The sequence below is a fragment of the Corynebacterium pseudopelargi genome, assembly GCF_003814005.1.
Classification (GTDB): Bacteria; Actinomycetota; Actinomycetes; order Mycobacteriales; family Mycobacteriaceae; genus Corynebacterium; species Corynebacterium pseudopelargi.
In genome coordinates this window covers 2,113,167-2,169,211 of record NZ_CP033898.1, presented here as the reverse complement: position 1 = coordinate 2,169,211, position 56,045 = coordinate 2,113,167, and the positions used below count along the sequence as shown (strand labels likewise).

General features: G+C 58.4%; 55 protein-coding genes and 1 tRNA gene (2 of these 56 cut by a window edge). 37 read left to right on the top strand and 19 right to left on the bottom strand.

What is annotated here, in order from left to right:
- The 4 genes in view from CPPEL_RS10190 to CPPEL_RS10175 are tightly spaced (at most 40 nt apart) and all read left to right on the top strand, a layout consistent with a single transcriptional unit that may run on beyond the window.
- Positions 1-602, top strand: the 3' portion of a protein-coding gene (locus CPPEL_RS10190; protein ID WP_123961021.1) for a type II secretion system F family protein. 40 nt of this gene lie to the left of the window's left edge; 602 of the gene's 642 nt are visible here — the last part of the coding sequence; its start codon lies off the left edge, out of view; the stop codon is at positions 600-602.
- Between the two features lie 40 nt (positions 603-642).
- The gene (locus CPPEL_RS10185) at positions 643-837 is read left to right on the top strand and encodes a DUF4244 domain-containing protein (RefSeq protein ID WP_123961020.1); all 195 of its coding nucleotides are present in this window, start codon (positions 643-645) and stop codon (positions 835-837) included.
- The gene (locus tag CPPEL_RS10180) at positions 837-1,181 is read left to right on the top strand and encodes a hypothetical protein (RefSeq protein WP_206608929.1); all 345 of its coding nucleotides are present in this window, start codon (positions 837-839) and stop codon (positions 1,179-1,181) included. Before CPPEL_RS10185 ends, CPPEL_RS10180 begins: the two co-directional genes overlap by 1 nt.
- Complete coding sequence (locus tag CPPEL_RS10175; RefSeq protein ID WP_164470418.1) at positions 1,178-1,504, top strand: Rv3654c family TadE-like protein; 327 nt, start codon at positions 1,178-1,180, stop codon at positions 1,502-1,504. Before CPPEL_RS10180 ends, CPPEL_RS10175 begins: the two co-directional genes overlap by 4 nt.
- Here CPPEL_RS10175 and CPPEL_RS10170 read toward each other — a convergent pair.
- Positions 1,501-3,834 (bottom strand): Zn-binding domain-containing protein, encoded by a 2,334-nt coding sequence (locus CPPEL_RS10170; RefSeq protein ID WP_123961018.1) that lies wholly within the window; start codon positions 3,832-3,834, stop codon positions 1,501-1,503. The genes CPPEL_RS10175 and CPPEL_RS10170 overlap by 4 nt on opposite strands.
- Positions 3,835-4,109: 275 nt before the next feature.
- Between CPPEL_RS10170 and cspE the strand changes: the two genes are divergently transcribed.
- Entirely contained in the window at positions 4,110-4,313 is a 204-nt protein-coding gene (gene cspE, locus CPPEL_RS10165) for a transcription antiterminator/RNA stability regulator CspE (protein WP_123935498.1), read from the top strand.
- Between the two features lie 104 nt (positions 4,314-4,417).
- Here cspE and CPPEL_RS10160 read toward each other — a convergent pair whose 3' ends face one another.
- Positions 4,418-5,806, bottom strand: coding sequence for an anaerobic C4-dicarboxylate transporter (locus tag CPPEL_RS10160; protein WP_123961017.1), 1,389 nt, complete (start codon positions 5,804-5,806; stop codon positions 4,418-4,420).
- A 602-nt stretch (positions 5,807-6,408) separates the two neighbouring features.
- On the opposite strand from CPPEL_RS10160, the gene topA reads away from it, so the two are divergent.
- The 4 genes from topA (at position 6,409) to CPPEL_RS10140 (ending at position 12,384) form a co-directional block, all read left to right on the top strand.
- Positions 6,409-9,330 (top strand): type I DNA topoisomerase, encoded by a 2,922-nt coding sequence (gene topA, locus CPPEL_RS10155; RefSeq protein ID WP_123961016.1) that lies wholly within the window; start codon positions 6,409-6,411, stop codon positions 9,328-9,330.
- Positions 9,331-9,521: 191 nt separating this feature from the next.
- A complete protein-coding gene (locus CPPEL_RS10150; RefSeq protein WP_123961015.1) occupies positions 9,522-10,580 on the top strand; it encodes an ABC transporter substrate-binding protein in 1,059 nt (352 codons plus the stop codon).
- A 38-nt stretch (positions 10,581-10,618) separates the two neighbouring features.
- Entirely contained in the window at positions 10,619-11,626 is a 1,008-nt protein-coding gene (locus CPPEL_RS10145) for a FecCD family ABC transporter permease (RefSeq protein WP_123961314.1), read from the top strand.
- Positions 11,623-12,384: an ABC transporter ATP-binding protein gene (locus tag CPPEL_RS10140; protein ID WP_123961014.1), complete on the top strand. Its 762-nt coding sequence runs from the start codon at positions 11,623-11,625 to the stop codon at positions 12,382-12,384. Before CPPEL_RS10145 ends, CPPEL_RS10140 begins: the two co-directional genes overlap by 4 nt.
- Before the next feature lie 51 nt (positions 12,385-12,435).
- Here CPPEL_RS10140 and CPPEL_RS10135 read toward each other — a convergent pair whose 3' ends face one another.
- The gene (locus CPPEL_RS10135) at positions 12,436-13,965 is read right to left on the bottom strand and encodes an adenylate/guanylate cyclase domain-containing protein (RefSeq protein WP_123961013.1); all 1,530 of its coding nucleotides are present in this window, start codon (positions 13,963-13,965) and stop codon (positions 12,436-12,438) included.
- 59 nt (positions 13,966-14,024) lie between these two features.
- Here CPPEL_RS10135 and CPPEL_RS10130 point away from each other — a divergent pair, with 59 nt between their 5' ends.
- From CPPEL_RS10130 to CPPEL_RS10115, 4 genes are all read left to right on the top strand, one after another.
- Positions 14,025-15,230, top strand: a complete 1,206-nt coding sequence (locus CPPEL_RS10130; RefSeq protein WP_245990437.1) for a DNA polymerase III subunit delta' — start codon at positions 14,025-14,027, stop codon at positions 15,228-15,230.
- Positions 15,231-15,288: 58 nt separating this feature from the next.
- A tRNA-Thr gene (locus CPPEL_RS10125) sits at positions 15,289-15,364 on the top strand.
- Positions 15,365-15,399: 35 nt separating this feature from the next.
- The gene (locus tag CPPEL_RS11435; RefSeq protein WP_425453794.1) at positions 15,400-15,846 is read left to right on the top strand and encodes an 8-oxoguanine DNA glycosylase OGG fold protein; all 447 of its coding nucleotides are present in this window, start codon (positions 15,400-15,402) and stop codon (positions 15,844-15,846) included.
- Positions 15,847-15,879: 33 nt separating this feature from the next.
- Entirely contained in the window at positions 15,880-17,211 is a 1,332-nt protein-coding gene (locus CPPEL_RS10115; RefSeq protein ID WP_123961011.1) for a polysaccharide pyruvyl transferase family protein, read from the top strand.
- Positions 17,212-17,217: 6 nt separating this feature from the next.
- Here CPPEL_RS10115 and CPPEL_RS10110 read toward each other — a convergent pair whose 3' ends face one another.
- The 5 genes from CPPEL_RS10110 to CPPEL_RS10090 all read right to left on the bottom strand — a co-directional run bounded on the left by CPPEL_RS10110 (position 17,218) and on the right by CPPEL_RS10090 (position 23,061).
- Positions 17,218-18,447: a hypothetical protein gene (locus CPPEL_RS10110; RefSeq protein WP_123961010.1), complete on the bottom strand. Its 1,230-nt coding sequence runs from the start codon at positions 18,445-18,447 to the stop codon at positions 17,218-17,220.
- Positions 18,448-18,508: 61 nt separating this feature from the next.
- On the bottom strand, positions 18,509-19,375 hold the full coding sequence (rfbA, locus tag CPPEL_RS10105) for a glucose-1-phosphate thymidylyltransferase RfbA (RefSeq protein ID WP_123961009.1): 867 nt from the start codon (positions 19,373-19,375) through the stop codon (positions 18,509-18,511).
- Between the two features lie 3 nt (positions 19,376-19,378).
- Positions 19,379-20,806, bottom strand: coding sequence for a sugar nucleotide-binding protein (locus CPPEL_RS10100; protein WP_123961008.1), 1,428 nt, complete (start codon positions 20,804-20,806; stop codon positions 19,379-19,381).
- Entirely contained in the window at positions 20,807-21,799 is a 993-nt protein-coding gene (rfbB, locus tag CPPEL_RS10095; protein ID WP_123961312.1) for a dTDP-glucose 4,6-dehydratase, read from the bottom strand. It lies immediately after the preceding gene.
- A 197-nt stretch (positions 21,800-21,996) separates the two neighbouring features.
- Positions 21,997-23,061: an alpha/beta hydrolase gene (locus tag CPPEL_RS10090; protein ID WP_123961007.1), complete on the bottom strand. Its 1,065-nt coding sequence runs from the start codon at positions 23,059-23,061 to the stop codon at positions 21,997-21,999.
- Between the two features lie 243 nt (positions 23,062-23,304).
- Between CPPEL_RS10090 and lpdA the strand changes: the two genes are divergently transcribed.
- A complete protein-coding gene (gene lpdA, locus CPPEL_RS10085) occupies positions 23,305-24,714 on the top strand; it encodes a dihydrolipoyl dehydrogenase (protein WP_123961006.1) in 1,410 nt (469 codons plus the stop codon).
- A gap of 90 nt (positions 24,715-24,804) precedes the next feature.
- On the opposite strand, the gene CPPEL_RS11180 is transcribed toward lpdA, so the two are convergent.
- Both CPPEL_RS11180 and ramB read right to left on the bottom strand, forming a co-directional pair.
- Positions 24,805-24,978, bottom strand: coding sequence for a DUF6767 domain-containing protein (locus tag CPPEL_RS11180; protein WP_164470417.1), 174 nt, complete (start codon positions 24,976-24,978; stop codon positions 24,805-24,807).
- A 101-nt stretch (positions 24,979-25,079) separates the two neighbouring features.
- Entirely contained in the window at positions 25,080-26,492 is a 1,413-nt protein-coding gene (ramB, locus tag CPPEL_RS10080; protein ID WP_123961005.1) for an acetate metabolism transcriptional regulator RamB, read from the bottom strand.
- A 371-nt stretch (positions 26,493-26,863) separates the two neighbouring features.
- Here ramB and CPPEL_RS10075 point away from each other — a divergent pair, with 371 nt between their 5' ends.
- The 7 genes from CPPEL_RS10075 (at position 26,864) to CPPEL_RS10045 (ending at position 33,503) form a co-directional block, all read left to right on the top strand.
- The gene (locus CPPEL_RS10075; RefSeq protein WP_123961004.1) at positions 26,864-27,622 is read left to right on the top strand and encodes a succinate dehydrogenase cytochrome b subunit; all 759 of its coding nucleotides are present in this window, start codon (positions 26,864-26,866) and stop codon (positions 27,620-27,622) included.
- A 21-nt stretch (positions 27,623-27,643) separates the two neighbouring features.
- A complete protein-coding gene (locus CPPEL_RS10070; protein WP_123961003.1) occupies positions 27,644-29,659 on the top strand; it encodes a fumarate reductase/succinate dehydrogenase flavoprotein subunit in 2,016 nt (671 codons plus the stop codon).
- Positions 29,659-30,408 (top strand): succinate dehydrogenase/fumarate reductase iron-sulfur subunit, encoded by a 750-nt coding sequence (locus CPPEL_RS10065; RefSeq protein ID WP_123961002.1) that lies wholly within the window; start codon positions 29,659-29,661, stop codon positions 30,406-30,408. The genes CPPEL_RS10070 and CPPEL_RS10065 overlap by 1 nt, the downstream gene beginning before the upstream one ends.
- Before the next feature lie 251 nt (positions 30,409-30,659).
- Positions 30,660-31,007, top strand: coding sequence for a hypothetical protein (locus CPPEL_RS10060; RefSeq protein WP_123961001.1), 348 nt, complete (start codon positions 30,660-30,662; stop codon positions 31,005-31,007).
- A 118-nt stretch (positions 31,008-31,125) separates the two neighbouring features.
- Positions 31,126-32,436, top strand: a complete 1,311-nt coding sequence (locus tag CPPEL_RS10055; RefSeq protein WP_123961000.1) for a DUF445 domain-containing protein — start codon at positions 31,126-31,128, stop codon at positions 32,434-32,436.
- Between the two features lie 16 nt (positions 32,437-32,452).
- Positions 32,453-32,749, top strand: coding sequence for a DUF2516 family protein (locus CPPEL_RS10050; RefSeq protein WP_425453793.1), 297 nt, complete (start codon positions 32,453-32,455; stop codon positions 32,747-32,749).
- 13 nt (positions 32,750-32,762) lie between these two features.
- Positions 32,763-33,503 (top strand): beta/alpha barrel domain-containing protein, encoded by a 741-nt coding sequence (locus CPPEL_RS10045; RefSeq protein ID WP_123960999.1) that lies wholly within the window; start codon positions 32,763-32,765, stop codon positions 33,501-33,503.
- An 8-nt stretch (positions 33,504-33,511) separates the two neighbouring features.
- Here the strand turns inward: CPPEL_RS10045 and CPPEL_RS10040 are convergent, their stop codons facing one another.
- The 3 genes from CPPEL_RS10040 to CPPEL_RS10030 form a co-directional block, all read right to left on the bottom strand.
- Positions 33,512-34,339: an LmeA family phospholipid-binding protein gene (locus CPPEL_RS10040; protein ID WP_164470416.1), complete on the bottom strand. Its 828-nt coding sequence runs from the start codon at positions 34,337-34,339 to the stop codon at positions 33,512-33,514.
- A 103-nt stretch (positions 34,340-34,442) separates the two neighbouring features.
- Positions 34,443-35,261 carry a class I SAM-dependent methyltransferase gene (locus CPPEL_RS10035; RefSeq protein WP_123960997.1) on the bottom strand — a complete coding sequence of 273 codons (819 nt, stop codon included), beginning with the start codon at positions 35,259-35,261 and terminating at the stop codon, positions 34,443-34,445.
- 24 nt (positions 35,262-35,285) lie between these two features.
- Complete coding sequence (locus tag CPPEL_RS10030; protein WP_123960996.1) at positions 35,286-35,789, bottom strand: DUF2505 domain-containing protein; 504 nt, start codon at positions 35,787-35,789, stop codon at positions 35,286-35,288.
- A 23-nt stretch (positions 35,790-35,812) separates the two neighbouring features.
- Between CPPEL_RS10030 and CPPEL_RS10025 the strand changes: the two genes are divergently transcribed.
- Positions 35,813-36,940, top strand: a complete 1,128-nt coding sequence (locus CPPEL_RS10025) for a UDP-N-acetylmuramate dehydrogenase (RefSeq protein ID WP_123960995.1) — start codon at positions 35,813-35,815, stop codon at positions 36,938-36,940.
- On the opposite strand, the gene CPPEL_RS10020 is transcribed toward CPPEL_RS10025, so the two are convergent.
- Positions 36,937-38,643, bottom strand: a complete 1,707-nt coding sequence (locus tag CPPEL_RS10020) for a long-chain-fatty-acid--CoA ligase (protein WP_123960994.1) — start codon at positions 38,641-38,643, stop codon at positions 36,937-36,939. The two genes, CPPEL_RS10025 and CPPEL_RS10020, sit on opposite strands and share 4 nt — an antisense overlap.
- 255 nt (positions 38,644-38,898) lie before the next feature.
- Here CPPEL_RS10020 and CPPEL_RS10015 point away from each other — a divergent pair, with 255 nt between their 5' ends.
- Both CPPEL_RS10015 and mshA read left to right on the top strand, forming a co-directional pair.
- On the top strand, positions 38,899-39,681 hold the full coding sequence (locus CPPEL_RS10015) for an aldose epimerase family protein (RefSeq protein WP_164470415.1): 783 nt from the start codon (positions 38,899-38,901) through the stop codon (positions 39,679-39,681).
- Between the two features lie 43 nt (positions 39,682-39,724).
- Entirely contained in the window at positions 39,725-40,990 is a 1,266-nt protein-coding gene (mshA, locus tag CPPEL_RS10010; RefSeq protein ID WP_123960992.1) for a D-inositol-3-phosphate glycosyltransferase, read from the top strand.
- Here the strand turns inward: mshA and CPPEL_RS11175 are convergent.
- Positions 40,987-41,127 (bottom strand): hypothetical protein, encoded by a 141-nt coding sequence (locus CPPEL_RS11175; protein WP_164470414.1) that lies wholly within the window; start codon positions 41,125-41,127, stop codon positions 40,987-40,989. The genes mshA and CPPEL_RS11175 overlap by 4 nt on opposite strands.
- A gap of 9 nt (positions 41,128-41,136) precedes the next feature.
- On the opposite strand from CPPEL_RS11175, the gene CPPEL_RS10005 reads away from it, so the two are divergent.
- Entirely contained in the window at positions 41,137-41,883 is a 747-nt protein-coding gene (locus CPPEL_RS10005) for a phosphoglyceromutase (RefSeq protein WP_123960991.1), read from the top strand.
- Positions 41,884-41,965: 82 nt separating this feature from the next.
- Here the strand turns inward: CPPEL_RS10005 and CPPEL_RS10000 are convergent, their stop codons facing one another.
- Positions 41,966-42,736, bottom strand: a complete 771-nt coding sequence (locus CPPEL_RS10000; RefSeq protein ID WP_123960990.1) for a hypothetical protein — start codon at positions 42,734-42,736, stop codon at positions 41,966-41,968.
- 175 nt (positions 42,737-42,911) lie between these two features.
- The gene (locus CPPEL_RS09995; RefSeq protein WP_123960989.1) at positions 42,912-43,625 is read right to left on the bottom strand and encodes a hypothetical protein; all 714 of its coding nucleotides are present in this window, start codon (positions 43,623-43,625) and stop codon (positions 42,912-42,914) included.
- Between the two features lie 135 nt (positions 43,626-43,760).
- On the opposite strand from CPPEL_RS09995, the gene CPPEL_RS09990 reads away from it, so the two are divergent.
- Both CPPEL_RS09990 and CPPEL_RS09985 read left to right on the top strand, forming a co-directional pair.
- Positions 43,761-45,005 (top strand): sensor histidine kinase, encoded by a 1,245-nt coding sequence (locus CPPEL_RS09990; protein ID WP_123960988.1) that lies wholly within the window; start codon positions 43,761-43,763, stop codon positions 45,003-45,005.
- Positions 45,002-45,688 carry a response regulator transcription factor gene (locus CPPEL_RS09985; RefSeq protein WP_123960987.1) on the top strand — a complete coding sequence of 229 codons (687 nt, stop codon included), beginning with the start codon at positions 45,002-45,004 and terminating at the stop codon, positions 45,686-45,688. The genes CPPEL_RS09990 and CPPEL_RS09985 overlap by 4 nt, the downstream gene beginning before the upstream one ends.
- Here CPPEL_RS09985 and CPPEL_RS09980 read toward each other — a convergent pair.
- Positions 45,651-46,532: a DUF3109 family protein gene (locus CPPEL_RS09980; RefSeq protein WP_123960986.1), complete on the bottom strand. Its 882-nt coding sequence runs from the start codon at positions 46,530-46,532 to the stop codon at positions 45,651-45,653. The genes CPPEL_RS09985 and CPPEL_RS09980 overlap by 38 nt on opposite strands.
- A gap of 62 nt (positions 46,533-46,594) precedes the next feature.
- Between CPPEL_RS09980 and CPPEL_RS09975 the strand changes: the two genes are divergently transcribed.
- From CPPEL_RS09975 to CPPEL_RS09950, 6 genes are all read left to right on the top strand, one after another.
- The gene (locus tag CPPEL_RS09975; protein ID WP_123960985.1) at positions 46,595-47,560 is read left to right on the top strand and encodes a Ppx/GppA family phosphatase; all 966 of its coding nucleotides are present in this window, start codon (positions 46,595-46,597) and stop codon (positions 47,558-47,560) included.
- Between the two features lie 5 nt (positions 47,561-47,565).
- Positions 47,566-48,678, top strand: a complete 1,113-nt coding sequence (locus CPPEL_RS09970) for a ribonuclease E domain-containing protein (protein ID WP_123960984.1) — start codon at positions 47,566-47,568, stop codon at positions 48,676-48,678.
- Between the two features lie 90 nt (positions 48,679-48,768).
- Positions 48,769-49,578, top strand: a complete 810-nt coding sequence (gene proC, locus CPPEL_RS09965) for a pyrroline-5-carboxylate reductase (protein ID WP_123960983.1) — start codon at positions 48,769-48,771, stop codon at positions 49,576-49,578.
- 379 nt (positions 49,579-49,957) lie between these two features.
- Positions 49,958-50,149 (top strand): helix-turn-helix domain-containing protein, encoded by a 192-nt coding sequence (locus tag CPPEL_RS09960; protein WP_123935426.1) that lies wholly within the window; start codon positions 49,958-49,960, stop codon positions 50,147-50,149.
- Positions 50,150-50,556: 407 nt separating this feature from the next.
- Positions 50,557-50,658: a 30S ribosomal protein bS22 gene (locus tag CPPEL_RS09955; protein ID WP_003402602.1), complete on the top strand. Its 102-nt coding sequence runs from the start codon at positions 50,557-50,559 to the stop codon at positions 50,656-50,658.
- A gap of 124 nt (positions 50,659-50,782) precedes the next feature.
- Positions 50,783-51,664, top strand: coding sequence for a DsbA family protein (locus tag CPPEL_RS09950; RefSeq protein WP_123960982.1), 882 nt, complete (start codon positions 50,783-50,785; stop codon positions 51,662-51,664).
- Positions 51,665-51,683: 19 nt separating this feature from the next.
- On the opposite strand, the gene CPPEL_RS09945 is transcribed toward CPPEL_RS09950, so the two are convergent.
- Entirely contained in the window at positions 51,684-52,736 is a 1,053-nt protein-coding gene (locus CPPEL_RS09945) for an HAD-IB family hydrolase (RefSeq protein ID WP_123960981.1), read from the bottom strand.
- Between the two features lie 115 nt (positions 52,737-52,851).
- On the opposite strand from CPPEL_RS09945, the gene CPPEL_RS09940 reads away from it, so the two are divergent.
- From CPPEL_RS09940 to CPPEL_RS09925, 4 genes are all read left to right on the top strand, one after another.
- The gene (locus CPPEL_RS09940) at positions 52,852-53,094 is read left to right on the top strand and encodes a glutaredoxin family protein (RefSeq protein WP_123960980.1); all 243 of its coding nucleotides are present in this window, start codon (positions 52,852-52,854) and stop codon (positions 53,092-53,094) included.
- Between the two features lie 173 nt (positions 53,095-53,267).
- Positions 53,268-54,623: a glutamyl-tRNA reductase gene (locus tag CPPEL_RS09935; protein WP_123960979.1), complete on the top strand. Its 1,356-nt coding sequence runs from the start codon at positions 53,268-53,270 to the stop codon at positions 54,621-54,623.
- A 43-nt stretch (positions 54,624-54,666) separates the two neighbouring features.
- Positions 54,667-55,557, top strand: a complete 891-nt coding sequence (gene hemC / locus CPPEL_RS09930; RefSeq protein ID WP_123960978.1) for a hydroxymethylbilane synthase — start codon at positions 54,667-54,669, stop codon at positions 55,555-55,557.
- Between the two features lie 282 nt (positions 55,558-55,839).
- Positions 55,840-56,045, top strand: the start of a protein-coding gene (locus CPPEL_RS09925; protein ID WP_123960977.1) for a bifunctional uroporphyrinogen-III C-methyltransferase/uroporphyrinogen-III synthase. 1,480 nt of this gene lie beyond the right edge of the window; the window shows 206 of its 1,686 coding nt (coding positions 1-206); it begins with the start codon at positions 55,840-55,842; the stop codon falls past the right edge of the window.

The following is a 56,045-nucleotide window of genomic DNA, read 5'->3' as shown; positions in this document are numbered from 1 at the left end:
GGATCAGCGGAAGCCACAGCGCACCAAGGCTTGAAAGCTGGCAGCAACGGCGGCCAAGAGAACCACCCGCCTGGTGGCTGCGCATCAGCACAAAATTGCGCGGAAGCGCCATCCCGCCTGAGCAGCTAGCAGCAGAACTCGAGCTCTACCTTGCATGTGTGCGCGCCGGGCTTGCGCCCCAACAGGCAGTAGCCACCGTGGCAGACGCTGCCACGCAGGGAAGTACGCGCGGTAGCACACAGGGCAGCACGCAGGGAAGCGCCCGGGGAAGCACACAGGCGTGGATGCGCACCGCCAGCATGCTGGCTCTAGGCATGAGTGCCCAACAAGCGTGGGCACCACTGGCAGGCCTTAAAGGCCTAGAAGAAGTCACCACCGTGGCACATGCCTCCGCGCGCACCGGGGCGTCGATGGAACCGGGCTTAAGCAGTATTGCCCAGCAGCTTCGCGCCGGAGCCAAAGCACACGCCACTGCCGCCGCCGAGCGTGCAGGAGTGCTGATCGCACTACCACTCACCCTGTGTTTTCTACCCGCATTCTTCACCCTTGGGCTTGCCCCAGTGCTGTTGGCGCTGGCAAGCGAGATCTTGAACAACCACTAAGCAGCTCCTCTAGCAGCAATTGAAAGGAACACCTGTGACCATGAACTCCACTTTCCGCAGCGCCCTTGAGCGCTTCTACCGCAATGAACAAGGCATGAGCACCATCGAATACGCCATGGGATCGCTCGCAGCAGCCGCCCTAGCGGCCGCCCTGTACCTGGTGGTCTCCTCCGGGGCGGTGGCAGATGCCATCGAATCCATCATCACCACGGCCTTGAACAACTCGCCAGGCTAATGTTCAGACGAATCCTAGCTAGCGCCTTGGGCTTTGCGCGCAAGGCGCTATGCGCTCGCCGTGGCAGCATCAGCATCGAAGCTGCCATCGCCAGTAGCGCACTGTTGATCTTTGCCGCCGGCCTTGGTGCAGCACTTGTCACCATCGGGGCCTATATCCAAGCCATTGATATCGCCGGTGCCGCGGCACGAGCCCATGCCATAGGCCAGCACTACCAGCCACCGCGTGGCAGCGTGAGCGTGGAAGAAGCATCCGGCCTCATGGTGGCCAAAGCCAGTGTGCCCGCGCCTTTTGGCACGATGCGCGCCGAGGCCCGCTTTGTACCAGAAGGAGCATCAGGGTGATCGCGCGGCGAATCGGTGATGATCAAGGTTCGGCAACGGTGGTAGCCCTGGGCATCGCGCTGGCGCTGAGCTTGATGTTGGGCATCATCTTGGCCATTGCCAATACCTATATCCAGGCCCATAAAGCCCAGGTAGCAGCAGATATGGGTGCGATTGCTGGAGCCCAAGCGCTAGCCCAAGGCCAGTGGGCATGCCCGAAAGTGCAGGAGGTGATCAGTGCCAATGGTGCGCGAATGAGCCTGTGTATAGAAGAAGGCCAGGATGTACGAGTGGCAGCCACCGTGGGCAGGCAGGTGGCGCAGGCCAAAGCCGGACCAATTTAGGCCAACATGGCACACATCGCCCCAAGTAAGCGGATGGCGCCGGCTTTGTTCAAAGGCTGATTGCCATTACCGCACTTTGGAGATTGCACACAGGAAGGACAGCCATGGTCGCACGCGCATGATCGAACGGCCTCATAGGTGGCTTCGATCCACTCGCGGAAACGCTCGTAGCCGCAATCGGCAAAGCCAGCACCGCCTGGGTGGCCGTCGTACACAAACACGGTGGGCAGCCCAGTATCGGGGTGCTCGGCGGTAGAAACACCACCGATATCCCAACGATCGCAGGTGGCAATCAGCGGCAACATGCCAATGGCTGCGTGTTCGGCGGCGTGCAAGGTGCCGGGAATATCGTCGATGCCGAGCTGGGCAAGCACCAAGGGATCAATGGTGTAGGCCACCGCTTTGGTAATGAGCTGTTGAGGAGGTAAATCCAAGGCCACCATATCCAAGATGGAGCCGTCTCTGCCTTTGACGGTGTAGCCAACGACCTTGTCGGTTACTTCTACTTCGATATTGCTTAGCCACAATCCCGGTGCCGGGTTGGATACCTTTTCTCCTACCTCGCGAATAGCAATATCGGTAGTGGTGCGCGCATGGGTAGAAAACTCGGGGAATTCTTGGTGTACGAGCGCCATGTGTTCTTCAAGCAGCAACTCATCCACCACAAAGGATTCGCCCTGGTGCAGGTACACGGCACCAGGATGCACCTGGCTTAATGCGGTGGCGGCATCGATGGTGCCAAGCAAACGCCCATCGCTGTGATCCACGATGGCAATGCGGCCACCACTACCGCGCAAGTGCACCTGGGTATGGATATCCGCAGCCCCAGGTTGCGGCAGCGCATACCAGCCGCGGGCACGCCTGCGCATCAAGCCTTGGGCCGCCAGGGATTCGGCTACGTCCCTAGCGCCAAAGGCATCAATTTCTTCTTCGGAAAGGGGGAGTTCTTCAGCAGCACAGAGGAGATGGCCACTCAAAATGTGCGGATTGTGGGGATTAAACACCGTCGCCTCAATGGGAGAGCCCAGCAATGCTTCCGGGTGGTGCACCAAATAGGTATCCATCGGCTCATCGCGGGCAATGAGCACCACCAGGGAGCCTTGGCCTCGTCTGCCGGCGCGGCCTGCTTGCTGCCAAAAACTTGCAATCGTGCCGGGGAAACCGGCAGTGAGCACCGCGTCGAGCCCGCCGATATCGATGCCCAGTTCTAAGGCATTGGTAGAGGCCACGCCTAAAAGCTCGCCGGAATCTAATTGGCGTTCTAATAGGCGGCGATCTTCTGCCAAATAGCCTGCTCGGTAGGCAGCAACTCTGCGGGCATCCTCGGTGCGGCCCATGCCGGCTAATTCCTCCGCGCTGCGCATCGCTACCACTTCGGCAGCGCGCCGGGAGCGCACGAAGGTCAGGGTGCGCGCACCTTCGGCGATGAGGGTGGCCATCATCCCAGCGGCCTCTGTAGAGGCGGCCCTTCGCACCGGAGCGCCGTGCTCACCGGTGGCCCCTTCAATAAAGCCTGGCTCCCACAGCATCACGGTGCGGGTGCCACTCGGTGCTGTGTCTTCGCTGATGGCCACGACTTCTTCACCGATTAATCGCTGCGCGTGCGCGCCTGGGTCGCGGGCGGTAGCGGAAGCAAAGATCACCGTCGGGTGAGCGCCATAGCGCTTGGCCAGGCGCAATAGGCGACGCAGCACCAGGGATACCCCTGCGCCGAAAACGCCACGATAGCTATGGCATTCATCCACGATGACAAATTGGAGGTGACGCAGAAAGCGCATCCAGCGGCTGTGGTTGGGCAGGATCGCTGTGTGCAGCATGTCTGGATTAGAAAACACAAAGCGCGATTGCTCGCGAATCCCAGGGCGCGCCTCACTTAGGGTGTCGCCGTCATAGGCGCTCGGGTGGACGTCGAAAAGCTCCTCGATTGAGCCACAAAGGTTCAGCACCTGGGCAAGCTGATCTGACCCCAAGGCCTTGGTAGGCGTCAAATACAGTGCTGTGGCCTGGGACGATGTGCCCAAAAGGCTCAGCGTTGGCAGCAGATAGCCCAGCGATTTTCCAGAAGACGTGCCCGTTGCCACCACCACATGGCGGCGTTGCCAGGCGTGCTCGGCGGTGGCTACTTGATGGGTATATGGCGCAGCAATGCCACGCTCAGCCAGCAGCGCTTTGAGGCTGGGCAACACCCACTGCGGCCATGTGCCGTATTGGGCAGGGCGCGCGGGGATCGTGGCCAGGTGGGTGCAGGTTGAGGTTGGAAACCGCTTTTCGACGCTCTGCGCGAGCTCAATGCCGAGCTGGGCGCCCGGCACGGGGCTAATATTCTGCACGCTGCTGCTTCCTCCAAGAACGTATTGACCAGCGTTTATATGTTTTGGCTCCATTGCTTTTTGCTGGAGCGGGGGTAGGGCTTGCTCAGCGCGAAAGCTTAAAGCGTGACACACTGGGTTTCGGTCGCCGCATCCAGCAGCAACGCTGGTGCATTTTTTACTAACGCGATCTGCGGGAATTCTATCCCGTGGTGATGCTCGAAGTGTGGAATGAACGGCTCCCACAACAATTCGGTAATCGCCGAAGGATTTTCAAAGAAGTAAGGTTTTACAACATGGCACAGGGTACTGTGAAGTGGTTCAACGCCGAAAAAGGTTTCGGCTTCATCGCTCCCGAGGACGGCTCCGCTGACGTCTTCGTTCACTATTCAGAAATTCAGGGCAACGGCTTCCGTACCCTCGAAGAAAACCAACGCGTTGAGTTCGAGGTTGGCGAGGGTGCTAAAGGCCCCCAAGCTCAGCAGGTTCACGCTCTCTAAAGCGAACTTCGCTCAAGACTTTTAACAACACGCCATCCCTTCATTGGGGTGGCGTGTTGTTTCTTTTCTGCTCTACATCGGCGGGGGTGAAGAAGCCGCGGTGCCTAGGCCAAGAAGAGCTGCGCTAGAAGCGAACCCACCACGCAGGAGGTGAACACGCAGATCGCGCCGGGGATCAGGAATGAGTGGTTGATAACGTATTTGCCAATCTTGGTGGTGCCGGTGGGATCAAAGCCGATGCAGGCCAGGTCTGAGGGGTAGGTGGGCAAAATCCAGTAGCCGTAGGCTGCGCCATAAAAGCCCACCACCACTGCCGGGTCCACACCGAGGCTTAAGCCCAGTGGGGCGATGGCGACGAGTGCTGCTGCCTGGGAATTAACCAGCTTGGATACGATCAGCAGCACAATGGCGTACATCCAGGGGGCTTGGGCTACTACATCGCCAAGCGATGCCTTGAGCGCATCAATGTGGGTGCCAAAGAAGGTATCTGCCATCCAGGCCACGCCGAATACCGAGAACACCGCCGTCATGCCTGCCTTAAACACTGCGGTATTGGCGATCTTATTTTTATCCGTGCCGCAGAAAATCAAGATGATGGCACCGGCTACCAGCATGATCATCTGGATAACCAGGTTCATGGAAAGTGCCTTCATCTGGCCGTCTTCGGTGGGGAAGGAGGGGCGCAGGAACTCGAAGGCACCTAAGATCACCACCACGGCAATGGCACCAAAGAAGATGTACATCGAGCGGTAGGCGCCTTTGGGGAAGCTCTGGCCAATTAGCGTGCTGGAGTTGCCGTAGACGGCTTGTTTGAATTCTGGATCTTTGAGCTTTGCTTGGAACTCCGGGTCTTTATCCAAGTCTTTGCCACGGCGCATCGACCACAGCGCTGCCAGCAGCACACCGGATAGGGAGGCGGGTAGGGCCACGCTCAGGATCTGCGGGATGGAAAAAGAAGATTCAATCACGCCGGCGTGTTCGGCCAGGATCGATGCGAGAGACACGGTGGCAACGGATACTGGCGAGGCAGTAATGCCCATTTGTGCTGCGGTAGAAGATACGGCCATGGGGCGTTCGGGGCGAATGCCCTTTTTTAGCGCGATGTCTTCGATGATGGGAAACATCGTGTACACCACGTGGCCGGTGCCGCACAGCACCGTCAGTGTCCAGGTGGTCAGCGGGGCCAAGATAGTCACCATCGAGGGCTTTTTGCGCAGCAGTTTTTCTGCAAACTGCATCATCACATCGAGCCCGCCTGCCTGTTGCAGGGTTGAGGCGCAGCCGATCACAGCGATGATGGTGAGCATGACGGAGATCGGCGGTTCGCCTGGGGCGAGTCCGAAGACGAACACCATCACCATCAGGCCGAAGCCGGAGATCAGGCCGAGGCCGAGTCCTCCGTAGCGGGTGCCTAGGAGTAGGCAAAAGAGGATGACTGCGATTTGTAGGAGGATGGCGACGCCGGAGGTTGGGTCGAGAATCCCAGAGAGCATGGATGTACCTGCAATTCATGTAGATCAACACTGCTGTTGCTGTGTTGCAGGCTGCTTGGCCATCTCACCCATTCTTCTTTCTTGCTTCGCGCACATCCCTTTGGCATTCAGCAGCATGCTGCAACCATTTGCAGACTTTATTCGGTCCCCGGCTGCTATGTCCAATATAACTTTCCAAAACCAATGTGAGTATTGGCACAATAGCGGAGCTTCAGCAGGCGCACCCCGCATCTTGCCTGCTCAGCGGGCTGTAAAAGCCCAGGGTGCAAGCACGAGAGCATGTGATCAGCCGCACCCAGGCAGTGAGAAGCAGCCGAATCAGGTGGGTTCGCTTGAGCAAAGCAAAGCCTTTCAAAGCTTAAAGGAAAATACGGCTCATTTGCTCGCATGGCATGGGTGCAGGCTCGGCGTGATCTTGGAACTTTTGCCCCCTCGATTGTGCTCTATGGCGCTTTACTGCTTATGCTGCTTGCTTAGACCTTTGTACGCAGGGGCATCCCTTATATATAAGGAATGAAATTGCGCGGGGCTAGATGCCCTCAATATGAAGGTGGATAAACCTAGAGCTTCGCAGTGTTTTTGAATTGAGGTTTTCACCCTTTATGGCTGAAACGACCGGCACCAAACGCCTCGTCATTGTCGAGTCTTCGACGAAGGCGAAGAAGATCGCGCCCTACCTTGGCAACGACTACATCGTAGAGGCGTCCGTCGGGCATATCCGCGACCTGCCCCGCGGTGCCGCCGACGTGCCTGCGAAGTACAAAAAGGAGCCCTGGGCACGCCTTGGTGTGAACACAGACGATGGCTTTAAGCCGCTGTATGTGGTGAGCACCGATAAAAAGAAGAAGGTCCAAGACCTCAAAGCCAAGCTCAAGCAGGTAGATGAGCTGCTGCTTGCCACCGACCCCGACCGCGAAGGTGAGGCCATTGCCTGGCACCTGCTTGAGGTATTAAAGCCCAAAGTGCCCGTCAAGCGCATGGTGTTCAACGAGATCACCAAGCCGGCCATCTTGGCTGCCGCTGAGAACACCCGCGACTTGGATGAAAACCTCGTCGATGCCCAAGAAACCCGCCGCATCCTCGACCGTCTCTACGGCTACGAGGTATCACCGGTGCTGTGGAAGAAGGTCATGCCCAGGCTTTCTGCGGGGCGCGTGCAGTCGGTAGCCACCCGCGTGATTGTCGAGCGTGAACGCGAGCGCATGCGCTTTATCTCCGCTGAATACTGGGACTTGGAAGCCGAGTTTGATACCGGCAAGCCTGCCCAAGACGGCAACCCCCGCACCTTCCAAGGCCGACTAGTAAGCCTCAATGGTCAGCGCGTTGCCACTGGTCGTGACTTCAATGATCGCGGCGAGCTCACCGCCGATGTGGTGCGCGTGGATCAATCAAGTGCCCAATCACTCGCACAGGCCCTAGAGGGCGCGCCCATGCAGGTGGCAAAGGTAGAGCAAAAGCCCTATACCCGCCGCCCCTATGCGCCGTTTATGACGTCCACGCTGCAGCAAGAAGCCGGCCGGAAGCTGCACTTTACTTCTGAGCGCACCATGCGCATCGCGCAGCGCCTCTACGAAAACGGCCACATTACCTATATGCGTACCGATAGCACCGCGCTTTCGGAACAAGGCATCCAGGCCGCCCGTGAGCAGGCCATTTCCCTCTACGGCAAGGAATTCGTCGCCGATGGGCCGCGCCGTTATGAGCGCAAGGTGAAAAACTCCCAGGAGGCGCACGAGGCTATTCGCCCCGCAGGCGAGAGCTTTGCTACCCCAGGCCAGCTTCATGCCCAGCTCGATGCCGAAGAATTCAAGCTCTATGAGCTGATCTGGCAGCGCACCGTGGCCTCGCAGATGGCCGACGCCAAGGGCACGTCCATGAAGGTCACCATCGCCGGCGAGGCGATGGGCAATGAGGTGGAGTTTGCCGCCACCGGCCGTACCATCACCTTCCCAGGCTTCTTGCGCGCCTATGTGGAAACCTCCAAGCTTGCCGACGGCCGCGACGTCGCCGACAACGCCGAAAAGCACCTGCCGCGCCTAAGCCAAGGCGATGAGCTGGGCGTGAACAAGCTCAGCGCTGATGAACACAACACCAATCCTCCTGCGCGCTACACCGAAGCCTCTTTGGTGAAGAAGATGGAAGATCTTGGCATCGGCCGTCCTTCTACCTATGCCTCGATTATTAAGACGATCCAGGATCGTGGCTATGTCTTTTCCCGCGGCAATGCGCTGGTGCCTAGCTGGGTGGCCTTCGCTGTTGTGGGCTTGATGGAAAATAGCTTCGCTGCGCTGGTGGATTATGATTTCACCTCCTCGATGGAAGATGAGTTGGATGAGATCGCCGCCGGTAATGAAAACGGCACGGATTGGTTAAGCGGCTTCTACTTCGGTGATGCCTCTGCTTCCGATGCCACGGCGGAATCCATTGCTCGCCAGGGTGGTTTGAAGGCTCTGGTGGGCGATAACCTCGAGCAGATTGATGCTCGTTTGGTTAATTCCTTGCACCTTTTCGACGACGCCGAAGGCCGCGCCATCAACGTGCGCGTGGGCCGTTATGGCCCCTATATCGAGCGCCAGGTGGGCATCAAAGATGGCGAGCCTGAGTATCAGCGCGCCAACCTTTCAGATTCCACCACGCCCGATGAGCTCACCTTGGAGCTTGCAGAACGCCTCTTTGCCACCCCGCAATCGGGCCGCGAGCTTGGCCGGAACCCGGAAAATGATCGCATGATCGTGGCCAAGGAAGGCCGCTTTGGTCCTTATGTCACCGAGCTTGTCAATGACGATGAGCGCGAAAAGGCGGAGGCCAAGGCCGAGGAGGTTGTCGCCCGCGAGCGTGCCGAGGAAGATGAGCAGCGCAAGGCCGAAGGTAAGCGCGCGAAAAACTGGGGCACCAAGACTGCTGCGAACCAAAAAGAAAAGCGCATCAACCAGATCGTTGATGAAACGCTCAAGCCCAAAACCGCTTCGCTATTTAAGTCCATGGAGCCTTCCACTGTCACCTTGGAGCAGGCCTTGCAGTTGCTTTCCCTGCCGCGTGAGGTGGGCGTGGATCCAAGCGATGGGGAAGTGATCACTGCCCAAAACGGCCGCTATGGCCCGTATTTGAAGAAGGGCAATGATTCTCGTTCGCTCAACCGCGAGGAGCAGATCTTCGAGATCACGCTAGATGAGGCGCGCCGCATCTATGCCGAGCCGAAGCGCCGCGGCCGTGGCGCCACGCCTTCTGCCATTAAGCAGCTTGGCGATAATGACGTCTCGGGCAAGCCCATGAGTGTGAAAGATGGCCGCTTTGGCCCCTATGTCACCGATGGTGAGACGAATGCTTCGCTGCGCCGCGGCGATGATCCGTTGAAGCTTACCGACGCCCGCGCGAACGAATTGCTCTCTGAGCGCAGGGCAAAGCAGGCCGCAGAAGGCTCGAAGAAGGCCACCAAGAAGAAGGCGACAAAGAAAAAGGCCACCAAGAAGGCACCGAAGAAGACCACTAAACGAGTGGTCAAGGCTGGTAGCCGCAAGAAGTAGTGCTGCGTGCGTGCAAGATGACCCCGGGGAGGTAGTAGCCGCCCTGGGGTTTTCTGCTGGGTGTAGCAGTGCCCATGTGTAGATTGGCTATGCTAACCTTATTTTCCCCGAAGATGTGCTGGTAATTCCTCATGCCAACACCCCCAACAACCGTTGGGTTAGTCCCTCACAACAAACGCTAAGGATTACGCATGTTGCAACGACGCACAACCCTGCGCCTTGTCGGCATCGGAGCAAGCATGAGCCTCGCGCTGGCTGCTTGCGGTGCTTCCGAAGAAGTAAACAACAACGACACCAACGCTTCCACCCAAGCGGAAGGTGCTACGCAGTATCCGATCAAGATTGAAAACTGCGGAGAAACCCTCACCATCGACCAGGCACCTACTCGCGTAGTCTCCCTCGATCAAGGCTCCACCGAGATCCTGCTCTCCTTGGGGCTGCAAGATAAAATCGTCGGCACCGCCTCCTGGACGGACCCGATCCTGCCTGAGCTTGAGCAGGCAAACGAGAATGTGCCGCGTCTTTCCGATAACGCACCAAGCTATGAGGTCGTCCTCGATACCGACCCGGATTTCATCACCGCCTCCTTTGGCCGCCAGTTCAAAAAAGAAGGTGGCGTTGCACCTCGCGAGCGCTTCGAAGAAACCGGCATCCCCACCTACCTTTCGCCCACCGACTGCGATAACGGCCAGAGCATCAACGCCGGCGGTACCCGTAGCTCTGCGCTGACTCCTGAGGTGATCTATGAAGAGATCACCCAGTTGGCTGAAATTTTCGACGTCCAAAGCCGCGGCGAGGAACTTATCGATTCGCTCAAGCAGCGCGTAGCAAAGGCCACCAAGGATCTACCCGATGCCGATGGCCAAAGCGTTGCCTTCTGGTTTGCCGATACCAAGACCCCCTACATGGCCGGCGGCCAAAGCGAACCGCAGATGCTGGCAAACATGACCGGCCTGCGCAACGTCTACGCCCAAGACAAAGAAGACTGGCCAGCAGTGACCTGGGAAGATGTTGCCGATAAGCAGCCAGACATCCTGGTGCTTGGCGATCTTGAACGCGATCGCTTCCCCGGCGACCGCCTGAAGGATAAGAAGGAATTCCTGGCCAAGGATCCGCTGACCAAGAACATGAAGGCAGTCAAGGAAGAGCACTACATCGCACTGCACGGTGCAGAGCTCAACCCATCCATCCGCTTTGTTGATGGCTTGGAAAAGATTGCTGAATACCTGCGCGAACACGATAAGCGCTAAGGCGAATTGTGAACGCTGCACCCCATCGCTTTCGCCACATGCTCGGTGTTGGAGCGCTCACGCTGCTGGCCTGCGCGCTCATCGCCGCCTCCCTGCTCGGGGCCACCGTGTTAGGGCCTGCGGCGGTCAGTGCCGTGAACGTGCGTGATGTGCTGGCCAACCACCTGCTCGGTGCCGATATCCCGGTTCGGAATATCAAAGATGCCATCGTCTGGGAAGAACGCCTCCCGCGCGCCATCCTCGCCGCCTTATGCGGCGCGGGCTTGGGCCTGTGCGGTGTGATTATGCAGTCGCTGCTGCGAAACCCACTGGCAGATCCCTATATCCTGGGTGTTTCCTCCGGTGCCTCCACCGGAGCCGTGGTGGTGGGCATCTTTGGCCTCGGGGCATCACGCTTAAGCCTTTCTTCCGGTGCCTTCGTCGGCTCGCTCGTAGCCTTCGGCCTGGTGCTGCTGCTTGCTCGCTTTTGTGGTGGAACCACAGAAAAAGTACTACTTGCCGGCATTGCTGCCACCCAGCTCTTCTCCGCGCTGACCTCGCTGCTGGTTTTTGCCTTCGCAGATTCCGATGAGGCTCGCGGCGTGATGTTCTGGCTTCTCGGCTCCCTTGAAGGCATCCGCTGGTTCGATGTTCGCATCGCCGCCGTGGTGGTCGTGTTGGGCACGCTGCTTTGCCTGTACTTTGCGCGCGTGCTCGATGCCTTCGCCTTCGGTGATACCATCGCATCCACCCTGGGCATTAACGTGACCAGGATCCGGCTGCTCCTCCTCGGCCTGTGCGCACTTATTACCGCCACCTTGGTATCAATCACCGGTGCCATCGGCTTCTTAGGTTTGGTGCTGCCGCACGTAGCCAGGCTCTTGCTGGGCACCGCCCAGCACATGAAGGTCATTCCCGTCACCATCGTCGTCGGTGCGGTGTTCATGGTGTGGGTGGATGTCTTTTCCCGCCTCGCGTTTGCCCCAACCCCATTGCCAGCCGGTGTGGGCACAGCACTCGTGGGCGTGCCGGTGTTCGTCTTCTTAATGGCAAGGAGGCGAGCATGAGCCTGCAAGCACACGAAGTGAGCTGGAAGCGCGGCAACAACTTAGTTGTCAACGGTGTGTCGCTTACGCCAGAGCCCAACACCACCGTGGGCCTGCTCGGCCCCAATGGTTCAGGCAAATCCTCCTTCCTGCGTCTCCTGCATGGTGAGGTGCGCCCTACTGAGGGCAGGGTGTTATTAAATGAACGAGATTTGCACAGCATTGGGCGCAAAGAACGAGCCAAGCACATCGCGGTGGTAAGCCAGCATGTGGGCACTGAGCTGAACATGTCGGTGCGTGAGGTAGTGGCCTTGGGGCGTATCCCATTTCGCTCCCTCATCGCCGCAGAGCAGCGCGCAGATCAAGCAGCCATCGAGGCCGCCATGGAAAGAACTGGGGTCACGCACTTACAGGATCGTTCTTGGCATCAGCTCTCCGGTGGCGAGCAACAGCGTGTGCACATCGCGCGCGCCTTGGCTCAAGAGCCCAAAGAGTTGCTTCTCGACGAACCCACCAACCACCTGGATATCCAGCACCAGCTAGAAATCCTGCGCCTGGTTCGCTCCCTGGATGCCACCTGCGTGGTGGCCTTGCATGATCTCAACCTCGCCGCGATGTTCTGCGATAGCCTCATGCTGCTCAAAGACGGCAAAGTGGCAGTAGCAGGCGCCACGGAAGAGGTGTTGCGCCCAGAGACCATCCAAGAGATCTTCGGTGTTCGAGCAAAGATCAACCGCGACCCAGACAATGGGCGCATGCATATCGCCTACGAGTGCTAAAACAAATAACCCCCGGCTGGAGCCTTTTAAAGCTGCAGCCGGGGGTTTGGTTTAATCAGAGCGATCCGCCAAGGTGGGCCTGATTGGGCGAGCGAGTTGCGTCATCAAATTCCTACCGCGCAGCTCCACCGACTTCATCAGCGTCCAGCGGGCCTGCTCAGCCTCATTGGCACGATCAAGGGTGGCAGCATTGGTTAAGACGCGGCCAGGGGTGTTCTTTGCAATCTCCGTCAAACGCGCTGCGGTATTTACGGCATCGCCAATCACGGTGTATTCGAAGCGATCATGGCCACCAATATGGCCTGCCACCACATGGCCAGAGGCCACACCAATGCCGGCCTGCAGGCGCAGCCCTTGGAGTTCTTGGCGCAATTCGCGCGCGGTTTTGAGGGCATGGCTTGCAGAATCGGTCAGGGAAATCGGGGCACCAAACACAGCCAGGGCGGCATCGCCTTGGAACTTATTAATGATGCCCTTATTGCGGTGCACTACTTCCACCACATGCTCAAAGAAGCGATTGAGCTCTTCTACGACTTCTTCGGGATCGTGATTCACAGCGAAGGTGGTAGATCCAACCACGTCCACGAACACCACGGCCACCTCGCGATCCTCGCCGCCTAGGGTGGGGCGTTCCTCCAGGGCGCGCCGGGCTACTTCGATGCCCACGTAGCGGCCGAAAATATCGCGCACACGCTGGCGTTCCTGCAGGCCGCGCATCATCTCATTGAAACCCGCCTGCAGCACGCCGATCTCGGAGCCATCATAAATATCCACCTGCACATCCGACTCGCCGCGGCGCACCCGGTTAATGGCGCCCTGAAGCTCCAGGATGGGATCCACCACGCTCATGGTGGCCAAGGTGGTGCCCACAAAGCCAGTAATCAAAGCGGTAATGCTCAAGGCGATAATCGCCGGCACAATGTCGGAATCGCTGTCGCTGAACAACCCCGCGGCGTCGCCAAGCGCCATTAAAGCAATACCGACAATGGGGGCAGCGGAGGTTAAAAGCCAGGTCAGGCCGAGGCGCTGGCTAATCGGGGGCTCCAAGGTGGAATCCTCGAAGCGGCGCGCCAGGGCCGTAGCTGCCACAGGCCGCACCAAACGCTCGGCAAAAAGATAAGTGATCACCGTGATGGCGCTGCCGGCAAGAGAGGTGGCAACAACTACCACTAAACCTAAGTGCGCGGAGGTTTGAGCTGCGGCAATGCCTAAGATCACAATGCCAAGCAGCCACACCGCCAGGCACAACGCCGACTGCAAAAATGGAATGCGCATTACTAGATGGCGCACCATATTTGGGTCGTGGCGCTCGGGATGGCGCTGCCAGTCGATCACCGGCCTAAACAGCACGAAGGTAGCGATAGCGCCGATGAGCACCGCAAACACCACATACGCCAGGCCAATGATGGGCAGGTAGGGTGCGTCGATGGGGAACTCGGCAAGCTCTGGCATGGGCACCAGATACTTCAAAAACAGCATCACTCCAACTGCTGCAAGCACATTGGAGCCCAGCACCGCCGTGGCATACAAAGGCCAAGAGGTGCTAAAGAGCCACTTAAATGCTCGCCACAATCTGGTCATAGCAATCACTCTAACCGGCAGTGCAATCTTGTGGTGACATAGCGGTTAGGGTGGAATCCGTGACTAGCAATGACGTGTTCGCCCAAATGGGTGTGAGCGAACTAATCGCACCACAGTTGCGCAACGCCGCACGCGCTGCACGCGCAGGTGACACCGGAAGCGCCATGACCCATGCCTGGCTTTTTAGCGGCCCTCCCGGCTCCGGGCGCTCCATCGCGGCGGTGGCATTCGCCGCAGCACTCGAATGCTCCAACCCCGAAGTGGTGGGCTGCGGGCAGTGCGAACAATGCCGAGCAGTGCGCAACGGCACGCATGGCGATGTAGTCCACATCGTGCCTCAGGAACTTTCCATCGCCGTGGCCACCATGCGCCGAGACGTGATCGAACCAGCCGCCACCCGGCCCACCGTCGCCTCCTGGCGCGTGGTGATCTTAGATAATGCCGATCGGCTTACCGACGGAGCCGCGAACGCCTTGCTCAAAACCGTGGAGGAACCGCCCAAGCACACCGTCATTTTGCTGTGCGCGCCTTCGACTGACCCCCAAGACGTGATGCCCACGCTCGTCTCACGCAGCCGGCATGTGTATGTGCCGCAGCCAAACACCAAAGAAGTGGCGCGGCTTTTAATGCAAAGCGAAGACGTGAGCGAAGAAATTGCCACCTTGGCCGCCGCAGCGACCGGCAATCACATTGGGCGCGCTAGGCGTTTGGTGCGAGAAACCGATATGCAGCGCAGCCGCGCACGCACACTCAGCCTTGCCGAGGACATCTTCCGGGGCGATAAAGCCTTCCGCAATGTCACCGCCATGGTCAAAGAAATCACCAAAGTAGCAGAGCAAGGCCTAGCCGAGGCTTCTGAAGCAGAAGTAGAAAAACTGCGCACAGCGTTAGGCATGGGTGCGAGTGGCCGCGGCGCACAAAAGGCATTGCGTGGCAGTGCAAGCCAGATCCGAGAGTTAGAAGATAAGCACAAAAAGCGCAGAACGCGTGCCGTGCGCGATGCCCTGGATTTAGCGCTCGTAGACCTCGCCGGGCTGTACCGCGATGCGCTGATGAAGGCCGTGGACTCCAAGGTTGAGCTCATGCACCCAGATTTTCAGCAGCTCTCCGAGGGGCTGTGCCAAAGAGTGAGCCCACAGGGGCTTAGCACCTGCATTGAGGCCATCATGAAAGCCCGTGAACACCTGGGCATGAATGTGCGCCCAGAGACTGCTTTAGACGCGATGGTTGGGCGTATCAGGCTTGCATGCGGGGTAAGTGAGTAGCAATTTTCTTGCTGCCAGCACCGTGATGTAAAGTGCCAACAGGATCATTTGATCCAAGGCCGCCTTAGCTCAGTCGGTAGAGCATCTCACTCGTAATGAGAAGGTCGCGAGTTCGATTCTCGCAGGCGGCTCCACACAATTTTCAGCCTCCACGTTTCACCAACAGAACGTGGAGTTTCTTCTTTCCCACCTCGTGCATTTGCCGGCCTGTCGGCTGCGCTTGTTGTTTCGGGGCAATCCCGAGCAGGCGGTTCCGGCAGAGACGGTGTGGGCACAAACGTCGGTGTTCTATCCGGGTTGGTGGCACAAGCGCTGGCCGCAACATCTAGCACTGCCTGAGTTTCTCAAACGACCCGAAGCGCAACTTTCGATTTCTAGAAAAAGGCTTTTCGAGCTCGCCGATGGCATTGAGACTGAAGCTGACGCGCTGAGCTTTTATGTGGCTGTCTGCGCTTGGGGTGCTGGAACGTATGCGCAGCAGGTCGCCCGCAAATGGCGTCCAGATCTTCCCACCGACGTAATTGAGTACACCTTTGTTCCAAGGCCCTGCGGCTGCGCTGCCTCCAAGCATGTAAGCGGCGCTCTTTTTCTACGCAGGCGCCAGCGTATGTATTAACAACAATTTTGTTGTTATGGCTAGCATCGGGGTATGTCTGCTAAAGATTCGCTCATCTACCTGGTGGCTCCGGCTGGGCACCCCAACTTTGGCGACGAATACATCGTGGCCTCCTGGCTGCGCACCTTGGCCGAGCTGCGCCCTGATGCGCGTGTGATTCTCGATTGCCATTCACCCGGCAGGGCCTCCCTGCTGCACCACAACCACCACCCCGATCTCATTGTGACCAACACATTGTGGGATCTCGCCGGCCACGCCTACCACGCCACGGCCGATCACTTCGGCCTCGATCCGGCCCAACCCGAGGGCTTCCACGCCGAGGCCTATGAGTATCTTGCACACACGGCGGTGCAATTGCTTTTCGACGCAGGCCCGCACCCCGAACACGTCACCGGCACCAATATCGCCCGCACCGCCGATGTGGTGCACATCCTTGGTGGCGGCTGGCTCAATGATTTCTGGCCACACAATATTGCGGTGTGCGCCATGGCCTCCCAGGCTGGTGCCGAGCATGCCCGTCGCTTTGCCACAGGCCAAGGCGTAGTGCCCCTTGAGCAGGCTCGAGCGGTATTGGTTGATTCCCTTAAACGCTGCGACGTGGTGGATGTTAGGGATGCCACGTCGCGCGAGCTGCTCCAGGCAGCAGGCCTGCAACCGGGCATGAGCGGTGATGATGCCTGGCTGGGTATCAATAATCGCTTCGGCGCCGAGGGTGTTTTTGGCCCTGGCGCAGATGATGCCCGCGAGCGCCCCTTTGTGCTGTGCGCCCAAGCAGACCTCCTGCGCAGCAACGCTGCCGATGCCGCGGCCTGGATCCACCAGGGCCTGCAGCACTATGGCGTGCGCGGAGAAGACTTAAGCATTATCGAGTGCATCCCCGGTATCGATGGCCAGATCTGGCGCGAGCTGCATCAACGCTGGCCAGAGCACTACCAAGGTTTCCGCTTCGTGGCCTTTGATGAGCTCTGGGCCTTCGGGGTGCCGGTCACAAGCGAGCAAACCTGGCTCAGTACGCGCTATCACCCGCACATGATTGCCGCCGCTGCCGGTGCCAAGGGCGTTGCACTAGAGATGCACAGGCAGGACTATTACGCGGTCAAACACGCAGCGGTGCAGGCGGCTGGTTCTTCCTGGCCGATGGCGCACTTGAGCGCTACGCAACAGGATCCTTGGCCCCAACCGGGTAAGGGGATTGACCCGGATCAGGTGCAGCAGTGCCGGGATGCCAAGTGGCAGCTTGCGCAGCGCTGCTATCCGCCCGAGCCAGAGGAGCACATAGATGAGCCTGAACAGGCACCCGAGCCACCACATGCTTCCCGTCGGCTTGGGCGCCTGGTGGCTCGTGTGCGCGGTGATGAACGCTAGAAAGCGTTAGCCCACGGCAGCCAGCGATGCCGGTGCGCCCTCGACGTCTGTATGCGTGATCGAGTCATCGCTGAGATTTACCTGGTAGAGGGTATTGCTCTTCGGGTCGCTTACCCACACCAGGGTATCCTCGCCGTTTTCGCCTGCAGCGATGGCCGGTGCCACACCGCCATGACCTTTGGGTTTGGTCCATGCACTCATCACCGGAATGCTGCGTTGCTCTACGGCCTGATCATCCAAGATGTGCAACACGCCCTCGGTATCAAGGTAGGCAAAGCCGCCTTCGGGCAAGCTAATGCGATTGCCAAATGCCGCCGGGGTGGGCACCACTTTCGCCTGGTGGTCGCGGATCAGCAGCAGCGACTCCTCGCCCCAATCGCCAAGGGCCGCGCTGGCATCGTGATTAAAAGTAATCGCACCTACGCGCTCACCGGAGGCATCGGGCGCGGGGATCATCGTCGGCTTGCCATTTTGGATCTCCAACACTCCATCACTGCATCCAAAGATGGCGTTATTGGCGTGCACGTCCTCGCCGTGCATTTCTGTGCAGTCGAAAGTCCCGATCGTCTTACCATCGGCGTCTTGCAGCGTGATGGTATCGGCCAGGTGTGCGCCCTTCTGGGATACCAACATCTGATCATTGGCCAAAGGCACCACAACCCCGTGGTGGGCTTCTTTGGCCTTGATGCGTTGTGCTGCATCAAGCTGGCCATGTTCAAGCTTTTCTGCGTCTAACACACGCCCTTCGGCGTCATCGTCGAAGAAGATCGCGCTGGTGCCAGCGTTCGCATTGCTTACAACATGAATGGGCTTTGCCCCTTCGAGTGCTTGCTGCGCCTTGGAGGGTTCGGTGGTGTAGTAGTGGGAGTGATCGCCGTGGGGCACGCTCCAACTGCCGGCATCGATGATCTCTACCGCGTTGTTTTTGGTCAGTACCGCTGCAATATGGCGATGATCGCCAAGGGTGCTCAAGGTGGGTCGCGCTGGTAGGTCGAATGAGGCGAGCTGCTGCAGATTGCCATCGAAGATCGTGATGCCATCCTCGGTAGCCACGGCGACCCTGGCCTGGGGTGCATCTTGTTCTTGAGCCTGCTCGCTGCTGCTTTGTGTACCTGGCTGCTCGCTGCTGCTCGGTGTGCTTGCCTGCTCGCTGCTTCCTGGGCTGCAGGCCGCCAGTGGGAGGGCGATGCTGCTCAGTGCTGCCATGAATAACGTCAAAGGCTTATTGGAAAACATACCCACCAAATGTAATGGTGATATTTTTCAGTAGCAATGCCTCGCCCACACCTGAGGGGCATTAACCACCTTGCAGCGCACGCAACAGATAATCCCCATACCCAGACTTCTGCATCGCCTTGGCCTGCGCTTCGAGCTGGGCATCGCTAATGAATCCCTCGCGCCAGGCAGCAACTTCTGGTGAGCCAATCACCCCGCCGGTGCGCTTTTGCAATACCTCCACATAGGCGGCGGCCTCACTCATGGAATCAATGGTGCCGGTATCAAGCCACACATCACCGCGCTGGAGTCGGTGTACATTGAGCTTCCCGCGGCGCAAATACTCCTCATTGACTGAGGTGATCTCGAGTTCTCCGCGCGCAGAGGGGCGAATCTGTGCGGCAATATCAACCACGGAATTGTCATAGAAATACAAGCCCACCACCGCAAAATTGGAACGCGGTTGCTCGGGCTTTTCTTCAATCGAGGTAGCGCTGCCGTGCTCATCAAATGCCACCACACCATAGCGCGAGGGATCCGACACCTCGTAGGCAAACACGGTGCCACCTTCGGGTTCGCGGCATTGCTTGAGCGCGTCGCCTAAGCCGTGGCCATCGAAGATATTATCGCCAAGCACCAAGGCCACCGAATCATCCGCAATGAAGTCGCGCCCAATTAAAAACGCCTGCGCTAAGCCCTCTGGCTGCGGCTGCACAGCGTAGGAGAGGCGGACGCCGAATTGTTCACCGCTGCCCAGCAGGCGCTGAAACGCCGGCTGATCCTCCGGGGTGCTAATCACCAGAATCTCGCGGATACCAGCCTCGATCAGGGTGCTCAGCGGGTAGTAGATCATGGGCTTGTCGTACACCGGCATGAGCTGCTTAGAAATACCCAAAGTAATTGGGTGCAGCCTCGTGCCGGAACCGCCGGCTAAAATAATGCCCTTCATTGGCTACGCCTCTTTTCTTGCCGTTGCCTCAAGATTGCGCACATACTGCTCTAAGCCTGCGCGCCAATCCCTTGGCACAAAGCCCGTCGCAGCGATCTTGCTCAAATCCAAGGCCGAATGCCGAGGCCTTGGGGCATGACTGCGTTGTGCAAAATACTGCGCACTCGAAACTTCTTGCACCGCTTCTGGATCCTTTGCACACAAGGCAAACACCTCGCGTGCAACCTCTGCCCAACTCACCACATCGCCACTATTGCTCAGGTGATAGGTGCCCCAATCAGCCTGCTGGGAAATCAAATGCACGATGCCAAAAGCTAAATCATCGGCAAAGGTCAAACGGCCAAATTGATCGCCTACCACCTGTGGTGTTACACCCCGAAGTGCTAAGTCGCGCATAGTGCGCACAAAATTCTTGCCCTCACCAACAACCCAACTGCTGCGCACAATATAGTGCCGCTTGGCACCGCGTACAGCCAGCTCGCCTGCGGCCTTGGATTGCCCATAGACGCTCAAAGGACTCAAGGGCTCGGATTCACTGTGGCAGTTGATCGTGCCATCAAAGACATATTCGCTCGATACATAGACCAAGGTGATCTGATATTCATTGGCTACCTGCACCAGCTTGGTCACAGCCTCGGCATTTACCTGCCAACATTGCGCACGATCTACTTCGGCTTGATCCACCGCCGTATAAGCTGCGGCAAGCACAATCACGCCCACTTGCGTCCAATCCATCTCAGGCAGGGGATCGCGCAAATCCCAATCTTGCCTATCCCAGGCAAGCGCATCAGGCAATGCTGCACGCAAGGCGCGCCCAAGCTGCCCATTTGTGCCGATAATCAGCGTGCGCTTGTTGGGCACAGGGGTGGCGTCGACAAGCAAAGGATGCTCAATATCTTTTTGGGAAATCTCCCCGATGGGCAAAGGCCACTGGATATCGAGGGTTGGATCAGCAAGATTGGCCGCACTATATGCCGCCTGGGGCGACCAATGGCCATTGACCAAATAGTTATAAGCGGTATTGGGCTCGAGCGCCTGGAAGCCATTGGCTACACCGCGCGGCACAAACACCGCCACATCCGGGCCGATCTCGTGGCTGAACACCTGCCCATAGGTGGCAGAACCCTCGCGCAAGTCGCACCACGCGCCAAATACTCGCCCGTGGGCAACCGAGACGAGCTTATCCCAAGGCTCGGCGTGCAAACCGCGCGTAACCCCAGGTGAGGCGTTAAAAGAAATATTTTGCTGCACCGGCTCAAATTCCTTCAACGCTCGGGCGCCGGGGGCATCAAGGTCAAGATCGCGAAACTTCGCGCGCTGCCACTGCTCTTTGAACCAGCCGCGGTTATCGCCATGAAGCTGCAGGTCAAGAATGAACAGCCCCTCAATCGCCGTGGGGCGCGCAGCTACAGCCTTGGCACCAGCACTCATTTATTGCCCACTTTCTGCATATTTGGCCTCAACTGCTTCCTTTTGCGGCAGCCACCAATCCTGGTGCTCGCGGTACCACGCAATGGTTTCAGCCAAACCATCGCGCATGCCTGATTGATCAGTAAACTTCGGGGTCCAGCCCAGCTCACGGCGCAATTTACTGGAATCCATGGCATAACGCAGATCATGGCCAGGGCGATCATTGACGTGCTCAAAGTCATTCTTATCCCGGCCCATGAGCTCATTAATCATCTGGATTACCTGCAGATTATTCACATGATCATTATCGGCGCCGATGATATAGGTTTCGCCCACACGCCCTCGCTCTAGGATAGCCAGCACCGCATCATTGTGATCATCCACGTGAATCCAATCGCGCACATGCTCACCGGTGCCATAAAGCTTTGGCGAAAGCCCAGCCAGCACATTCGTGATCTGGCGCGGAATGAACTTCTCAATGTGCTGATAGGGCCCATAATTATTCGAGCAATTCGAAATCGTCACCGGCACCCCAAAAGAGCGATACCAAGCCCGCACCAGCATGTCGGAACTCGCCTTCGTTGCCGAATACGGCGAGGAGGGGCGGTAGGGGGTGTCCTCACGGAAACGCTCAGGATCATCCAAGGCGAGATCGCCAAACACCTCATCGGTAGAGATGTGATGCAAGCGCGTGTTGTGGCGCCTGCAAGCCTCAAGCAATTGGAAGGTGCCTTCTACATTGCTATGCAAAAAAGGCGAAGGATCCGCCAAAGAATTGTCGTTGTGCGTCTCTGCCGCGAAGTGCACCACAAGATCATGGCTTGCCACGAGCTTATCGACGACCCCAGCGTTGCAAATATCTTCCTGCACGAAATCCACATCCAGGCCATCAAGGTTGCTTCGATTGCCCGCGTAGTTCAGTACATCCACCACCGTGATGCGATAGCGGCCAGTCAGAAGCGCTCGGCGCACAAAGTTTGCGCCAATAAATCCCGCTCCGCCGGTGACCAACATCCTGGTTTCAAGCATGGTTCGAGCGTACCCGAACACCGCAGCGTGCTCGGTGTTGTAGCGGCCTGTGGGTATAGGCGAAGGGCACGCGATTCATTCGGGGGGAGTGAAGTAACGCGTGCCCTTCTAAGGTGGCGGGGGCAGTGCCTCTCGGGGGGGGGGTGTTGGTTGGCACCGCCTGCGCACACCACCCTGACTACTTAGATACCAAACCCGCGGGCGATTGTCGACCAGGAATCACGCAGATCTTGGATCCAATAGCCCCAAGAGTGCGTCCCAACTGGGCGGAAGTTGTAGTCTGCCGGAATGCCGAGTGTGTCTAGTCTCACCTTCATGGCGTGGGTGCAGGCATTGGTGGAGGCCTCAATAACGCCACCTTCGACGGCAATACGGCCAGAAACGATCGGCGCCTCAGCGGGGCTTACGCCCTGCTCGATCAGGTAAGAAGGCGTATCGTACTCGCCCATGATGCCGGTGCCATTGGAGATGTACAAAGGCGTATCGCGCAGGCCCTCGGCATGGATCAAGGCATCGTTGTAGCGGTTGTACTCGCTACCCATCGGGCCCCAGATCTGCTCAGGCTTATTGCCGCCACGATTCACGGTGAGGCGAACAAAGGTATTGGTTACCGGATCGGAGGTTGCGGCGCAGCCAGAAAAGGACGCCACGGCATCATAGAAACCGGGGTTGTGCTCTGCCAGCAGCAAAGAAGAAGTAGCAGACATGGACATGCCAGCGATGGCGCGCTGATCATTTGCCCCGAGCGCCTGCTCTAGAGGGCCGGGGAGTTCCTTGGTAAGGAAAGTTTCCCACTTCTGCACGCCACCAATGCTTGGTGCCTCTTCCTGCCAATCCATGTAGTAGGAGAACGCGCCTGCCATGGGGATGACCACGTTGATGTCTTTATCCGCGTAGTAGTCCAAAGCATCGGTGCGCAGCACCCAGTTCACCGAACCCTCGCCACCATCGGCACCGTTGAGCAGGTAGAGCGTGGGACGATTCGGGGAAGAGGCCTTCAATACGGCCAAGGGCACATCGCGGTTCATCGAAGGCGAATGAGCCCACATCTCAACCTGACGCTCGCCGTCAAGCTTATTGCGCCACAGCGGATTCATACCTGGCGTAGCACCTTCATGCACGCTCGCCAATGGGGTGTCGCCAGCCACCTGAGCTGGGGTAATCGGAGAGCTATGAGCGGGCAAAGCGCTACCAAGTGCCAGGGCAAGCACTGCCGCAGAAGCGGCTACGCTGCGGTGAAGCTTCATATATGTTCCTTGCATCGTTGAGGGGATATCCGAGGAGTAACGAAAAGTTTAACCCATGCGATTACCTACGTCACGGCGTTGGCTCGTAGGTGTCACCTCTGGCTCCGCGCAGGCGATGAACACCCTGTGCGCAGTATCAGCGGTGCTCATCTACCACCTGGGCAAGCTTGCGGGCACCCCTGGCTGAAGTGCTTTGGCTCTGGTAGCGGAAAAATTTAACTAAATTCCGTATCCTTGGGGTTTGTGACTGATCATTTTGACGTAGTAGTTCTCGGCGCTGGCCCTGGTGGCTATGTTGCCGCCATCCGTGCAGCGCAGCTTGGTAAAAAAGTTGCCGTAGTAGAAAAGCAGTATTGGGGCGGTGTCTGCCTGAACGTAGGCTGCATCCCTTCCAAGGCACTGTTGAAGAACGCCGAAGTGGCGCACATCTTCAACCACGAGGCCAAGACCTTTGGCATCTCGGGCGATGTGTCCTTTGATTACCCCACTGCCCACAAGCGTTCCCGCAAGGTATCTGCAGGCATTGTCAAGGGCGTGCACTACCTGATGAAGAAGAACAAGATCACCGAAATCGATGGTCTTGGTAGCTTCAAGGACGCCAACACCATTGAGGTAAGCGAAGGCAAAGACGAAGGCAAGACCATCACCTTCGATAACTGCATCATCGCTACCGGCTCCGTGGTGCGTTCCCTGCCTGGCGTAGAGCTTGGCGGCAATGTGCTTTCTTATGAAGAGCAGATTCTCAAGGAAGAAGCACCGAAGTCCATGGTGATCGTGGGCGCTGGCGCTATCGGCATGGAATTTGCCTATGTGCTGGCGAACTACGGTGTAGACGTCACCATCGTTGAATTCATGGACCGCGTGCTGCCCAATGAAGACGCCGATGTGTCGAAGGAAATTGCCAAGCAGTACAAGAAGCTTGGCGTGAAGCTGCTTACCGGCCACAAGACCACCGCCGTGCGCGATAACGGCGACAGCGTGGAAGTAGATGTGGAATCCAAGGATGGTTCCAAGTCTGAAACCCTCAAGGCTGAGCGCGTGATGATCTCCATCGGCTTTGCTCCCCGCGTTGAAGGCTTCGGCCTTGAAAACACCGGCGTGAAGCTCACCGAGCGCGGCGCCATCGACATTGACGAGCGCATGCGCACCTCCGTGGATCACATCTACGCCATCGGCGATGTGACCGCCAAGCTGCAGCTTGCCCACGTGGCAGAAGCCCAAGGTGTGGTGGCCGCAGAAACCATCGCCGGTGCAGAAACTGAAGAGTTGGGCGATTACATGATGATGCCCCGCGCAACCTTCTGTAACCCGCAGGTGGCATCCTTCGGCTATACCGAGCAGGCAGCCAAGGAGAAGTTCTCCGATCGCGAAATCAAGGTGGCCAGCTTCCCGTTCTCCGCTAACGGCAAGGCAGCCGGCCTGGCTGAAACCGCTGGCTTTGTCAAGATCGTGGCGGACGCAGAATTTGGCGAGCTGCTTGGTGCCCACATGGTTGGCGCCAACGTATCCGAGCTGCTCCCAGAGCTGACCTTGGCACAGCGCTTCGACCTCACCTGCGAGGAAATCGGGCGCAACGTGCACACCCACCCCACGCTTTCAGAGGCAATGAAGGAAGCCGCAGAAGGCATCATGGGCCACATGATCAACCTCTAAAGCCCCGGCAAGAAAAGCTCAGAGGCTGAAAAAAGAGCCGGAACCCCGCAAGCTAGGCGGGTGTTCCGGCTTCTCTTTTGTTTCTAGCGACTACTGCTTCTGGCTGCGCTTGTTCTGGCGCATGGTTTGCTGCAGTTCGAGCAGCTCTGGATCATCGCGCACAAGCGCAACGAGTTGGCAGTCCTGTGGGCCGCTGGCGCCGGGAACGCACAGCGAGCAGGGCTCGCCAAAACGAATCGGACATTTAGGTTCGGGGCGTGCCATGCAGCCCAAGGTACTCCTTAGATGCGGCAGAGCGTGTGCAGCCCCCAGATACTCCTTGTGGCCTGCACATTTTTCTTGCGCTGTTGGCCTTCAAGCCCGGCTTAGTAAGGCGCGATGGAAGAGCTGTGCGCATCGATATGGATGGGGCGGTTCACAGGCGGGAAGGCGCGTTGGGCGCAGTCTTCTCTTAAGCACACGCGGCAGCCTGCTCCGATGGGCACTGTGTGGTTGAGGTCTAAGCCCGTGGCGTACACGGTGCGTGAGGCGTGCTGGATTTGGCAGCCAAGGGCGATGGAGAAGAGTTTGCCTGTATCGCCAAAACGGCCAATATCGTGGCGAACTGTGCGTGCGATCCAAAGATACGTTCTGCCGTCTGGCATTTGAGCCACCTGTCGCACGATTTGGCCAGGGGTGCTAAATGCCTCGTAGACGTTCCACAGTGGGCAGGTGCCGCCTGCGTGGGTGAAGTGGAAGCCGGTGGCTGATTGGCGTTTAGAAATATTGCCGGCTCGATCCGCCCGGATGAAGGTGAAGGGGATGCCGCGAAGGTTCTCCCTTTGCAGTGTGGAAAGGCGGTGGCAGATGGTTTCATATCCCACACCGAACATGGTGGAGAGGTATTCAATGTCGTATCCGCAGCGCTCGGCTTGGGCATGAAACAGTGCGTAGGGCATCATCAGTGCCGCCGCGTAATAGGAGGCAAGCCCGCGCATGCCTAGGCGCTGTGCTTCCTCGGTGTTAAAGCCTGCATCTTCTACGAGTGCTTGAATGGTGCTGCCTGCCTGCAAGAACCCGAGTTCCGAGGCGAGGCGGAACGCGCGTTGCCCTGTATCTAGCAAAGGGGAGAGGCTGATGGTGTTGCTCAGGCGATCGAAGTGGTGCAGTGCTCCGCCCAATTCGCGGATATCGATGGTTACGCCGTGGTGTCGAAGCTGTTGGATGATTGCTTGCTCGGTGCCGCGGATATCGAAGGTGCGTATGGCTAATTCCTTTGCCAAAGCCTCAGCATTGCGGTCGAGGACGTCGAGGTAGTTTTGGTGGGCGTAGAAGAAGTCGCGCACTTCGTCGTGAGGCATCGATAGCGCCTCGGAGACCGCTGCTGTCTCGTTATTGGAGCCGGCGAAGCGCGCATCGGTAGCCACGCTGAGCTTGTCGCGCACATTGCGGTATCGACGGTGCATGGCCACCATGAGCCGTGCTACGTCGGGGTGGTGCTCCACCATGTCGGAGAGATGCTCGAGGTTAATGGGGGTGGGGCAGATCTCTCGGTCGAGGGTTACGTCTTGGATCTCGGCTACGAGTCTGGAGTTATCGTCGCGCGAGAAGAAGGTGCGGTCTACGCCAAAGGTTTCGGTGATGCGGTCGAGCACCGTGAGGGTAAGGGGGCGCACGTCGTGTTCGATTTGGTTGACGTAGCTGGCCGAAAGTCCCAGCGCATGGGCGAGTGATGCTTGGCTGAGGTCGCGTTCGCGGCGGAGTTGGCGCAGGCGTGACCCGACGTAGGTCTTTGTCATGGATCACACTTTAAGTCAGGTGCGAGGCTGTGCAAAGTTCCTTATGGCAAAACTTTGCAATTCTTCACTTTTGCTTTCATAAAACTGTCATCCCTTCGATTGATCCCATATGGGTGGAATCCTTAAAACCGAACTATTCGGTATTTAATAGGGTGTATTTCCGGCCATTAAGGCGGCCTTCAAAGTGTCTCAGAATCGGAGCCGGTGGAGCAGGGGTTTTGCTTAATATGTCAGCGGCGAGATAGCTAAGGCAACCCTAAACTGCAGCGTGGGGCAGGTTTTTGGCGCCGTGTGAGGTGGCTCACCCGAGGGATTCTAAGTGGTTTAGGGTGACACCAGCGTTCTAAAGTGAATACGACACTGGAGGTGCCATGACTGTACAAAATATCGACCGTGAGGCAGTTGCTCACGGCAAAATCACTGAAAAGCCGCTGCGTGAGCGGCCAAAGTATCCAACGTGGGCGCTCAAGCTCACAATGGCCGTAACCGGCCTGATTTTCGCGTTGTTCGTTGCCTTCCACATGGCCGGCAACCTGAAGGTCTTCTTGCCGTTCTATGACGACGGCACGCATCCGATCGACGTTTACGGCGAGTGGCTGCGCAACATGTTCTACCCGCTGTTCCCCCACGAGGCTTTCCTCTGGATCTTCCGCATTGTGCTGCTTGCCTGCCTGGCACTGCACATCTACGGTGCATTCGCCCTGACCGGCCGTTCGCACAAGTCCCGCGGCAAGTTCCGTCGTACCAACCTCATGGGCGGCATGAACAGCTTCACCACCTCGACCATGCTGGTGACCGGCGTGGTGCTGCTGGCCTTCATCATCTTCCACATCCTCGACCTCACTGCAGGTGTGGCACCAGCGGCTTCGGATCAGTTTGTTCACGGTGAGATCTACGCCAACATGATCGCCAGCTTCTCTCGCTGGCCTGTGACCATCTTCTACATCATTGCCATGGTCACCCTGTTCCTGCACCTGACCCACGGCATCTGGCTCGCCACCAGCGACCTCGGTATCACCGGTCGCCGCTGGCGCGCGGTCATGCTCTTCATCGCCTACCTGCTTCCTGCAGTGGTGTTGATCGGCAACATCGCCATTCCGCTGTCCATCGCTTTGGGCTGGATCGGCTAAGGACGTAAAGGTTTTTCAACTATGAGCAATCACATGCAAACCACAGCTCGCCCTGAGTTCAACCAGCCCGCATCGGTCGTACCCGGTGTGCGCCCCGGTAGCGTTCTCGACTCCGCCGAGCCCAAGGGTGTTCCCACCAAGGAAATGTGGGATTACCACAAGAACCACATGAACCTTGTGTCCCCGCTGAACCGTCGTAAGTTCCGCGTGCTCGTCGTGGGCACCGGCCTTTCCGGTGGCGCCGCAGCCGCCGCACTCGGCGAGCTCGGCTACGACGTCAAGGTCTTCACCTACCACGATGCTCCGCGTCGTGCGCACTCCATTGCTGCACAGGGTGGCGTGAACTCCGCCCGCGGCAAGAAGGTGGACAACGATGGCGCATACCGCCACGTAAAGGACACCGTGAAGGGCGGCGACTACCGCTGCCGCGAGTCCGACTGCTGGCGCTTGGCTGTTGAGTCGGTCCGCGTGATCGACCACATGAACGCCATCGGCGCTCCCTTCGCTCGCGAATACGGCGGCACCCTTGCTACCCGTTCCTTCGGTGGTGTGCAGGTCTCTCGTACCTACTACACCCGTGGCCAGACAGGCCAGCAGCTGCAGCTTTCCACTGCTTCTTCGCTGCAGCGTCAGATCCACGAAGGTTCCGTAGAGATCTTCACCCACAACGAGATGGTTGACCTGATCGTTACTGGCGAGGGCGATAACAAGCGCTGCCAGGGTCTGGTCATGCGCAACCTGATCAACGGTGAGCTCACCGCGCATACCGGTCACGCAGTGATCCTGGCTACCGGCGGTTACGGCAACGTGTACCACATGTCCACGTTGGCAAAGAACTCCAACGCTGGCGCCATGATGCGTGCCTACGAGCAGGGCGCATACATCGCTTCGCCTTCCTTCATTCAGTTCCACCCAACCGGCCTGCCGGTGAACTCCGAGTGGCAGTCGAAGACGATTCTGATGTCCGAGTCGCTGCGTAACGACGGCCGCGTGTGGTCCCCAATCAAGGAGAAGGACGATCGCGACCCCAACACCATCCCCGAGGAGGAGCGCGACTACTTCCTGGAGCGTCGTTACCCCGCCTTCGGCAACCTGGTGCCCCGCGACGTTGCTTCCCGCGCCATCTCCCAGCAGATCAACAAGGGTCTGGGTGTAGGACCGCTGCACAACGCCGCTTACCTTGACTTCCGCGACGCCATCGAGCGTCTGGGTCAAGACACCATCCGCGAGCGCTACTCCAACCTCTTCCAGATGTACGAAGAGGCCATCGGTGAAGACCCCTACACCACGCCGATGCGTATTGCGCCTACCTGCCACTTCACCATGGGTGGCCTGTGGACCGACTTCGATGAGATGACTTCGATTCCTGGTCTGTTCGCAGCAGGCGAGTGCTCCTGGACCTACCACGGCGCTAACCGCCTTGGTGCTAACTCGCTGCTTTCTGCATCGGTTGACGGCTGGTTCACCCTGCCGTTCACCATCCCGCACTACCTGGCCAACCACCTTGGCGAGGAGCGCCTCGGCGAAGATGCGCCTGAGGTTGCTGAGGCACTGCAGCGCGCACAGGCTCGTATTGACCGCCTGATGAGCGTCAACGGCACCGACCCCCACGGCCCTGAGTACTACCACCGCCAGCTCGGCGAGATCCTGTACTACTCCTGTGGTGTGGCTCGTAATGTCGAGGACCTCAAGAGCGGCATTGAGAAGATCCGCGCACTGCGCCGCGACTTCTGGGCCAATGTTCGCGTCACCGGCAAGCAAGAAGAAATGAACCAGGTGCTCGAATACGCTCAGCGCGTAGCCGACTACATCGACTTGGGCGAGCTGATGTGCGTTGACGCACTGGACCGCGACGAGTCCTGTGGTGCACACTTCCGCGACGATCACCTCTCCCCTGAGGGCGAGGCTGAGCGTGACGACGAGAACTGGTGCTTCGTGTCCGCATGGGAGCCTGGCCAGGCTGAGGGCGAGTTCATTCGCCACGCCGAGCCGCTCACCTTCGAATCGATCCCGCTGATGACAAGGAACTACAAGTAATGAAACTCCATCTCGAAATCTGGCGCCAAGCCGGACCGTACAGCGAGGGCCACTTCGAATCGGTCGACGTTCCCGATGCAGTCCCTCAGATGTCCATCCTGGAGCTGCTGGACCACGTCAACAGCAACCTCATCGAGCAGGGCAAGGAACCCTTCGCCTTTGCTTCCGACTGCCGCGAAGGCATTTGCGGCACCTGTGGTCTGTTGGTCAATGGTCGCCCCCACGGCCGCGAGCAAAACCAGCCCGCCTGCCAGCAGCGCCTGCTCAACGTTAAAGACGGTGAGACGCTCAAGATTGAGCCTTTCCGCTCCGCTGCCTACCCCGTGATCAAGGACATGGTCGTTGACCGCTCCGCCCTTGACCGCGTGATGCAGCAGGGTGGTTACGTCACCGTCAACGCCGGCACCGCACCCGATGCCGACACCCTGCACCTCAACCACCAAACCGCAGAGCTCGCACTTGACCACGCCGCATGTATCGGCTGTGGTGCCTGTGTGGCAGCCTGCCCCAATGGTGCAGCACACCTGTTTACCGGTGCGAAGCTCAAGCACCTCTCCCTCATGCCGCTTGGCAAGGAAGAGCGTGGCAAGCGTGCACGCAAGATGGTTGATGAGCTTGAGACCAACTTCGGCCACTGCTCCCTCTACGGTGAGTGCGCCGATGTGTGCCCTGCCGGTATCCCGCTGACCGCGGTGGCCGCAGTGAATAAGGAGCGCGCACGCGCTGCCTTCCGCGCGAAGGACGACTAGTTCTTCAGCCCACCTCCACGCTTAACCCCCGCCTCTTTGAGGCGGGGGTTCGGCGTTATCAACCAAAGGATTGAAAACAATCAACCCCTTCCCCCTATTTGTGGCTAGTGTGAGAACAGTGACTCCCTTGAGGATCGCGTGGGGCAGCGCACCACGGCTAAACTTGCACCTACATAACGCATAGCGCTCGCCGCAGAGCACCTGCTCGCCGGGCAAAGCGAAGGCAAAAGGAAGAAAGGGCCAACACCACAATGTCTGACTCTGTAAAGGCTACGAAGTCCGAGGGCTACCCCGTCTTTGAAGGTCGCATGAACTACATCGACGGCTACGACCCGGTCAGCTACTACGCACCGCACTCTTCGCTGCAAAAGACCTCCACCTGGCTTGGCATGGGTCTGGTTCTCACCGCCCTGGCTGGCCTCGGCACCCTGGTGTTCGGCTTCGGCGCTCAGTCTGTTGGTTCCCAGGAACACTGGGCAACCTACGCCCTGATCGGCGCTGTGATTGCAGGTGTATGCATCGTCGGTGGCTTTGGCCTGATCCACTACGGCCGTCGCGATTACCGCAAGTACCGCGCAGAAACCGGTCGCATCAACTAATTCAGACCGCAGCTTTCGCTTTTCAAGCGCCCACCACTACCGTGGGCGCTTTTCTTCTGCCCGCATTTGCTCAAGTGCTGCTACCTCAATGCGGTATGCGGGCCTGGGTTGCGCAATAATGAGCCGCATGCAAGCTAGCCAAGAACGTCTCGCGGTCCCAGGGCCTTCACCTGAAGATGAAGCAGCGCGCCGCAAAACACTGCGCAACCACAAACTCTTTGCCACCAGCTTGTTGGGTGTTGCAGCAGTGATCTTTCTTAGCTGCCAGTGGTACACAGCCGCCACAGATCCAACCCCTGCGTGGGTCGGCTTTGTTCGCGCCGCCGCGGAGGCCGGCATGGTGGGCGGCTTGGCAGACTGGTTTGCCGTTACCGCGCTGTTTCGCTATCCCCTCGGGCTGAAAATCCCGCACACGGCGATTGTGAAGCGCAAGAAGGATCAAGTGGGTGAAGCGCTGAGTGATTTTGTGGCAGAGAACTTCCTCAACGCCACGCTAATTACCCAAAAGATCCAAAGCGCGAACCTGCCTACACACATTGCTAATTGGCTGGTTAAGCCCGAAAACGCCGATCGGGTTTCCAAAGAGGTAGGCAAGTTCACCGCGCGGGTGGTGCGGGCCTTAGATCCCGATGATGCTGAGGCGGTGATCCGCACGGCGGTCGTCGACAAGCTGAAAGAGCCAGCGTGGGGTCCTCCCGTGGGCAAGTTGTTGGAAGATCTGATTCAGGGCGGCCAGGTGGAGCCCGTGGTGGATCAGCTCGTGCATTGGCTGCACGTCAAGGCGCTGGGCTCCGAGGCGCTGATCGTGCGCCTCCTCGATGAGCGTGCCCCGAGCTGGGCACCGAAGTTTGTTAATGAGCTGGTAGGCGACAGAGTGTACCGCGAGCTCATCCAGTGGACGGCCGCCGTTGATCGCGATAAAGACCATGAGGCGCGCCAAGCTATTCGACGCTTCCTGCACCAATTCTCCGAGGACCTTCAGCACGATCCCGCCATGATTGCCAAGGTGGAGGAAATCAAACACGACGTGATGGCCAGCGAGCCGATGCAAAATATTGCAGCGACCCTTTGGGACAAAGCCTCCGCCACCATCATCGACACCGCCGAGGATCCCCACTCGATCCTGCGCCAAAAAACCCGAGAGCTTTCCTTGGAATGGGGCCACCGACTCCACGAGGATGCCGATGTGCGCAACGCGCTGGATCGACGCATCACCAAAGCCGCGGCCTTCTTAGCTGATAATTATGCCGAGGAAGTCACCTCGATTATCTCCGAGACAATCGAGCGCTGGGATGCCGATGAGGCAGCCGACAAAATCGAACTCATGGTAGGCAAAGACCTCCAGTACATCAGGCTCAACGGCACGGTCGTTGGTGCGATTGCAGGCTTAGCCATTTACACTGTGTCCTACCTCTTGTTTGGCGTATAAAAACCGAAAGAACCCTATGACTATTGCCTCTATTTACATGCTGCTGCGCTACGCCATCCTCATTTTCAAGCTGCTGATCGTGGCAGCCGGAGCCATTGGTGCAGTGCTCAGCGCTTCTACCCGCGGCGACGCCTTCCAGGTGGCCGACCGCCAAGATAAGTGGGTGTGGGTAGCACTGCTGGCAGGTTCAGCCGCAGTACAGCTACTGCCCATCCCCTTCCTCTCCTGGATCGGCATCGTGATCATCGGCCTGTACTGGTTCGATGTGCGCCCGCAAATCAAAAACATCCTCGACGGCACCTACGGCTGGTAAACCCGAGGCATAAGTGGACATTCCCATTAGCGCCGTCCTGCTTGAGCCCACAGCGAGCTTTGAAAGCGTGCGTCAGGCATGCCAGAACGCCGCAGCCCAAGGCATTGGGGTAGTGGTGCCACCGAACCTGCTGCGCGCCCTGCCGGCAGAGCAGGGCCAGGAGGCCTCGCAGGTTCAAGAAGGTCAGCAGTTCCAGCAGGCCGGACAAAGCTGGCAAGCAGCGCCAGGCGCCCACACCGAGCCAGGCGCCCACACCGAACCCGGCTGGCAACAACAGCCACAAACGCCCCAGGATTTACCTAGAAGAGTGAGTGTTGCCAGCGTGGCCGGATACCCCAGCGGCCAGCACCACCGCCTCATCAAAGCCTCAGAAGCGCGCCTCGCCGTCCAAGAAGGCGCCAGTATGGTGGCCGTGGTGCCCGAATACGCCAATATCGCCGTCATGAACTCCACGGGCTTCATTAGTGAGGTCGCGTCCATACGCGAAGCCGTCCCGCATCCGGCGCAGCTCGCGGTCTTTGTAGACACCACCATCTTTGATGCCCAGCAGCTTGCTTGGGCCGCCAGGCAGCTTGGCCCTGTGGGCATTGACGCAATTATTGCCGGGCCGCATGAGAGTGCTGCTGAGGGTGTTTGGCACTTAAGCCAGCACAGCCGCGTGCCGGTGATGGCGGTGTGTAGCAATGAGCAAGCCCCCGCCGTGGTTGAGGCGGGGGCTACGGGGCTTTGGATCACCCATCTTCTAGATATATAGCTAGCAGCTTAGGCAGAAGGCCCGAAGTTATTTTCGGCGGATAGCTCATTGAGGTCGATATTGTGGCCTTCGAGCTCTACTTCCATGCCGTTGTCGAGCACCTTGATGCCCTTGAATTCCAGGCCAACGTCGATGCTGCCTGCGGCTTGTTTAAAGGCTTGGGTTAGGGCATCGGACACGCTCGATGGGAGGCTGAATCCAAGAACCGAGGTGTTCTTTGCCACGAAGGTGAGCTGGCCATCTTTGACTCGTGGTTCAAGCTCTACGCTTGCTGCCCCGTTGCTTACTTCTACTTCCATGGTGCCGTTTTGGGGGTGCGACTGTACGTCGGTGATGCTCACGGTGTTTTGCAGGAGTTTGCCTGCGAGCGATTCCAGCAGGTTGGCATCGGGTGCTGGTTCTTGGGGTAGGGCGCCGTCGAGGTAGATCTGCAGGTTGGCGAGGAGGAATTCATTGCTGAGCTGGGTGGTTAATTGCAGCTGTTGGGCAATGAGGTGATCGGGGTCGCTGATATCGAGGTGGTCGATCATGATGTGCGCATCTGGTGTGCCGGAGATGCTGGGCACGGCGTTGGGGTCAGCAGGCCGCTCAATCTTGACGGTATCCGGGGTAGTGATCTCTACCTCTTTGACGTCTTTTTGCAGCATGCCCAGCAGCAGCGGCGAGGACCCGAGCGATACTTCTGCTTCGCGCCCATCGGCACTTTGTCCAACTTCATCGCGGATTTGCTTGGTCACATACCAGCGGGCGCCAAATTCGCTGCCAATGAGCACAATGAGCAGCACCGCGAGGATGCTTAACACGACTTTGAAAATTCCTGATGATGATTTGCTCACGTAGCTAAGAGTGCCTGATTTCGCTGCAAAACGCCATGTACCAAGCTGAAGCGCTAGAAAATACTCCGCGGCGCTGCAAAAGAGCCAAGCCGCCTTGGAATTCCTAATCCTCTGCAACCAGCGACCAGGGCACTTCTAAAAGATTGTCGCTTAAGCGCCGGCGTTGCGGTGCAATGCCGAGCTCTTCGGCCACCATGCGTTGGGTTTCTCGCCATCGTTGCCTTGGCCCAAATGGGGCCATCGCTGCTGTGTGATCCCAGGCGCGATCGAGGCGCTGGAGCAGGCTATGGATCTTCTCACCCGGCACATTGCGGTGGATCAGCACCTTGGGCAGGCGCTCGGCAAGCGCGGAGGGGTAGTCGGTGTGCAGCGGATCCCAGGCCAGTGTGAGGCTGCGAGGGCCGTGGGCATCTAAGGTGATCCAGGTGCTTCTTCTGCCCAGCTCATCGCAGGTGCCCTCTATAAACAGCCCACCGGGGGCAAGCCTGCTGCATACCGTGTGCCAGGCATCGTGGACCTGGCTTACGTCGTATTGGCGCAGCACATTAAAAGCCCGCACCAGGTGTGGGTTGTGGCCTGCAAGCTCAAAGCCGCCTAAGCCAAAGTGCACGCCGTGTTGTGCCGGTTGGATTCGTTCGGGTGCGATTTCTAGCCCAAGCACGGCAATGTCGGGGCGGATGCGTCTGAGCCAGCCTGCCCATTCCACGGTGGTGGTAGCTGATGCCCCGTAGCCTAAGTCGATGGCCAGCGGGTCGGTGGCGTGGTTGAGGAGGCGTTGTATTGCGGGGTTATTGGCCATCCATCGATCGCAGCGCCGCAGCCGGTTTTGGTTGGTGGTGCCTCTGGTTACTACGCCGATGGGACGCGAAAGCCGACCAGCCCGGGCGAATTCGGCTCGCTTATTGTGGGCATGGTCGGCCATGGCGTGTTGCAGGTGCGAAAAGGCTTAGAGGTTTTCTTTGATCCACTGCTCGGTGAGGTTGCCTTCGTTGTTGAAGAGCTCACCGAGTGCTTCGGCTACCTTCGGTTCGATGGCGCCGCCCATGAAGGGGATGTTCACGGTGACTTCGTTGGCGTAGTCGAGCACGGTGCTATCGCCTTCGCCGCGCATGCTGATTTCACCTTTGAAGTCCACAGGGGTGCCTTTTACATCGGCGGTGTAGGAGTGCTTGGCGTTATCGCCTTCGAGTGCACCAACGTTGACTACTCGCTTCACCTTCAACGATTGGCTGATCATGCCGCGGACAGCTTCGGGCAGCAGTTCCTGGGGGAGCACTTCAAACAGGGTGGCTACTGCGCCGCCGTCTGCTTCGCTGAACTCGTGAACCTGGCCGGGTTCGGGGGAAAGGTGCTGGGTGACGTAGGCCCAGTAGTCGGCGTTGGTGAGTGCTTCGTGCACCTTATTCGCCGGTTGTGCGATGGTTACGGTGTTCTCGCTTCGTGTCGTCATGCGTACAGACTACCTTTGATGGTGTGGCAAATACATTGTTGGATCCTCACTACGAAGAAATCTTCGAGCAGGCGGCGTCTCTTAGCTCCGTCACTCGTGGCCTAGAGCCCTTCGCGCAACTGACTACCTTGCACCTTGGCGGCACGCCGCTTTCGAGCTTTCGCTGCTTTTCTCAGCAGGCTGCGGTGGAGGTAATCAAGCTTTTCGACGCCCACCAGATCCCCTTGCTGGTGGTTGGCGGAGGGTCCAACCTGGTGGTTGCCGATGGCGAGGTGCCATTGGCCGCTGTGATCCTCGACTTCGACGGCATCGACATCGACGCCCCCAGTGCGCGCCTTCGCGCTGAGGCGGGCGCTGTGTGGGATGAGGTTGTGGCTACGGCGGTGGCTGCAGGTTTGGGTGGCATTGAGTGCCTTTCTGGTATCCCCGGCAGCGCTGGTGCCACCCCGGTACAAAATGTGGGCGCCTACGGCTGCGAGATTGCCGATGTACTGGTCGAGGTCACCTTGTACGACAGGCAACATGGCCGGATTGTCAAGGCAGCCGCTTCCGAGCTGGATCTTGCCTACCGTTACTCCAACCTGAAATTCACCCAGCGTGCGGTCGTGCTGGATATCACCTTGCAGCTACACAGCGATGGCCTTTCCGCACCCTTGCGCTTCGGGGAATTAGCGCGCACCCTCGGCGCCGAGCCGGAGCAGCGCCTGCCCATTGCCGATGTGCGCGAGGCGGTGCTGGGGCTTCGTCGTGGCAAGGGCATGGTGTACCAGGAATCGGATCACGATACCTGGTCTGCTGGCTCTTTCTTTACCAACCCCATTGTCAGTAGCGCCCAGGCAAGCGAGGTGCGCTCAAAGGTGGCCGCCAAGCTCGGCGAAGAGGCAGCAGAGGCTATGCCCGCTTTTGAGGTTGCCGGTGGCATCAAGCTTTCGGCGGCCTGGCTCATTGATAAAGCGGGCTTTCACAAGGGATACCCAGGCCCGCAGGCCCCGGTGCGGCTTTCCACCAAGCACACTCTCGCGTTAAGCAACCGCGGAAACGCCAACACCGCGGATCTCGTGGCGTTGGCCCGGGAAATCCGCGGTGGGGTGGCCGAAGTCTTTGGTGTGACTTTAGAGCCTGAACCGGTGTGGGTAGGGGTAAGTATTTAGCGCTTGAGCTTTTTCAGCAGCTCTTCTTGCACGTCGCGGCGGCGCACCTTGCCTAGCTGATCCTTCGGCAGTTCTTCAAAGTGGTAGAAGGTGCGCGGAACCTTATAGCGGGTGAGGTTTTCGCGGCAGTATTCCTTCATGCCCTCCGGGTCGAGTGCTGCACCGGCGTTGAGGGTAATAGCAGCAACCACCTGTTCGGAGCCATCGCCACGGGGAAGGCCCACCACGGTGGCCTCCACGATGTCGGGGTGGCTTCGCAATACCTCTTCTACTTCAGCCGGATACACATTGAACCCGCCGGTGATAATCACCTCTTTAATGCGTGCCACCAGGCGGATAAATCCATCCGGCTCCATGATTCCCACATCGCCGGTGCGATACCAACCATCGTGGAAGCTGGCCTCGGTGGCCTCCGGGTTATTCAGGTAGCCTGCAAAGACCTGCGGGCCGCGAACCAGCACCTCGCCTTCCTCGCCATCTGGCATCGTTTCATCCAGATTCTCTGGATTGGCAATGCGGATTTCGGTATCGGGGAAAGGAATACCCACATAGCCTGGGCGACGATCCGAGCTCATCGGGTTTCCGACGATAATCGGCGAGGTTTCTGTCAGCCCATAGCCTTCAACCAACAGCCCGCCGGTGAGCCTCTCCCAGCGCTCCACTGTGTCGGTGGGCAAGGTGGAGGCGCCGGAGAAGGAGTTGCGCACACCAGAGATGGAGATATTCTTCGCCTCTGCTGCTTCCACGATCTTCTGATACAAGGTGGGCACACCGGGAACCCAGGTGGGGGTGTGCTTCTTCATAATCTTCATAATCAGCGGGATCTGCGGTGCAGGCAGCAGCACGATCTCGCCGCCGATATATACCGCCAAGTTCAACACGATGGTGATGCCATAGGCGTGGAACATTGGTAGTGCTCCCAGGAGGCGCTCGTCTTGATCGCCTAGGCCTTGCACCCAGGCCTTGCCCTGGAGCAGGTTGGCAAATAGCCCGCCGTGGGTGAGTTGGGCACCCTTGGGTGCGCCGGTGGTGCCGGAGGTATAGAGCACCAAGGCCACCGAATCTTTTGTTACCTCGGGGCAGGAGACAACATCGTCACCATTGCCGCCAAGAGCAGGGCCGATCAGCACATTCCACGGCACGGTATTGGGGGCATCGGCGCTCAGGGCATCGCGTTGCTTGCGAATCATCGGCACTGGCAGTTTCAGCGCAAAGCGCTGCACCGAGGGCATGGCGTCGATCATGTTCACCGAAACGATGGTTTCCAGCGGGGTGGTGCGGCGCAGCTTTTCTAGGGTGGAGGCTGCTTTATCCCACACGATGGCCACGCGAGCTTTGTGGTCTTTAAACGGTCCTTCAAGCTCGTGGGCGGTGTACAAGGGGTTGTGCTCTACCACGGTGGCGCCCAATTTGAGCACGGCAAAATAGGCGGCGATGTGCTGGGGGCAGTTGGGCAACACGATGGCCACATGATCGCCGGGTCGCACGCCCAGGGCGCGCAGGCCAGCAGCCGCGGAACGCACGCGCTTATCAAGTTCGCCATACGTCATCTGGCGGCCAAAGAAATAGGTGGCTGGCTTATTGGCGTTGATCTCGAGGTTGTGATCGTAGATATCCAACAAGGTGGTATCGCCATACTCCAGCGTTGGGGGAGTCCAATCGCCGTAGTACTGCAGCCATGATTTCTTTTCTAACGCTGACATGCCACTTCCTTATTGGTGGTTGAGTAGTGCGAGGTTTGCACGCAGGCTTAGTTAGCCAGGCTTCGTTACCGGAGCTTAGTTACCCTAGCGTAACCCCGGATCTGGCCGAGGTGCCACACCACGATGAGATTTTTACTTTCTTTTCTACCTGAAAATGATCCAGCCCATCGCTTCCACTCCTGGGCTACGCAGTGTGCCCGAATACACCCTGCTGAAAGTTTTCACCGCGTGAACGCCAGGATTACCCTCGAGTGCATGTCCAATGACAATGCCGAAACTCCCTCATTGCTTTCCCATGCAGGCATGCGCATCAGCCCGGCCGGCGGGCACGTCACCAGCGCAAGCACAGGTCACGGCGAACTCTTCTACCTCTCAAGCAAGGCCAATATTGGCGTAGGCGAATCCATCCGAGGCGGTGTACCGGTGATTGCCCCCTGGTTTGGTGGCTTGCTTGGCCAAAGCCCATCACATGGCTGGGCGCGCCGGGAACTGTGGAGCGTTGAACAGCAGCCGAAGGGATTCGTGGCGAAGTTGCGCCACGAAGATATCTGCCTTGAGTTGCGCACCCGCAGGGAGGATGAGGAACTCAGTATTACCCTCCAGGCCATCAATCGAGGATCTCGGCCCACCACGGCGCAATTTGCTTTGCACCCCTATTTTGCGGTGGGGGATATCCAATCAACGGTGTTGCGTGGCCTCGGCGGCACCCGCGCACTAAACCAGCTCAGCGGCGAGGAGTACTCCTTGCCCAAGGAGCTGCGGATCCAAGGTGAGTTCGATGTGATTGCCCATGAGTCACGCCGCGTGGTGATCGACGATGGCGTGCGCCGGATCGTGGTCTCGCCGATTGGGGCAGATGCCACCGTTGTGTGGAACCCCGGCGAGCAACAAGCCGCGGCCATAGAGGATATTGGCCCTGGTGAATGGCGCAATTTTGTGTGCGTTGAACCAGCACTTCTCGGCGATGGCCTCAAAGGGGTGCGGCTTCGCAGTGGTGATGCGGCCACGGTGGGGATGCGCATTCACGTGGAGGAATAAGCTAGCTCCTTAAGCATCGACGGGGTGCATCTAGGATGGCAGCATGCGCATCGCCATGATTTCTATGCACACTTCCCCCCTGCAGCAACCAGGTTCTGGCGATGCAGGGGGCATGAATGTTTATGTGCTCTCCACTGCCTGCGAATTGGCCAGGCGTGGTGTGCAGGTGGATGTTTTTACCCGCGCCACGCGCCCAAGCCAAGGGCATGTGGTGGAGGTAGAGCCCGGTTTAAGGGTGATCAATGTGGTGGCAGGCCCGTATGAGGGCTTGAGTAAAGAGGAATTACCCACCCAGTTGGCGGCCTTTGCTGGCGGGATTTTGCAATTTGTTCGTTGCGAGCAGCTTCACTATGACCTCATCCATTCCCACTATTGGCTTTCTGGGCAGGTGGGTTGGCTGCTGCGTGATCTGTGGCAAGCCCCGCTGGTCCATACTGCGCACACCTTGGCGGCGGTGAAAAACACCCATCGCACCTCCAATGACACGCCTGAGTCTGATGCGCGGCGCATCTGTGAGCAGCAGTTGGTAGATAATGCGGATATTTTGGTGGTGAATACCCCGGAAGAAACCAATGATCTGGTGCGCCACTATGATGCGGAGCCTGAGAAGGTGGCGGTGATTGCCCCTGGTGCCGATGTGGAGCTGTTTACCCCCGGCAAGCAGCGCAATACTGAGCTGGCTCGTCGTAATTTGGGTATTCCGCTGCATACCAAGGTGGTGGCCTTTGTGGGGCGGCTGCAGGAATTTAAAGGCCCGCAGGTGCTGCTCAAGGCCGTCGCTGAGCTTTTCCGCCGCGACCCTGATCGCGATATGCGCGTGCTTTTGTGTGGTGGGCCTTCGGGTGCTCAAGCCACGGTGGAGCACTACACGGAACTTGCCCGCTCACTTGGTATTTGCCACAGGGTGCGCTTTTTAGATCCTCGCCCCGCCGAGGAGCTGGTGGCCATTTTCCAGGCGGCTGATGTGGTGGCGGTGCCTTCCTATAACGAGTCCTTTGGGCTGGTGGCTATCGAGGCGCAGGCCTGCGGTACTCCGGTGATTGCGGCTCGCGTGGGTGGTTTGCCCATCGCCGTCGACGATGGCACCACGGGTGTGCTGGTAGAAGATCATGAACCAGGTCATTGGGCAGACGCTATTGCTTCCTTGCTTGACGACGACCAACGTCGCATCGCCATGGGTGTGGCAGCCAGGGAGCATGCCATGCAATTCACCTGGGCGCGGGCTGCAGAAGAACTTGAGCAGGTCTATGGCCAAGCGCTTGCCCTGAGCGTGGATAGCTGCGTGCAGCGCAAACCCGAAGGGGCTTAAGCAGCGCTTGGGGTGTGGGCGGTGGCGTCGAAAAGCACGATGCCCGAACGGGCATCAACCGGGCGCAAATGTAAATAATCCCACATTTTGGCCTTGAGGGAGCCTGATCCACGGCGAATTGGAACGTTTGGTGGCATGCTTGAGGCATGAGTAATGGCAAATTGATTCTTCTGCGTCACGGTCAAAGTGAGTGGAATGCATCCAACCAGTTCACCGGCTGGGTCGATGTAAACCTCACCGAAAAAGGCGAGGCTGAGGCTCGTCGCGGCGGCGAATTGCTCAAGCAAGAAGGCGTGCTGCCCGAGGTTGTATACACCTCGCTGCTGCGCCGCGCTATCCGCACCGCCAACATCGCGCTCAATGCCGCTGATCGTCACTGGATTCCCGTTGTGCGCGACTGGCGCCTCAACGAGCGTCACTACGGCGCGCTGCAGGGCCTGAACAAGGCAGAAACCAAGGATAAGTACGGCGAAGAGCAGTTCATGGCATGGCGTCGCTCCTACGACACCCCGCCGCCAGCACTCGATAACGACAGCGAATACTCCCAGGCCAACGACGTGCGCTACGCCGACCTGGATGCCGTACCCCAAACCGAGTGCCTCAAGGATGTTGTAGAGCGCTTCGTGCCCTACTTCGAGCAGGAGATCCTGCCGCGCGCAAAGAAGGGCGAAACCGTCCTCATCGCAGCGCACGGTAACTCCCTGCGCGCCCTGGTCAAGCACCTGGACAATATCTCCGATGAGGATATTGCAGAGCTGAACATCCCCACCGGCATCCCGCTGGTGTACGAGCTTGATGCCGAAGGCAAGGTACAAAACCCAGGCGGCACCTACCTCGACCCCGAGGCCGCTGCCGCTGGCGCCGCTGCTGTTGCAGCGCAGGGTGGAAAATAACCACTGCTAGCTCAATAAAAAGCGCACCCAACCCGCCAAGGGATTGGGTGCGTTTTGCGCTCTTTGTAGCGCTTAAAAGAGCCTAGGAGTTCTCGTTGATCTTATTCACCTGGTTTTGAGCAAGCGCCTGCAGCACTTCCTTCGGAATGGTGTTGGAGCCAATCACCGTGAAGGTCTTGCCCTGGGTGGTGCCGGTGATGATCACGTTTTGGGCACCGGCCGGGGGAACCTCAAGTTCCTGGCCGCCAACATTCATGCTCTGCATTTGCTCTTCCACGGCCACCACATTGTCTGCGCCCTCAATGGAAATCTCCATGGGGGTCACGGTGTAGGTGCTCACGCTCTTAGCCAGCTCATTATCAAACTCACGGGTAAAGGTGGCGCACTCTTCGGGGTTCACCGTGGTTTCGGTGGCGTCGATGCGCACCATCACAGCCTCATTGTCATCAGGGGTGGTGTAGAGCGCGGTGGCAGCTTCGTTTTGGGGCAGTGCCGCCCACTTTGCTGCGGTGGAAATATCGGCTGCAAACGGCTGGCACTGCTCGGGCTGTACTCCACCGTCGAGGTTGAGGTTGCCGCCAAGCTCAGAGGCAAGATCGTTGACCATAGAAACATCGGCGTGCTTAAGGCCCTCAGGTGCATCATCGGGGCCAACGATCATCTCTTGCAAGGTCGCTGCCTGCGTCTGCTCGATCGTCGATTGCGCCGTGCTGGTCACAGTATTGGTGCTGGTTTGCGTCTCGGCGGAGTCATTATCTCCGTCGGAGCTACAAGCGCTCAGCCCCAAAGCCAGTATGAACGGTACGGCCAATAGCGTTGTGCTGCGCTTGTGGTTGTGTAAACGCATCTTCATCAAGCATCACTCCTGGAGGTTAGAAATCAATGGCAGGCATCGTGCATACCTGCCACCTCTTGCCCGAAGTGTACGTGGATTTCTTGCGAAGCACTGCGCGATTGTTGCCAAAGCACTGCGCCCCGGAGGTGTTTTGGCCTAAAAACCAGTGCTCTTGGCGGCGATAGAGCCGTGGCTACTGCTGCAGTTTGGCAATCTGGCTTTGAGCCAGGCTTTCGAGCGTGCCCGGTTCTACGTTATGGCCAACCACCGTCATGTGCTTGCCCGCAACATTGGCGCTTATGACCAAGGTGGTCCGCCCAACCTTATCGCCGGGGCTATCTTGGCCATCGAGGGCAACCGCGGTGGTAAGCACCGAAACGGCGTGCACATCTTCAGCACCTTCGAGGTCGAGGTCAACCGGCTTGAGCTGGTAGGTGGTGGTAATCGTGCCAATTTGAGTGTTATCGCTGCGCGTGACGGTTTGGCACTGGGCGGGATCGGCGCTGCGCGGTTCCAAATCGAGTTCCACAATGGCCCACTGCTGATCAAAGCCGCTGTACATCGCCACAGTTCTTTGATCTAACGGCGTTTTTGCCCAGGCCGCTGCGGTATTGGAATCAAAGATGAGCGGGGCGCATGCCTCCGGGTCGAGCGTGGCAGGCGAGGGGTCTTGGTTGGAGCCGAATACCTCATAAAAATTCCCCGGCGCTAGTCCCTCGGGTGCGTCGGAGGGGCCGACGATGGCGTCGCTTAGCTCGGTGTGCGCTGGTGTGCCTTGATCCATTGGCGCTACCTCTGCCGCTGCGGTCGATGATGTGGCCGGGGCATCTTGTTGGGAACACGCACCCAATGTGCTTGCTAGGCCAATTCCCGCAACACACAGGCCAACAGTATTGAGAGTGCGCATTGGATCTCCTTTGAGTGAGGCTCAACCTTTTCCAGGCGTGTTGTGCAAGAGCCTAGCAGCGCAGCAGCGCGTTCTAGGCTATGCGCGTGCGTTCGGGGCGCAGAAGCAGGCGATGTGCACTAGCATGAGGTGCTAGTGACAATTCTGGCAGCTTTCCTGTTGGGCGTGGTCGTAGCCGGCCTCGCCCTACCTGCGTTTCAGTGGTTGCAAAAACGAGTGCGACGCTACCGCTCTGCCAGCACCTTGAATGCCAATCAGGTCACCACTGTAAGCCAGGTGCTTCACCTTACGGTGCAGGGTTCGCCCACGGGAGTTACGGTGATTGACCGCTCGGGTGGGGTGTTGCTTTCTAATACGCCCGCCCACGAGATGGGCATTGTGCACGAGCGTTCGCTGAATCCCGATATTTGGCAGCAGGCCGCCGAGTGCTTTGATGATCAAGAAACGCACACCGTGGAGTTGGCCACCGATCAGCGCCGCCCCGGTGGTCGCATTACTTCGGTGCGTGCGGTGGTCAAGCCCCTTTCGCTTGTCGACGATCGATTTGTGGTTGTTTTTTCCACCGATGAATCCGAGAGCCAGCGCATGGAATCTGCCAGGCGAGATTTCGTGGCCAATGTCTCCCATGAACTCAAAACGCCTGTCGGTGGCATGGCCTTATTGGCAGAAGCGCTCACCGAGGCCGCCGATGACCCAGATCAGGTGGCGTATTTTGCCGAGCGCCTCCAAAGCGAAGCGCATCGCTTGGCCGACATGATCAATGAGCTGATCTCCTTGTCTAAATTGCAAGGAGCCGAGGCCTTGCCGGATATGGCGCCGGTGGCCATCGACGAGGTGGTGGACGAGGCCATTGCGCGCAATTATCTAGCGGCAGAAAACGCCGGTATTGAGCTCACCCGCACCAAACCCACTGGCGTGCAGGTGATGGGGGATAAGAACCTGCTTATCACCGCGTTATCGAATCTGGTGAGTAACGCCATTAATTACTCGCCCAATGCGATGCCTGTTTCTGTGAGCACCAAGGTGGTTTCCGATGCCACGGTGCTGATCCGGGTGATTGACCGCGGCATTGGCATTGCGCCGGCGGATCAAAAGCGAGTATTTGAGCGCTTCTTCCGCGTGGATAAAGCTCGTTCCCGATCTACCGGCGGCACGGGCTTGGGGTTAGCTATCGTAAAACATGTGGCTGCAAACCACGGCGGTAGCGTCAAATTGTGGTCTAGGCCAGGCGCCGGTTCCACATTCACACTAGAGTTGCCCATTGCTAGCAATCAGCCCGTTGCACACGAAGCAATCGCCTCCGAGGTGCCGCCACGGCTGAGTGGTTCATTGCGAAACAGCATTCCCAGAGTGGGAGTCAGACGAAAGGACAAGTCGTGACCACGATTCTGCTCGTTGAAGACGAGGCCTCCCTTGCCGACCCTCTCGCGTTTTTGCTGCGCAAAGAGGGCTTTGAGGTCATCCACGCCGCCGATGGGCCTGCGGCACTAGAGCTGTTTCGTAGCAACGACATCGACATCGTCTTACTCGACCTCATGCTGCCCGGCATGTCCGGCACCGATGTCTGCCGCGAGCTTCGGGCGGAATCACAAGTCCCAGTGATTATGGTGACGGCCCGCGACTCCGAGATTGACAAGGTAGTCGGCCTCGAGCTCGGCGCCGATGATTATGTAACCAAGCCCTATTCTTCACGCGAGCTGATCGCCCGCGTGCGTGCCGTGCTGCGCCGCGGTGGCGAGCCGGTGTATGAGGAAGAAGACGAGCAGATCCTCGAAGGCGGCCGCGTGCGCATGGACGTAGAGCGCCACACCGTCACCGTGGATGGCGAACCGGTGCAGATGCCGCTCAAAGAGTTTGATCTCTTGGAGTATTTGCTGCGCAACGCCGGGCGAGTGCTCACTCGCGGCCAGCTCATCGACCGCATCTGGGGTGCCGATTATGTAGGCGATACCAAAACCCTGGACGTGCACATCAAGCGCCTGCGCTCCAAGGTAGAACTGGAGCCGAAATCGCCACGCAACCTCGTTACTGTGCGCGGTCTTGGCTATAAGTTTGAGCTTTAAGGCTCGCCGGGTGCCGGGCAAATGCCTGGGGGTGGGCATTGACCATCTGCTCGCGTGCTTGGCAATGCTGGGCAAGCACCGCGTAGGCGCTATCGCCGAGCAAGGCGCGTAATTCCGCCTCGTGGCTTCGCCAGATCGGCTCGGCGTTGGCATGGCAACGGGCATCGGTGGTGCAGTACCAATCAAAATCCTCGCCACCATTGCCCCAGCCGCGGCGCTCGTACTCGGTGATGGTGGTTCTTAAAATCTCCTGGCCATCGGCGCGTTCCTCATAGGCCTCCAGCCTGCGCAGAGGAAGCTGCCAGCACACCTCTGGTTTGACCACGGTGAGGTCTTCGCCCTCGGCCAGCGCCCACTGGTGCAAGGCGCACCCAGCCCCGGTAGGCCAGCCGTGGCGGTTGGCAAAAATACAGGCCCCGTGCACAATCTTCGTTTTTAATGCTGGCTCTGGTTCGCCTTCGTCATTGTCTAGTTCATCCCACTCCAGCCAGGGTTCGAGTTCTTCGGCACCCACATCCTGGTGGTACTGCCAAAAACGCTTCGGCATGCGCTGCACGGCGTCGAAAAGCTGGGAGCGATCCTGTTCATCACTTAAAAAAGCGCCGTGGGTGCAGCACCCCACCTCGGGGAGCGCGGCATCGATGCCCCGGCAGCGGCTCGTGCCAAAACCGCAGGCATAGGTGGATTCTACCCAGGTCAGGTCGATGCTGATCTGGTGCAGTGGATCTTCGGGGTGGGTGAATTCGAACCACTCGCGCGGGAAATCATGCGGCAATTCATCACCGCGGGCAATGGAGGCCGCGGCGGCACTATTGGAGGGGAAACCCAAATTCACGCGAGGCATAAATACCAAACTTTTCGGGGGCGATGCATACGGAATTACGCTATACCGTCTACGCTAAAACCGTGCGATTAGGTGTATTGGACGTGGGAAGCAATACCGTTCATATGGTAGCGGTGGACGCCAAGCAGGGCGGCCAGCCAAGCCCCATGAGCGATTGGAAAACCACGCTAAAGCTGGTGGAGTACCTGGATAAAGACGGGGCCTTAAGTGATAAGGGAATAAAGAAGCTCACCAGCTTTGTAGAAGAAGCCAAGGGCGTGGCAGAGCAGCTCGGCTGCGAAGAGCTGATGTCCTTTGCCACCTCGGCGGTGCGTTCTGCCACCAATGCCGATGCGGTGCTCGACCATGTAGAAGAAGAAACTGGGGTGCGCCTAGAAATCTTATCCGGCACCGACGAGGCGCGACTGACCTTCCTGGCAGTGCGACGCTGGTATGGCTGGTCTGCTGGGCGCATTGTCAACCTCGATATTGGCGGCGGTTCCCTGGAGATGTCGTGTGGCACCGAAGAAGCCCCCGATGCCGCCTACTCCTTGGATTTGGGTGCAGCGCGCCTGACGCATAATTGGTTTGAAACTGATCCGCCTTCGCGTAAAAAGATCAATTTATTGCGCGACTACATTGATGCCGAGTTGGATGAGCCAGCAAAAGCATTGCGGGCCTATGGGCCTAAGTGGCGCGCGGCTGCAACTTCAAAAACCTTCCGTACCCTGGCACGACTCACCGGATCTGCCCCATCTTCGGCCGGTTTGTATGTGCAAAGAGAACTCACTGCGGCGGGTTTGAGACAATTAATCGCCTTCATTTCTCGCATGACAGCGGCAGACAGGGCAGAATTAGAAGGAGTGAGTTCGAATCGATCGCATCAGATCGTCGCTGGCGCCCTCGTGGCCGAAGCTGCGATGCGTGCGCTCGAACTCGAAAGAATTGAGATTTGTCCTTGGGCGTTGCGTGAGGGAGTAATCCTTCGTCGCCTCGAACAGGGCATGGCCCCACAGACGACCCGGTCACAAGACCGAGGAGGTAAATAGGAGCAATGAGCGATAAGCAACTCACCGTCGCCGAACTGCTAGCGCGTTCGGGCGGTTCGGACGACAGCTCCAAAACCCCGCGTCGCCGTCGTCGCCGCAGCCTTGAAGAAGGCGGCATTTCCGTAGCTGAGCTGACGGGCAACATTCCCAAGGTTGCCTCCAAGCCCACCGAATCACGGCACTCCAATGTGCCCATCGACGCCGAGCACGACAATCGCCCCGACGCAGAACCCACCACTTCACAAGACCCCTTGGATGTGGATCGCGATACCTCTGCCGAGGAGCAGCAGCCAAGCCCCCTTGGTGTGGAGCAAAGCGAAGTGCCCACCGATGATCAATCGGACGTCGTATCCCAGCCCCTTGGAGCACAGCCCAAGGAGGACCCGGAAGAAGACCACGATGCGCCTTTGGCTGTTGACGTCCCGGATGAAGACGCCGAGGCAGATGCAACCGATGTGCCTGCCTCCCAAGAAGCCAGCAAGGAAAGCGATATTTCCTTGGCAGTGGTGGATGAAAAGGATCCAGTGCAGCTGACCACCGGCTCCTTCCCCGCGCAGGCAGTGCCGCAGGCAAGCGCCGAAGAGGCCCTTGAAGAGCCCACGCCGGCGTTTGACAAGGAATATGAGGAGCACTTTGATCAGCCCGCTCCCGAGCAACCCTTGCAGGAAGAGCCCGAGCTTCTGCAGCAGCGCCTCGGCACCGACGCTGAAGAAACCACGGTGATCAAGGAAGTGCGCGAGCCCGTGCGCCCGCAGCACGATGCCGAAGACACCAACGTGATCCGTCAGGTACAAGAAGACGTCGAGGAAGAAGAGCTTGACGACGAAGCCCTGGCCGCAGCCTACGACGAAGAGGCCGCAGCGAATGAGAAGATTTCCATCGGCGCAGTCATCCTGATGGCGCTGGTGGGCATCGTGCTTGGCGCGGTGATCTTCTTCGGTTTCCAGATGCTCTGGGGTTCGATGAATAAGTGGCTCGTGAGCGTGCTCGCCCTTGCCGTAACCGGCGCGATGGTGGGCGTGGTACATGCGCTTCGTACCGCCAGCGATAAGTTCAGCATGGGGCTATCCGCCCTGGTGGGATTGGTACTGACCTTCGGGCCAGCGCTGATTGTCTAGCGCTTCTACGCCCTGTCGGTGGCCTGCTTCGAGTTGGAGGCAGGCCACTTTCGTTTGTTTCAACGCTTTCGCAGTGGCAATCTAGGGCGCATGTCTACTGTTGCAATCATCGGAGGCGGCAAGATCGGCGAGGCGCTTGTTGCTGGCCTGATCTCCGGCGGGATGAATCCGAAGAAAATCCACGTGGCGAATCGTCGCAGCGAACGCAGCCAAGAGCTCAAAGAGCAATACTGCATCGTGCCGTTTAACGATAACGCCCAGGCAGTCGATGGCGTTGACGTGGTTTTCTTGTGCGTGAAGCCAAATGTGCTGGTCAAGGTGGCCGATGAGATCGCCGAGGCCGTGGACAATAATGACTCCACCATCGTCGTATCCATGGCTGCCGGCGTGACCAACGCAAGCATCGAAGAAGTCATGGCAGCAGGCACCCCGGTACTTCGCGTGATGCCGAATACGCCCATGCTGGTGGGCAAGGGAACCTCGGCCATCGCGCCGGGCCGTTTTAGCGACGAAGAAAGCATCGAGCAGGTACGAAAGCTGCTGCAGACCGTCGGTGCAGTTGAAGTGATCGCAGAATCCGACATGGATGCTGTGATTGCCATGTCAGGCTCTTCTCCTGCGTATCTCTTCCTCTTTGTAGAGTCCATGATCGATGCCGGTGTCCAACTTGGCCTCAAGCGAGAAGTGGCGAAAAAGCTGGCCATCAACTCGATTTATGGTGCCGCAGCGATGCTGCAGGAAACAGACGAAGAACCGGCGCAGTTGCGCGGCAATGTCTGCTCGCCAGGAGGCACCACGATCGCTGCTGTGCGTTCTTTAGAGGAATCGGGGTTGCGCGGCATGATGTACCGGGCCACCGAGGCTGCAGCCAAGCGCAATGCTGAGATGAGCAAGCAATAAGACGCTGTAGTGCTGCGGCGCCGGGTTGTTGAGGTGCCGGGTTGCTGCGGTACCGGGTTGCTGCGGTGCCGGGTTGTTAAGGTGCTGCGGCTGTGCGCGGGGCTTTCTGGCCCTGGTGCTGGGGTAGCGCTCCGAAGGGGGCGTTACCCCTTTTCTTTTAAGTTCTACTTCAGACTCTGTTGAAGCTGGCAACAAAGAAACTTCTGTGTACTGTGCTTTTAGTGTTTTCTCATGTGACTCACGAGACGATTGCGTTTCTTCTTTTCACCTAAGTCGCAAGCGCAACACAGTTCACGCTAAGCTTATGCAAGCACGTGCGTGTCCGTTCTGTGGGAGGGGAAGCCTACAGCGCGCCACGAGCTGAAGGGTAGATATAACTATGGCAAGAGAAGAAAACGGGACCTTTCTAACGGTTGCGGAAGTCGCAGAGATCATGCGAGTGTCCAAAATGACCGTGTACCGACTCGTCCACTCTGGCGAACTGCCGGCCGTGCGCGTGGGACGCAGCTTCCGCGTCCATGAAAAAGCGGTGAACGAGTATTTAGACGCCTCCTACTACGAGGTGGGCTAGTAGCTGTGTTGCCTTTATGGCCAACAGCTAGCACTAGCTAGAGGTTCTTTCACTTTTCACACATCCCCCTTGGTGGCACCAAGGGCGCGAAGTACCGTGAGGCTTCGCGCTTATAAGCCGGTGCCTCCCTGGGGGTTTTGTGCTTCGAGTGAACGATGAAACTCAGGTGGCGATTTGGGCAGGGCGAAAGCTCGCCGGTATGATGGTTCGCATTCGTGTCGGCGCCGCCTCGGCGGCAGTCTAGTCAAGCCCGTCTTGATCAGCTAGACCACGCTTGAGGTGTTCATGCAGCGGAAGAATGTGCACTTCAACCGCGAAAACGTAGATGTGATCGTTGATCGAATCTCGCATGCGAACGCCGACAGGGAAGTACGTACACCAACGAATTTTGTAAAGGGGACCGATTCATGGGTTCTGTGATTAAGAAGCGCCGCAAGCGCATGTCCAAGAAGAAGCACCGCAAGTTGCTGCGTCGCACCCGTGTGCAGCGTAGAAAGCTTGGCAAGTAAGCCTGAAGCCTTCGTGCTTTATTGTGCAGGCCGCCTAGACACCGATCAGATGCGGTGTCTAGGCGGCTTTGTGCTGCGATCACCCCTGCAATTGGTCTAGACCCAAAAAAGAAAGACTGCTCTTATGACCCAGCGTTCAAGCGTTTCACCTCGCCTCTTAGCGTTAGTGCTCGCCTTAGTCCTTGCCGTAGCCGGCGGCGCCTATTTCATTGGTGCGCGCTCAAGCAATGAGCAATCCCAGCAAACAGCGACTGAAAGTGCTCAAGGCGAGGATGGCCAGGCTTCATCTGATCAATCGCTGCCGGTACTTGCCAACCCGAACATCAGGCAGGAAGTCACCCCAGGCACCCAGGGTCTGGATGGCCCTGAACCCTTGGCAGATGGCAGTTATGATGCCAGCATCTTTGGACCCAAAGCACCTATCAAGAGTGCTGAGGATGTGCGCAATGTTCACCGCCGTAACCCACAAGATCCCTTCGCTATCGGTGCAGTGGATGCCCCGGTGGTGATTGCAGAATTCTCGGACTTCGAATGCCCCTATTGCAGCCAATGGTCGAATAACACTGAGCCGGCGTTGATCAAAGAGTATGTTGATCGCGGCTTAGTCAGGATCGAGTGGAACGATATGCCGGTCAACGGCCCGGCGGCAGAAGCTGCCGCCAAGGCTGGTCGCGCCGCTGCTGCACAAGGAAAATTCGATGCATTCCGCCGTGCGTTCTATCAATCCACCGCCGAGATCTCCGGCCACCCCAACTTCACCTTGGAAGATTATGTGCGATTTGCCAAGCAGGCAGGCGTGCCAAATATCGAGCAATTTCGCCAGCAGGCCAGCGATGGCACCTATGACGAGGTAATTGAGCAGGCCAAGCGCTATGGGGCTTCCATTGGTATTCAAGGCACCCCGGCCTTTGTGGTGGGGGAGCAATATATCTCTGGTGCGCAGCCGCTTGATGTGTTCATGCGCGCGATTGACCAAGAACTGCAGAAGGTACAGCAGCAGCAATAAGCTAAGCGCGCCTTTCGGTTTAGCGCTTGCTGCGCCGGCTGTACTTCCAGCCGCTTAAGCTCAGGGCTGCGGTGGCAAGGGCTGGGGCTCCATAGGCACGCACCGCCTTGCGTAGGCTGCGATAATCGCGGATTTCCCAGCCGCGCATCATTGCTTCTTTGCGCAGTTTGCGATCAGGATTTACAGCAACGGCGGTGCCAACCATGGATAACATGGGCACGTCGTTGACGGAATCGGAGTAGGCGGTGCAGCGGCTCAGGTCGAGCTGCTCAAGGGTGGCGAGTGCTGCCACGGCGTGGCGTTTGCCCGGGCCGTGCAAAATATCGCCCACCAGCTTGCCGGTAAAGCGGCCATCTTTTACTTCTGCCACCGTGCCCAGTGCGCCGGTAAATCCGAGGCGCTGTGCCAGCACCTGGGCTAGCTGCACCGGGGTTGCCGAGACGAGCCACACTTGCTGGCCTTGGGCGAGGTGCTGATCGGCCAAGGCCTTGGTGCCTGGCCAGAGCTTTTCGCTCATATTTGAATCAACGATCTCCTCGCACAAGCGCACGAGCTCGGCTACTTCGCGTCCTTTGACAAATTCCAGTGCCTGTTCGCGCCCTTTGGCTACATCTTGGGCGTTTTCTGCACCGGTGAGACGATACTTGGCCTGTTTCCAGGCAACGGGCAGGATCTCGCTGATCTTAAAAAAGCGGCGTTTGGCAAGCTCCATAAAAAACACGGCGAGGGAGGAGCCTTGGATGAGGGTGTTATCAATATCGAAGAAGGCCGCGGCACCCACATCTTGGGGGATATTGGGGTCTGGGATACTGATGCGAGAGGAGCCTGCGGCTTCGAGCGCTCCGCTGACTGAATCAAGCCCTGATGCGTAGTCTTTGAGGTCTAGATCGAATAGTTCGGCGGCGGCCAGTGCTGCGGATGCCTCACCGGCGAGCCTTTGGCTGGTGGCGTTGATCGGTGGCATAGCTAATTCCTCGAAGAAGCGGCGAAGATTGCCTTTGGTCATGGACCAGCCGGCAAGGAATTCTTGGGGAGTTTGGGGCCAGGTGGGGTCTTGGGAACTAAAGCTCAACAGCGTCGCTTTCCACAATCGGAGCCGATGTATCAGTAATCTGTCACCATCGTAACGGCTAGAAGCAAAAGCTTCTCGACGAACCCCGCAAAGCAGCAAAGGAAGTGGCAAGCCAGTGGCTGAAAAGGTTGCATTAATTACGCGCGAGAACTGCGGTTCCTGCAAACGGGTGGCAGCGCAGATCGCACCTATTGTGCAAGAAGCACAACTTCCCTTCCTCATTCAAGGCGTAGAGACTGATCCTGAACTCGCCGCAGAATTCGGCGATAGGGTCCCAGTGGTGCTCATTGATGATGAGGAATTTGCCTGCTGGGAAGTGGATAATGAGGAATTACGCCTCGCGCTCGGATTGCGATAGGCGCCACACCCGATTCCGGGCACTTAGCCCAGGCTTTGTTGTGGGAATAGCCTGCGGGGGATTAGCGTTGGTTAGTCCGGAGTAAGCGGAGCCTCATCAACCGATCGGTTGATATTGTTGAAGCTTCGTTGACAAGACTGAAAAGATTCCACGGTGAAAGCGGTGATGAGGGCGTGAGCTTATTGGTGGTGGGCATGTCCCACCGATCTGCGCCAGTGGCCCTGCTCGAACAGCTGAGCTTGGATGAGGCAGGGCAAAAACATGCTGCCCTGGCCATGGTGGATCGCCCCTCCTTGAGTGAAGCGATGATTGTGTCTACCTGTAACCGCCTTGAGGTGTATGCGGTGGCCAATAGCTTCCACACTGGCGTTGGCGAAGTAGTCGAGGTGCTGCAGGAAGTCTCTGGAGCAGATATCGAAGAGCTGCGCGGTTCCTTGTATGTGCGCTACGCCGACGCTGCTGCTGAGCACATGATGCTGGTTTCTTCGGGGCTTGATTCCATGGTGATTGGCGAGCAGCAAATCATCGGCCAGGTTCGATCCTCATACCAAGGCGCAATTGAGTCCGGTTCTGTAGGCCCAGCCCTCCACGGTTTGGTGCAGGCGGCGCTGCGAACCGGCAAACGCGTGCACGCAGAAACGGAGATCGACGAAGCCGGTGCGTCGATGGTGTCTTTCGCTTTTGATAAAGCACTCGATGCCATGGGCCGAGAAGACCTCAGCGGCAGCACAGGGCTCGTGCTCGGTGCCGGTGCCATGGCTTCTTTGGCCGCCACCCACATGGGCAGGCTCGGCATTGATCGCATCATCGTGGCCAATAGAACCCGCTCCAGGGCTGAGCGTTTGGCAGAACACGCCCGGCAAGCCGGCGTGCAGGCCGAGGTGGTGGACTTTGAACAGCGCCATAGCGTGCTCGATCAGGTAGATATTGCCGTATCGGCCACCGGTGCGGATAACTTCACCATCACCGCCGAGGACATTCCGGCAGCAACGTCCTCGCTGATGCTCATCGACTTGTCCCTGCCCCGCGATATCTCCGATGCCACTGCACAATTAACAGGTGTGCAATTGGTCAATATTGAGCGGCTCAAAGAGATGAATGCTCGCACCGGCACCCCCACCGATGCCGCAGCCCAGGCGATCGTGGCAGAAGAGCTTGAGGCTTATACCTCTGCACAGCGGGTGCGCAACGTCGCCCCGGCTGTGTCTGCGTTGCGTAAGCACGCGGCCGAGATCATCGACTCGGAAATTGAGCGTTTAGTGGCAAGAACCCCCGATATGGATGATCATTCCTTCGGAGAGGTGCAAAATACGGTGCGCCGAGTGGTAGATAAGCTCCTGCATCACCCAACGGTGCGGGTCAAAGAACTCGCTGCTAGCAGCGGCACCGTCTCTTATGACACCGCCTTGCAGGAACTTTTCGGCTTGCCGCTTGAGCGCGGGGTCAGCGTGGCAGTGTCTGAATTGCCCGATGCTGAACTCGTGGCACTGGGCTTTACCCAGGCCGATAAGGTACTTCGCGCCGAATAATTGGGCATAGATATCCAGCTAAGATCCAGGTAGAAAGGGCTCTATGAGTCTGAAAATCGGTACGCGCGGCAGCTTGCTTGCCACCACCCAGTCCGGCCATGTTCGCGATGCGCTGGCTGAACAGGGAGTCGAGGCGGAGCTGCATATCGTCACCACCCACGGCGATGTGAATATGGCGCCGGTGGAAAGAATCGGCGTGGGCGTGTTTACCCAAGCCTTGCGCGAGGCTCTAGAGGCCGGTGAATGCGATATTGCCGTGCACTCTTTTAAGGACCTTCCCACCGAACCGGATCCGCGCTTCCACCTGGTGGTGCCCAAGCGTGCCGATGCCCGCGATTGCCTCATTGCCCGCGATGGTCTGCGCCTGGAGGAGCTGCCCCAGGGGGCAAAAATTGGTACCGGGGCGCCACGGCGTATTTCTCAGGTGATGCGTCTTCGGCCTGATGTGGAATGTGTGCCACTGCGCGGCAATATTGATACGCGCATGTCAAAGGTGCGTTCCGGTGAGCTCGACGCCGTGGTGTTGGCCTATGCCGGCCTTGAGCGCGTTGGGCGTGGCGAAGAAGCCACCGAGGTGTTTGATCCGGAGATCTTTGTGCCTGCCCCTGCACAGGGTGCGCTCGCCATCGAATGTCGTGTAGATGATGAGCAAGCCCGCCGGGCCATCGATGCCATCGCTGATGCCTGGGCGCAGTCTGCTGCGCTGGCAGAGCGCGTGGTGCTCAACCGCCTCGAGGCAGGCTGTACTGCGCCGGTGGCCGTTGGCTCTAGCAATATCGACGGCCAGTTGCGTGTGCATGCTGTGGTGGTCTCCCTTGATGGCACCGAGTTGCTTGAAGCGCAGGCTCAGGGCGATATTGCTCAGGCAGATGCGATTGGCCAGGACGTGGCTCAGAGTTTGCTCGATGCTGGTGCGGCGCAGATTCTGCAATAAAACTCCACTACCTTGCCCCTTGGGCCTGCTGGCTTGAAAAAGGTGCGGTGAGAAGCAACAACGCCGGTTTTTATACCCAATGGCAGGGGTGAAAACCCGGCCGTGCTATATTGCCCAATTTTCTTTCTGCACCTTAAAAAGGTTAGGGTTGAATCCAGTTATCGCCTCAGCCGGGCACCAACAACGGTGCTGTCTGGGGCGTGCATTTGTGTTTAGCAGGCGTGCGAAAAGCGCGCAGACTACAACGAACCCCCGCGGTTCTAGAACAGCGAATTTGTGTAGATGAGTGAAGCCCCGCAGGAAACTAATCCTGGTGCCGTGATCTTCGTCGGTGCAGGCCCTGGTAATCCAGACCTGCTCACTGTCCGTGCGCGCGAGGTGTTGAGCCATCATGCACATGCTTTGGTGGATCAAGCCGTGCTGCCGGGAGTGCGTGCCGTGATCGGCAGTGCATTAGAGGTGCCCGCCGCCAAATTGGAGCAGGCCGA

Coding starts and splice junctions, on each gene's coding strand:
- CPPEL_RS10185 (WP_123961020.1), top strand. CDS start 643: ATGAACTCCACTTTCCGCAGCGCCCTTGAGCGCTTCTACCGCAATGAA.
- CPPEL_RS10180 (WP_206608929.1), top strand. CDS start 837: ATGTTCAGACGAATCCTAGCTAGCGCCTTGGGCTTTGCGCGCAAGGCG.
- cspE (WP_123935498.1), top strand. CDS start 4,110: ATGGCACAGGGTACTGTGAAGTGGTTCAACGCCGAAAAAGGTTTCGGC.
- CPPEL_RS10160 (WP_123961017.1), bottom strand. CDS start 5,806: ATGCTCTCTGGGATTCTCGACCCAACCTCCGGCGTCGCCATCCTCCTA.
- topA (WP_123961016.1), top strand. CDS start 6,409: ATGGCTGAAACGACCGGCACCAAACGCCTCGTCATTGTCGAGTCTTCG.
- CPPEL_RS10150 (WP_123961015.1), top strand. CDS start 9,522: ATGTTGCAACGACGCACAACCCTGCGCCTTGTCGGCATCGGAGCAAGC.
- CPPEL_RS10145 (WP_123961314.1), top strand. CDS start 10,619: ATGCTCGGTGTTGGAGCGCTCACGCTGCTGGCCTGCGCGCTCATCGCC.
- CPPEL_RS10140 (WP_123961014.1), top strand. CDS start 11,623: ATGAGCCTGCAAGCACACGAAGTGAGCTGGAAGCGCGGCAACAACTTA.
- CPPEL_RS10135 (WP_123961013.1), bottom strand. CDS start 13,965: ATGACCAGATTGTGGCGAGCATTTAAGTGGCTCTTTAGCACCTCTTGG.
- CPPEL_RS10115 (WP_123961011.1), top strand. CDS start 15,880: ATGTCTGCTAAAGATTCGCTCATCTACCTGGTGGCTCCGGCTGGGCAC.
- CPPEL_RS10110 (WP_123961010.1), bottom strand. CDS start 18,447: ATGTTTTCCAATAAGCCTTTGACGTTATTCATGGCAGCACTGAGCAGC.
- rfbA (WP_123961009.1), bottom strand. CDS start 19,375: ATGAAGGGCATTATTTTAGCCGGCGGTTCCGGCACGAGGCTGCACCCA.
- CPPEL_RS10100 (WP_123961008.1), bottom strand. CDS start 20,806: ATGAGTGCTGGTGCCAAGGCTGTAGCTGCGCGCCCCACGGCGATTGAG.
- rfbB (WP_123961312.1), bottom strand. CDS start 21,799: ATGTTGGTCACCGGCGGAGCGGGATTTATTGGCGCAAACTTTGTGCGC.
- CPPEL_RS10090 (WP_123961007.1), bottom strand. CDS start 23,061: ATGAAGCTTCACCGCAGCGTAGCCGCTTCTGCGGCAGTGCTTGCCCTG.
- CPPEL_RS11180 (WP_164470417.1), bottom strand. CDS start 24,978: ATGGCACGCCCCGAACCTAAATGTCCGATTCGTTTTGGCGAGCCCTGC.
- ramB (WP_123961005.1), bottom strand. CDS start 26,492: ATGACAAAGACCTACGTCGGGTCACGCCTGCGCCAACTCCGCCGCGAA.
- CPPEL_RS10075 (WP_123961004.1), top strand. CDS start 26,864: ATGACTGTACAAAATATCGACCGTGAGGCAGTTGCTCACGGCAAAATC.
- CPPEL_RS10070 (WP_123961003.1), top strand. CDS start 27,644: ATGAGCAATCACATGCAAACCACAGCTCGCCCTGAGTTCAACCAGCCC.
- CPPEL_RS10065 (WP_123961002.1), top strand. CDS start 29,659: ATGAAACTCCATCTCGAAATCTGGCGCCAAGCCGGACCGTACAGCGAG.
- CPPEL_RS10060 (WP_123961001.1), top strand. CDS start 30,660: ATGTCTGACTCTGTAAAGGCTACGAAGTCCGAGGGCTACCCCGTCTTT.
- CPPEL_RS10055 (WP_123961000.1), top strand. CDS start 31,126: ATGAGCCGCATGCAAGCTAGCCAAGAACGTCTCGCGGTCCCAGGGCCT.
- CPPEL_RS10050 (WP_425453793.1), top strand. CDS start 32,453: ATGACTATTGCCTCTATTTACATGCTGCTGCGCTACGCCATCCTCATT.
- CPPEL_RS10035 (WP_123960997.1), bottom strand. CDS start 35,261: ATGGCCGACCATGCCCACAATAAGCGAGCCGAATTCGCCCGGGCTGGT.
- CPPEL_RS10030 (WP_123960996.1), bottom strand. CDS start 35,789: ATGACGACACGAAGCGAGAACACCGTAACCATCGCACAACCGGCGAAT.
- CPPEL_RS10020 (WP_123960994.1), bottom strand. CDS start 38,643: ATGTCAGCGTTAGAAAAGAAATCATGGCTGCAGTACTACGGCGATTGG.
- CPPEL_RS10015 (WP_164470415.1), top strand. CDS start 38,899: ATGTCCAATGACAATGCCGAAACTCCCTCATTGCTTTCCCATGCAGGC.
- mshA (WP_123960992.1), top strand. CDS start 39,725: ATGCGCATCGCCATGATTTCTATGCACACTTCCCCCCTGCAGCAACCA.
- CPPEL_RS11175 (WP_164470414.1), bottom strand. CDS start 41,127: ATGCCACCAAACGTTCCAATTCGCCGTGGATCAGGCTCCCTCAAGGCC.
- CPPEL_RS10005 (WP_123960991.1), top strand. CDS start 41,137: ATGAGTAATGGCAAATTGATTCTTCTGCGTCACGGTCAAAGTGAGTGG.
- CPPEL_RS10000 (WP_123960990.1), bottom strand. CDS start 42,736: ATGAAGATGCGTTTACACAACCACAAGCGCAGCACAACGCTATTGGCC.
- CPPEL_RS09995 (WP_123960989.1), bottom strand. CDS start 43,625: ATGCGCACTCTCAATACTGTTGGCCTGTGTGTTGCGGGAATTGGCCTA.
- CPPEL_RS09980 (WP_123960986.1), bottom strand. CDS start 46,532: ATGCCTCGCGTGAATTTGGGTTTCCCCTCCAATAGTGCCGCCGCGGCC.
- CPPEL_RS09970 (WP_123960984.1), top strand. CDS start 47,566: ATGAGCGATAAGCAACTCACCGTCGCCGAACTGCTAGCGCGTTCGGGC.
- proC (WP_123960983.1), top strand. CDS start 48,769: ATGTCTACTGTTGCAATCATCGGAGGCGGCAAGATCGGCGAGGCGCTT.
- CPPEL_RS09960 (WP_123935426.1), top strand. CDS start 49,958: ATGGCAAGAGAAGAAAACGGGACCTTTCTAACGGTTGCGGAAGTCGCA.
- CPPEL_RS09955 (WP_003402602.1), top strand. CDS start 50,557: ATGGGTTCTGTGATTAAGAAGCGCCGCAAGCGCATGTCCAAGAAGAAG.
- CPPEL_RS09950 (WP_123960982.1), top strand. CDS start 50,783: ATGACCCAGCGTTCAAGCGTTTCACCTCGCCTCTTAGCGTTAGTGCTC.
- hemC (WP_123960978.1), top strand. CDS start 54,667: ATGAGTCTGAAAATCGGTACGCGCGGCAGCTTGCTTGCCACCACCCAG.